This is a genomic window from Streptomyces sp. NBC_01537 (assembly GCF_045040445.1).
Taxonomy (GTDB): Bacteria; Actinomycetota; Actinomycetes; order Streptomycetales; family Streptomycetaceae; genus Actinacidiphila.
This window is the reverse complement of record NZ_CP109392.1, coordinates 2,442,572-2,497,891: the sequence shown is the minus strand read 5'-3', so window position 1 is coordinate 2,497,891 and position 55,320 is coordinate 2,442,572. Positions and strand designations below refer to the sequence as shown.

At 71.6% G+C, this 55,320-nt stretch carries 57 protein-coding genes, 2 pseudogenes and 1 riboswitch (2 of these 60 only partly in view); of the genes and pseudogenes, 39 read left to right on the top strand and 20 right to left on the bottom strand.

Annotated features, from left to right (window positions below):
* Positions 1-157: the 3' portion of an ABC transporter substrate-binding protein gene (locus OG607_RS11580; RefSeq protein ID WP_405722223.1), read on the top strand. 881 nt of this gene lie to the left of the window's left edge; 157 of the gene's 1,038 nt are visible here — the last part of the coding sequence; the start codon falls outside the window, past its left edge; it ends in the stop codon at positions 155-157.
* On the opposite strand, the gene OG607_RS11575 is transcribed toward OG607_RS11580, so the two are convergent.
* Both OG607_RS11575 and OG607_RS11570 read right to left on the bottom strand, forming a co-directional pair.
* The gene (locus OG607_RS11575; RefSeq protein WP_405722220.1) at positions 141-1,001 is read right to left on the bottom strand and encodes a sucrase ferredoxin; all 861 of its coding nucleotides are present in this window, start codon (positions 999-1,001) and stop codon (positions 141-143) included. The genes OG607_RS11580 and OG607_RS11575 overlap by 17 nt on opposite strands.
* Positions 1,002-1,025: 24 nt before the next feature.
* The gene (locus tag OG607_RS11570) at positions 1,026-3,473 is read right to left on the bottom strand and encodes a DNA topoisomerase (ATP-hydrolyzing) subunit A (RefSeq protein WP_405722217.1); all 2,448 of its coding nucleotides are present in this window, start codon (positions 3,471-3,473) and stop codon (positions 1,026-1,028) included.
* 214 nt (positions 3,474-3,687) lie between these two features.
* On the opposite strand from OG607_RS11570, the gene OG607_RS11565 reads away from it, so the two are divergent.
* From OG607_RS11565 to OG607_RS11550, 4 genes are all read left to right on the top strand, one after another.
* Positions 3,688-5,040 (top strand): M16 family metallopeptidase, encoded by a 1,353-nt coding sequence (locus tag OG607_RS11565; protein ID WP_405722215.1) that lies wholly within the window; start codon positions 3,688-3,690, stop codon positions 5,038-5,040.
* Entirely contained in the window at positions 5,037-6,425 is a 1,389-nt protein-coding gene (locus tag OG607_RS11560; RefSeq protein ID WP_405722212.1) for a M16 family metallopeptidase, read from the top strand. Before OG607_RS11565 ends, OG607_RS11560 begins: the two co-directional genes overlap by 4 nt.
* Before the next feature lie 209 nt (positions 6,426-6,634).
* Positions 6,635-6,787, top strand: a riboswitch (cyclic di-AMP (ydaO/yuaA leader).
* Positions 6,788-6,801: 14 nt separating this feature from the next.
* On the top strand, positions 6,802-7,647 hold the full coding sequence (locus OG607_RS11555) for a M23 family metallopeptidase (protein WP_405722209.1): 846 nt from the start codon (positions 6,802-6,804) through the stop codon (positions 7,645-7,647).
* A gap of 198 nt (positions 7,648-7,845) precedes the next feature.
* The gene (locus OG607_RS11550) at positions 7,846-8,532 is read left to right on the top strand and encodes a GntR family transcriptional regulator (protein WP_405722206.1); all 687 of its coding nucleotides are present in this window, start codon (positions 7,846-7,848) and stop codon (positions 8,530-8,532) included.
* 175 nt (positions 8,533-8,707) lie between these two features.
* On the opposite strand, the gene OG607_RS11545 is transcribed toward OG607_RS11550, so the two are convergent.
* Positions 8,708-8,989, bottom strand: a complete 282-nt coding sequence (locus OG607_RS11545; protein ID WP_405722204.1) for an HPr family phosphocarrier protein — start codon at positions 8,987-8,989, stop codon at positions 8,708-8,710.
* A gap of 126 nt (positions 8,990-9,115) precedes the next feature.
* Between OG607_RS11545 and OG607_RS11540 the strand changes: the two genes are divergently transcribed.
* From OG607_RS11540 to OG607_RS11515, 6 genes are all read left to right on the top strand, one after another.
* Positions 9,116-11,821, top strand: a complete 2,706-nt coding sequence (locus OG607_RS11540) for a GNAT family N-acetyltransferase (protein WP_405722201.1) — start codon at positions 9,116-9,118, stop codon at positions 11,819-11,821.
* A 58-nt stretch (positions 11,822-11,879) separates the two neighbouring features.
* Positions 11,880-12,479, top strand: a complete 600-nt coding sequence (locus OG607_RS11535; RefSeq protein WP_329311545.1) for a DUF5998 family protein — start codon at positions 11,880-11,882, stop codon at positions 12,477-12,479.
* The gene (locus OG607_RS11530) at positions 12,479-13,669 is read left to right on the top strand and encodes an alkaline phosphatase family protein (protein ID WP_405722198.1); all 1,191 of its coding nucleotides are present in this window, start codon (positions 12,479-12,481) and stop codon (positions 13,667-13,669) included. Before OG607_RS11535 ends, OG607_RS11530 begins: the two co-directional genes overlap by 1 nt.
* 38 nt (positions 13,670-13,707) lie before the next feature.
* Entirely contained in the window at positions 13,708-14,352 is a 645-nt protein-coding gene (locus OG607_RS11525) for a thymidine kinase (RefSeq protein WP_405722195.1), read from the top strand.
* An 86-nt stretch (positions 14,353-14,438) separates the two neighbouring features.
* On the top strand, positions 14,439-15,485 hold the full coding sequence (locus OG607_RS11520; RefSeq protein WP_405722192.1) for a dihydrodipicolinate reductase: 1,047 nt from the start codon (positions 14,439-14,441) through the stop codon (positions 15,483-15,485).
* A gap of 46 nt (positions 15,486-15,531) precedes the next feature.
* Positions 15,532-16,140 carry an exonuclease domain-containing protein gene (locus OG607_RS11515; RefSeq protein WP_405722190.1) on the top strand — a complete coding sequence of 203 codons (609 nt, stop codon included), beginning with the start codon at positions 15,532-15,534 and terminating at the stop codon, positions 16,138-16,140.
* Here the strand turns inward: OG607_RS11515 and OG607_RS11510 are convergent.
* The gene (locus tag OG607_RS11510) at positions 16,115-16,888 is read right to left on the bottom strand and encodes a VOC family protein (RefSeq protein ID WP_405722187.1); all 774 of its coding nucleotides are present in this window, start codon (positions 16,886-16,888) and stop codon (positions 16,115-16,117) included. The genes OG607_RS11515 and OG607_RS11510 overlap by 26 nt on opposite strands.
* A 225-nt stretch (positions 16,889-17,113) precedes the next feature.
* Between OG607_RS11510 and OG607_RS11505 the strand changes: the two genes are divergently transcribed.
* Entirely contained in the window at positions 17,114-17,950 is an 837-nt protein-coding gene (locus OG607_RS11505; RefSeq protein ID WP_405722184.1) for a sulfurtransferase, read from the top strand.
* 33 nt (positions 17,951-17,983) lie between these two features.
* Here OG607_RS11505 and sepH read toward each other — a convergent pair whose 3' ends face one another.
* From sepH to OG607_RS11490, 3 genes are all read right to left on the bottom strand, one after another.
* Positions 17,984-19,099 (bottom strand): septation protein SepH, encoded by a 1,116-nt coding sequence (gene sepH / locus OG607_RS11500; RefSeq protein WP_405722182.1) that lies wholly within the window; start codon positions 19,097-19,099, stop codon positions 17,984-17,986.
* Positions 19,100-19,455: 356 nt separating this feature from the next.
* Positions 19,456-20,787, bottom strand: a complete 1,332-nt coding sequence (locus OG607_RS11495) for a D-arabinono-1,4-lactone oxidase (protein ID WP_405722179.1) — start codon at positions 20,785-20,787, stop codon at positions 19,456-19,458.
* Positions 20,735-21,994, bottom strand: a complete 1,260-nt coding sequence (locus tag OG607_RS11490; protein ID WP_405722176.1) for an MFS transporter — start codon at positions 21,992-21,994, stop codon at positions 20,735-20,737. The genes OG607_RS11495 and OG607_RS11490 overlap by 53 nt, the downstream gene beginning before the upstream one ends.
* 127 nt (positions 21,995-22,121) lie before the next feature.
* On the opposite strand from OG607_RS11490, the gene OG607_RS11485 reads away from it, so the two are divergent.
* On the top strand, positions 22,122-23,213 hold the full coding sequence (locus OG607_RS11485; RefSeq protein ID WP_405722174.1) for a ferrochelatase: 1,092 nt from the start codon (positions 22,122-22,124) through the stop codon (positions 23,211-23,213).
* Positions 23,210-24,019 carry an inositol monophosphatase family protein gene (locus OG607_RS11480; protein WP_405722172.1) on the top strand — a complete coding sequence of 270 codons (810 nt, stop codon included), beginning with the start codon at positions 23,210-23,212 and terminating at the stop codon, positions 24,017-24,019. The genes OG607_RS11485 and OG607_RS11480 overlap by 4 nt, the downstream gene beginning before the upstream one ends.
* Before the next feature lie 176 nt (positions 24,020-24,195).
* Here the strand turns inward: OG607_RS11480 and OG607_RS11475 are convergent, their stop codons facing one another.
* The gene (locus tag OG607_RS11475; protein ID WP_405722170.1) at positions 24,196-24,369 is read right to left on the bottom strand and encodes a hypothetical protein; all 174 of its coding nucleotides are present in this window, start codon (positions 24,367-24,369) and stop codon (positions 24,196-24,198) included.
* A 300-nt stretch (positions 24,370-24,669) separates the two neighbouring features.
* Here OG607_RS11475 and OG607_RS11470 point away from each other — a divergent pair, with 300 nt between their 5' ends.
* The 4 genes from OG607_RS11470 (at position 24,670) to OG607_RS11455 (ending at position 28,082) form a co-directional block, all read left to right on the top strand.
* Positions 24,670-25,323 (top strand): response regulator transcription factor, encoded by a 654-nt coding sequence (locus OG607_RS11470; RefSeq protein ID WP_405722167.1) that lies wholly within the window; start codon positions 24,670-24,672, stop codon positions 25,321-25,323.
* A gap of 5 nt (positions 25,324-25,328) precedes the next feature.
* Positions 25,329-26,585 (top strand): sensor histidine kinase, encoded by a 1,257-nt coding sequence (locus OG607_RS11465; RefSeq protein ID WP_405722165.1) that lies wholly within the window; start codon positions 25,329-25,331, stop codon positions 26,583-26,585.
* Positions 26,586-27,006: 421 nt separating this feature from the next.
* A complete protein-coding gene (locus OG607_RS11460; RefSeq protein ID WP_329311530.1) occupies positions 27,007-27,306 on the top strand; it encodes a DUF4193 domain-containing protein in 300 nt (99 codons plus the stop codon).
* A gap of 98 nt (positions 27,307-27,404) precedes the next feature.
* Positions 27,405-28,082 (top strand): hypothetical protein, encoded by a 678-nt coding sequence (locus tag OG607_RS11455; RefSeq protein ID WP_405722162.1) that lies wholly within the window; start codon positions 27,405-27,407, stop codon positions 28,080-28,082.
* On the opposite strand, the gene OG607_RS11450 is transcribed toward OG607_RS11455, so the two are convergent.
* The gene (locus tag OG607_RS11450; RefSeq protein ID WP_405722159.1) at positions 28,069-28,515 is read right to left on the bottom strand and encodes a DUF3093 domain-containing protein; all 447 of its coding nucleotides are present in this window, start codon (positions 28,513-28,515) and stop codon (positions 28,069-28,071) included. The genes OG607_RS11455 and OG607_RS11450 overlap by 14 nt on opposite strands.
* A gap of 119 nt (positions 28,516-28,634) precedes the next feature.
* The gene (locus tag OG607_RS11445) at positions 28,635-29,522 is read right to left on the bottom strand and encodes an SDR family oxidoreductase (RefSeq protein WP_405722156.1); all 888 of its coding nucleotides are present in this window, start codon (positions 29,520-29,522) and stop codon (positions 28,635-28,637) included.
* 83 nt (positions 29,523-29,605) lie between these two features.
* Between OG607_RS11445 and OG607_RS11440 the strand changes: the two genes are divergently transcribed.
* The 3 genes from OG607_RS11440 to OG607_RS11430 are packed head-to-tail and all read left to right on the top strand — an operon-like array spanning position 29,606 to position 31,483.
* The gene (locus OG607_RS11440; protein ID WP_405722153.1) at positions 29,606-30,187 is read left to right on the top strand and encodes a PaaI family thioesterase; all 582 of its coding nucleotides are present in this window, start codon (positions 29,606-29,608) and stop codon (positions 30,185-30,187) included.
* Positions 30,184-30,714: a dUTP diphosphatase gene (dut, locus tag OG607_RS11435; protein ID WP_405722150.1), complete on the top strand. Its 531-nt coding sequence runs from the start codon at positions 30,184-30,186 to the stop codon at positions 30,712-30,714. The genes OG607_RS11440 and dut overlap by 4 nt, the downstream gene beginning before the upstream one ends.
* Complete coding sequence (locus tag OG607_RS11430; RefSeq protein ID WP_405722147.1) at positions 30,671-31,483, top strand: DUF3710 domain-containing protein; 813 nt, start codon at positions 30,671-30,673, stop codon at positions 31,481-31,483. Before dut ends, OG607_RS11430 begins: the two co-directional genes overlap by 44 nt.
* Positions 31,484-31,645: 162 nt before the next feature.
* Here the strand turns inward: OG607_RS11430 and cysC are convergent, their stop codons facing one another.
* Positions 31,646-32,239 (bottom strand): adenylyl-sulfate kinase, encoded by a 594-nt coding sequence (gene cysC, locus OG607_RS11425; protein ID WP_405722145.1) that lies wholly within the window; start codon positions 32,237-32,239, stop codon positions 31,646-31,648.
* A 201-nt stretch (positions 32,240-32,440) separates the two neighbouring features.
* Between cysC and OG607_RS11420 the strand changes: the two genes are divergently transcribed.
* The 4 genes from OG607_RS11420 (at position 32,441) to OG607_RS11405 (ending at position 36,993) form a co-directional block, all read left to right on the top strand.
* Entirely contained in the window at positions 32,441-34,978 is a 2,538-nt protein-coding gene (locus tag OG607_RS11420; RefSeq protein ID WP_405722142.1) for an ATP-binding protein, read from the top strand.
* A 142-nt stretch (positions 34,979-35,120) separates the two neighbouring features.
* Positions 35,121-35,804 carry a response regulator gene (locus OG607_RS11415; RefSeq protein ID WP_405722139.1) on the top strand — a complete coding sequence of 228 codons (684 nt, stop codon included), beginning with the start codon at positions 35,121-35,123 and terminating at the stop codon, positions 35,802-35,804.
* Between the two features lie 32 nt (positions 35,805-35,836).
* A complete protein-coding gene (locus OG607_RS11410; RefSeq protein WP_329311520.1) occupies positions 35,837-36,235 on the top strand; it encodes an OB-fold nucleic acid binding domain-containing protein in 399 nt (132 codons plus the stop codon).
* Positions 36,236-36,237: 2 nt separating this feature from the next.
* A complete protein-coding gene (locus OG607_RS11405) occupies positions 36,238-36,993 on the top strand; it encodes a DUF3159 domain-containing protein (RefSeq protein ID WP_405722136.1) in 756 nt (251 codons plus the stop codon).
* Positions 36,994-37,058: 65 nt separating this feature from the next.
* Here the strand turns inward: OG607_RS11405 and OG607_RS11400 are convergent, their stop codons facing one another.
* Together OG607_RS11400 and OG607_RS11395 are read right to left on the bottom strand one after the other, a co-directional pair.
* Entirely contained in the window at positions 37,059-37,739 is a 681-nt protein-coding gene (locus OG607_RS11400; protein ID WP_405722133.1) for a potassium channel family protein, read from the bottom strand.
* Positions 37,739-38,404, bottom strand: coding sequence for a TrkA family potassium uptake protein (locus OG607_RS11395; RefSeq protein WP_329311517.1), 666 nt, complete (start codon positions 38,402-38,404; stop codon positions 37,739-37,741). Before OG607_RS11395 ends, OG607_RS11400 begins: the two co-directional genes overlap by 1 nt.
* A 146-nt stretch (positions 38,405-38,550) precedes the next feature.
* Between OG607_RS11395 and OG607_RS11390 the strand changes: the two genes are divergently transcribed.
* From OG607_RS11390 to OG607_RS11375, 4 genes are all read left to right on the top strand, one after another.
* Positions 38,551-40,602: an APC family permease gene (locus tag OG607_RS11390; RefSeq protein WP_405722129.1), complete on the top strand. Its 2,052-nt coding sequence runs from the start codon at positions 38,551-38,553 to the stop codon at positions 40,600-40,602.
* Between the two features lie 90 nt (positions 40,603-40,692).
* The gene (locus OG607_RS11385) at positions 40,693-42,045 is read left to right on the top strand and encodes a class I SAM-dependent RNA methyltransferase (protein ID WP_405722126.1); all 1,353 of its coding nucleotides are present in this window, start codon (positions 40,693-40,695) and stop codon (positions 42,043-42,045) included.
* A 364-nt stretch (positions 42,046-42,409) separates the two neighbouring features.
* Positions 42,410-43,849 (top strand): tyrosine-type recombinase/integrase, encoded by a 1,440-nt coding sequence (locus OG607_RS11380; RefSeq protein ID WP_405722123.1) that lies wholly within the window; start codon positions 42,410-42,412, stop codon positions 43,847-43,849.
* Between the two features lie 315 nt (positions 43,850-44,164).
* Positions 44,165-45,118, top strand: a complete 954-nt coding sequence (locus OG607_RS11375; RefSeq protein ID WP_405722120.1) for a hypothetical protein — start codon at positions 44,165-44,167, stop codon at positions 45,116-45,118.
* 285 nt (positions 45,119-45,403) lie between these two features.
* On the opposite strand, the pseudogene OG607_RS11370 reads toward OG607_RS11375, so the two are convergent.
* Positions 45,404-45,558 (bottom strand): annotated as a pseudogene (locus OG607_RS11370) (hypothetical protein); the annotation flags it as partial.
* A gap of 114 nt (positions 45,559-45,672) precedes the next feature.
* On the opposite strand from OG607_RS11370, the gene OG607_RS11365 reads away from it, so the two are divergent.
* The 5 genes from OG607_RS11365 (at position 45,673) to OG607_RS11345 (ending at position 48,380) form a co-directional block, all read left to right on the top strand.
* Positions 45,673-46,422, top strand: coding sequence for an SDR family oxidoreductase (locus tag OG607_RS11365; protein WP_405722117.1), 750 nt, complete (start codon positions 45,673-45,675; stop codon positions 46,420-46,422).
* A gap of 48 nt (positions 46,423-46,470) precedes the next feature.
* Positions 46,471-47,427 (top strand): sigma-70 family RNA polymerase sigma factor, encoded by a 957-nt coding sequence (locus OG607_RS11360; RefSeq protein WP_405722114.1) that lies wholly within the window; start codon positions 46,471-46,473, stop codon positions 47,425-47,427.
* Between the two features lie 140 nt (positions 47,428-47,567).
* Positions 47,568-47,897 (top strand): SRPBCC domain-containing protein, encoded by a 330-nt coding sequence (locus tag OG607_RS11355; protein WP_405736689.1) that lies wholly within the window; start codon positions 47,568-47,570, stop codon positions 47,895-47,897.
* Positions 47,866-47,991, top strand: coding sequence for a hypothetical protein (locus OG607_RS11350; protein WP_405722111.1), 126 nt, complete (start codon positions 47,866-47,868; stop codon positions 47,989-47,991). The genes OG607_RS11355 and OG607_RS11350 overlap by 32 nt, the downstream gene beginning before the upstream one ends.
* A 59-nt stretch (positions 47,992-48,050) precedes the next feature.
* Positions 48,051-48,380 (top strand): TfoX/Sxy family protein, encoded by a 330-nt coding sequence (locus tag OG607_RS11345; protein ID WP_405722108.1) that lies wholly within the window; start codon positions 48,051-48,053, stop codon positions 48,378-48,380.
* Here the strand turns inward: OG607_RS11345 and OG607_RS11340 are convergent.
* Together OG607_RS11340 and OG607_RS11335 are read right to left on the bottom strand one after the other, a co-directional pair.
* Positions 48,337-48,837 carry an SRPBCC family protein gene (locus tag OG607_RS11340; protein ID WP_405722105.1) on the bottom strand — a complete coding sequence of 167 codons (501 nt, stop codon included), beginning with the start codon at positions 48,835-48,837 and terminating at the stop codon, positions 48,337-48,339. The genes OG607_RS11345 and OG607_RS11340 overlap by 44 nt on opposite strands.
* 17 nt (positions 48,838-48,854) lie before the next feature.
* On the bottom strand, positions 48,855-49,271 hold the full coding sequence (locus OG607_RS11335) for an SRPBCC domain-containing protein (RefSeq protein WP_405722102.1): 417 nt from the start codon (positions 49,269-49,271) through the stop codon (positions 48,855-48,857).
* A 95-nt stretch (positions 49,272-49,366) separates the two neighbouring features.
* Here OG607_RS11335 and OG607_RS11330 point away from each other — a divergent pair, with 95 nt between their 5' ends.
* The 3 genes from OG607_RS11330 (at position 49,367) to OG607_RS11320 (ending at position 50,435) form a co-directional block, all read left to right on the top strand.
* Positions 49,367-49,678: an ArsR/SmtB family transcription factor gene (locus OG607_RS11330; RefSeq protein WP_405722100.1), complete on the top strand. Its 312-nt coding sequence runs from the start codon at positions 49,367-49,369 to the stop codon at positions 49,676-49,678.
* Positions 49,675-50,166: an SRPBCC domain-containing protein gene (locus OG607_RS11325; RefSeq protein WP_405722097.1), complete on the top strand. Its 492-nt coding sequence runs from the start codon at positions 49,675-49,677 to the stop codon at positions 50,164-50,166. Before OG607_RS11330 ends, OG607_RS11325 begins: the two co-directional genes overlap by 4 nt.
* Before the next feature lie 80 nt (positions 50,167-50,246).
* Entirely contained in the window at positions 50,247-50,435 is a 189-nt protein-coding gene (locus tag OG607_RS11320) for a hypothetical protein (RefSeq protein ID WP_405722095.1), read from the top strand.
* 322 nt (positions 50,436-50,757) lie between these two features.
* On the opposite strand, the pseudogene OG607_RS11315 reads toward OG607_RS11320, so the two are convergent.
* Positions 50,758-50,925, bottom strand: a pseudogene (locus OG607_RS11315) (response regulator transcription factor); the annotation flags it as partial.
* Between the two features lie 35 nt (positions 50,926-50,960).
* Positions 50,961-52,400: a glycosyltransferase 87 family protein gene (locus OG607_RS11310; RefSeq protein WP_405722092.1), complete on the bottom strand. Its 1,440-nt coding sequence runs from the start codon at positions 52,398-52,400 to the stop codon at positions 50,961-50,963.
* A 185-nt stretch (positions 52,401-52,585) separates the two neighbouring features.
* Here OG607_RS11310 and OG607_RS11305 point away from each other — a divergent pair, with 185 nt between their 5' ends.
* Complete coding sequence (locus tag OG607_RS11305) at positions 52,586-53,677, top strand: molybdopterin-dependent oxidoreductase (protein WP_405736686.1); 1,092 nt, start codon at positions 52,586-52,588, stop codon at positions 53,675-53,677.
* Entirely contained in the window at positions 53,677-54,246 is a 570-nt protein-coding gene (locus OG607_RS11300) for a hypothetical protein (RefSeq protein ID WP_405722090.1), read from the top strand. Before OG607_RS11305 ends, OG607_RS11300 begins: the two co-directional genes overlap by 1 nt.
* A 69-nt stretch (positions 54,247-54,315) precedes the next feature.
* Here OG607_RS11300 and OG607_RS11295 read toward each other — a convergent pair whose 3' ends face one another.
* Together OG607_RS11295 and OG607_RS11290 are read right to left on the bottom strand one after the other, a co-directional pair.
* Positions 54,316-54,996, bottom strand: a complete 681-nt coding sequence (locus tag OG607_RS11295; RefSeq protein WP_405722087.1) for a methyltransferase domain-containing protein — start codon at positions 54,994-54,996, stop codon at positions 54,316-54,318.
* Positions 54,993-55,320: the 3' end of a DUF2064 domain-containing protein gene (locus OG607_RS11290; RefSeq protein ID WP_405722085.1), read on the bottom strand. The gene runs 347 nt beyond the window's last position; the window shows 328 of its 675 coding nt (coding positions 348-675); the start codon falls outside the window, past its right edge — the gene reads right to left on this strand; the stop codon is at positions 54,993-54,995. Before OG607_RS11290 ends, OG607_RS11295 begins: the two co-directional genes overlap by 4 nt.

The following is a 55,320-nucleotide window of genomic DNA, read 5'->3' as shown; positions in this document are numbered from 1 at the left end:
GAGCACCCTGCCGATGTTCACCAAGGACGGCGTCATGCCGGCCGACGGCCCGGCGACCGTCGAGCGGGTCCTGAAGTCCTTCAACCCGAACCTGAAGAACGCCACGATCGACCTCGACAAGACCTACACCACCGAGTTCGTCAAGAACGCCGGCTGACCTCGCGCACGCCGGTCACCACGATCCGCACCGGCGTCACCGGAGCCGCCCCGCAGCTTTCCGCCCGGGGCGGCTCCGCCGTCTGCTGCGCCACGTCCACCTCCCAGACCCTGCCGTCCGTGTGCGTCACGCGCGTGCGGTCCACCGTCAGCGCGTCCGCCCGGTCCTCGCCGGTCAGCTCCCGTACCGCCAGGTCCGCCGCCTGCCCCGCCCGGTCGTACGCCGAGCGGCCCCGGCAGGCCTCCAGTACCACCCGGCCCTCGCGGGCGGCCTCCAGGACCGTCTTCGCGTGGTGCGCGTCGACGCGGCCGTACGCGTATCCGTACGGCAGCACCAGCATCGTCGGCGAGAACCGGTGCCCGCCCAGATGCGTCGTCTCCCACACCTCCCCGGCCCCGCCCGCCGCCAGCTCCGCCGCGAGCGGCCTGCCGTACAGCGCACAGCACCGGTCCCGCTTGCCATTCGTGCACACCAGCGCGAGCGGCTCGCCCCCGTACGGCTCGCCGCAGGCCTCCAGCGCGGCGAGATCCCATCCGAGCAGTTCGGCGGGGTCGCCGACCTCCGCTGTACGCACCCATGAGGGCCCCGCTGCGTACACCCGCCGCCGCACCGGCTGATGGACGTCCGCGTGCCGCCCCGGCCGCCGGATCAGCCCCAGTCGCACGCCGGCCTCGGCGGCTGCTTTCTCCAGAGCCCGCCCAAGGACGGGGTCCAGATGGCTGGCGGTCAGCGCCTTCGCGCCCCAGGGACCCGGCTGCTCCAGCAGCAGCCAGGTCGCGGCGGTGGCCGCGGTCGCGGCCACCGGCTCACCCAGCCCGGCGGACAGCACGGTGCACGTACTCATGCAGGTGAGCCTAACCTCGCCGGATCACACCGGTCCGGCGACCACCGCAACCGGCTTGGTCAGGGCCACGCCCGAGCCGTCGCGGCGGGGGTCCTTGGGGGGAAGGTCCGCCGGGAGACCGGCCGCGGTGGCCGCGCGGGCGGGGGTGGGACCGGCCCAGGCGAAGGCGAGGGAGGTCTCGCCGCGCAGGAAGCGCTGGCAGCGTACGCCGCCGGTGGCGCGGCCCTTGCGGGGGTAGAGCTCGAAGGGGGTGAGCTTGGCGGTGCCCTGCTCGGCGCCGTCGAGGGTGTCGGGATCGGCGGCGGCGACGGTCACCACGACCGCGTCGGAGGCCGGGTCGACGGCGGTGAAGGAGATGACCTTGGCGCCCTCGGCGAGCTTGATGCCCGCCATGCCGCCGGCCGGGCGGCCCTGGGGGCGGACCTGGGCGGCCGGATAGCGCAGCAGCTGGGCGTCGTCGGTGATGAAGACCAGGTCCTCCTCGCCGGTGCGCAGCTCGACCGCGCCGATCACCACATCGCCGTCCTTGAGGCCGATGACCTCCAGGTCGTCCTTGTTGGCCGGGTAGTCCGGCACGACGCGCTTGACGACGCCCTGCTCGGTGCCCAGCGCGAGCCCCGGCGAGGACTCGTCGAGCGTGGTGAGGCAGAGCACCTTCTCACCGGTCTCCAGGGACAGGAACTCCGAGACCGGGGCGCCGCCCGCCAGGTTCGGGGCCCCGGCGGTGTCCGGGAGCTGCGGCAGGTCGATGACGGTGATCCGCAGCAGCCGTCCGGCGGTGGTGACTGCGCCGATGTCGGCCCGGGCGGTGGTGGGGACGGCGGAGACGATGGTGTCGTGCTTGGAGCGCTTGCCGTCGCCGGACTCGAAGGCCTCGCCGTTCATCGTGCGGGCCAGCAGCCCGGTGGAGGACAGCAGCACCCGGCACGGGTCGTCGGCGACCTCCAGCGGCACGGCGGCGACCGGGGCGCCCGCCGACTCCAGCAGGACGGTGCGGCGCTCGGTGCCGTACTTCTTGGCCACGGCCGCCAGTTCGGTGGAGACCAGCTTGCGCAGCTCGGAGTCGGAGTCGAGGATCCGGGTCAGTTCCTCGATCTCGGCGGTCAGCCGGTCGCGCTCGGACTCCAGCTCGATCCGGTCGAAGCGGGTCAGCCGGCGCAGCGGGGTGTCGAGGATGTACTGGGTCTGGACGTCCGACAGCGAGAAGCGCTCGATGAGGCCGTCCCTCGCCGCCGCCGCGTTGTCGCTCGACCTGATGATCGAGATGACCTCGTCGATGTCGACCAGGGCCACCAGCAGGCCCGCCACCAGGTGCAGCCGGTCCTGCCGCTTGCGGCGCCGGAACTCGCTGCGCCGCCGGACCACCTCGAAGCGGTGGTCGACGTAGACCTCCAGCAGCTCCTTGAGGCCCAGCGTGAGCGGCTGCCCGTCGACCAGCGCCACGTTGTTGATGCCGAAGGAGTCCTCCATCGGCGTCAGCTTGTAGAGCTGTTCGAGCACCGCCTCCGGGTTGAAGCCGTTCTTGATCTCGATGACCAGGCGCAGGCCGTGCTCGCGGTCGGTGAGGTCCTTCACATCGGCGATGCCCTGCAGCTTCTTCGCGCCGACCAGGTCCTTGATCTTGGCGATGACCTTCTCCGGGCCGACCGTGAACGGCAGCTCGGTGACGACCAGGCCCTTGCGGCGCGCGCTGACATCCTCCACCGACACCGTCGCGCGGATCTTGAAGGTGCCGCGCCCGTTCTCGTACGCGTCCCGGATCCCGCCCAGTCCGATGATCCGGCCGCCGGTGGGCAGGTCGGGGCCCGGCACGAAGCGCATCAGGGCGTCGAGGTCGGCGTTCGGGAAGCGGATCAGGTGCCGGGCGGCGGCGATGACCTCGCCGAGGTTGTGCGGCGGCATGTTGGTGGCCATGCCGACCGCGATCCCGGAGGCGCCGTTGACCAGCAGGTTCGGATACGCGGCAGGCAGGACGCCCGGCTCCTGCTCCTGGCCGTCGTAGTTGGGCGCGAAGTCGACGGTGTCCTCGTCGATCGACTCGACCATCAGCTGCGCGGCACCCGACATGCGCGACTCGGTGTAGCGCATGGCGGCCGGCATGTCGTCGAGCGAGCCGAAGTTGCCGTGGCCGTCGACCAGCGGGACGCGCATGGAGAAGGGCTGGGCCAGGCGCACCATGGCGTCGTAGATCGAGGAGTCGCCGTGGGGATGGAGCCGGCCCATGACCTCGCCGACGACGCGGGCGCACTTCACATAGCCGCGCTCGGGGCGCAGCCCCATCTCGTTCATCTGGTAGACGATGCGGCGGTGGACCGGCTTCAGCCCGTCGCGGGCGTCGGGAAGCGCACGCGAGTAGATGACCGAGTACGCGTACTCAAGGAAGGATCCCTGCATCTCGTCGACGACGTCGATGTCGAGGATGCGCTCCTCGAAGTCGTCAGGCGGCGGGGTCTTCGTGGTGCGGCGGGCCATCTCGGCGCTGCTCCTTCGGCTGGACCTGAACTGGTTGTAGCGGGTGAAGCGTCAACTGATGCGGTCCATTGTGGACCGCCCGACTGACAACGCCGACCACCCCCCGGTTGCGGTACCCGCCGGGCGGGAACTTCGCGAGGGGTCGGCACGCTGCCTAGAGTGGCAGGACTCAGTACAGAAAATCAGAGCACGCGACCGGAAGGACAGCTTGCCCATGGGTCACACGGCCACGCCGGAGGCACAATCCGGCGGCCTCACCGCGACAGAGCACCGCCTGGCCAACGGCCTGCGCGTGGTGCTCTCCGAGGACCACCTCACCCCGGTCGCCGCCGTCTGCCTCTGGTACGACGTCGGTTCCCGTCACGAGGTCAAGGGCCGTACCGGACTCGCCCACCTCTTCGAGCACTTGATGTTCCAGGGCTCCGGGAGCGTGAAGGGCAACGGGCACTTCGAGCTCGTCCAGGGCGCGGGCGGCTCGCTCAACGGCACCACCAGCTTCGAGCGCACCAACTACTTCGAGACCATGCCGGCCCACCAGTTGGAGCTCGCGCTCTGGCTCGAGGCCGACCGCATGGGCAGCCTGCTCACCGCGCTCGACCAGGAGAGCCTGGACAACCAGCGCGACGTCGTCAAGAACGAGCGCCGCCAGCGCTACGACAACGTCCCCTACGGCACCGCCTTCGAGCGGCTGACCGCCCTGGCCTACCCCGAGCCGCACCCGTACCACCACACGCCCATCGGCTCCATGGCCGACCTGGACGCGGCCTCCCTGGAGGACGCCCAGGCCTTCTTCCGTACGTACTACGCGCCCAACAACGCGGTGCTCGCGGTGGTCGGCGACATCGACCCCGAGCAGACGCTGGCCTGGGCCGAGAAGTACTTCGGCACCATCCCGGCGCACGACGGCAAGCCCGCGCCGCGCGACGGTTCACTCCCCGGGGTGATGGGCGGGCAGCTGCGCGAGGTCATCGAGGAGGACGTGCCCTCGCGCGCCCTGATGGCCGCCTACCGGCTGCCGCACGACGGCACGCGCGAGTCGGACGCCGCCGATCTGGCGCTGACCGTCCTGGGCGGCGGGGAGTCCTCGCGGCTGCACAACCGCCTCGTGCGCAGGGACCGCTCGGCCGTGGCAGCAGGCTTCGGCCTGCTGCGCCTGGCCGGGGCGCCCTCGCTGGGCTGGCTGGACGTCAAGACCTCCAGCGGTGTCGAGGTGCCCGCCATCGAGGCGGCCGTCGACGAGGAGCTGGCCCGCTTCGCGCAGGACGGCCCCACGGCCGAGGAAATGGAGCGTGCGCAGGCGCAGCTGGAGCGCGAGTGGCTGGACCGCCTCGCCACGGTCGGCGGCCGCGCCGACGAACTGTGCCGCTTCGCCGTGCTCTTCGGCGACCCCCAGCTGGCGCTGAACGCCGTACAGCGGGTCCTGGAGATCACCCCCGAGGAGGTCCGGGCGGTCGCGGCGGCCACGCTGCGCCCGGACAACCGCGCGGTGCTGGTGTACGAGCCGACGGGCGGCGCCGAAGCCGGCGCCGACTCCGACAACGAGGACGAGGAAGGCGCGGACCAGTGACCGACGTCGCACCCACCATGACGTTCCACCCGCAGCCGCAGGCCGGAGAGCCCAAGCCGTGGGACTTCCCCGCCCCCGGCCGCGGAGCCCTGCCCAACGGCCTCACCGTGCTCCGCAGCCACCGGCCCGGCCAGAAGGTCGTCGCCGTCGAGGTGCTGCTCGCCGCCCCGCTGGACGCCGAGCCCGAGGGTCTGGACGGCGTGGCCACCATCATGGCCCGCGCCCTGTCCGAGGGCACCGACAAGCTCGACGCCGAGGAGTTCGCCGCCGAGCTGGAGCGCTGCGGCGCCACGCTCGACGCGGCCGCGGACCACCCGGGGGTGCGGGTCTCCCTGGAGGTCCCCGCGTCCCGCCTCGACAAGGCCCTCGGGCTGCTCGCCGATGCCCTGCGGGCCCCCGCCTTCCCCGACAGCGAAGTCGAGCGGCTGGTCAACAACCGCCTCGACGAGATCCCCCACGAGCTGGCCAACCCGGCCCGCCGCGCCGCCATGGCCCTGTCCAAGGAGCTCTTCGCGCCCACGCTGCGCTGCTCCCGGCCCCGCCAGGGCACCGAGGAGACGGTCGCCCGGATCGACGCGGCGGCGGTGCGGGCGTTCTACGACGCCCACGTGCGGCCCTCCACCTCGACGGTCGTCGTGGTCGGGGACCTCACCGGCATCGACCTGGACGCGCTGCTGGCGGAAACCCTGGGGGAGTGGACCGGCAAGCCCGCCGAACGGCGCGCCCTGCCGTCCATCACCTCCGACGACCGTGCCCGGGTCGTCATCGTCGACCGCCCCGGCGCCGTCCAGACCCAGCTCCTCATCGGCCGCACCGGCTCCGACCGCCACGACCCCGTGTGGCCGGCGCAGGTGCTGGGCACGTACTGCCTCGGCGGCACCCTCACCTCGCGGCTCGACCGCGTCCTGCGCGAGGAGAAGGGCTACACCTACGGTGTACGCGCCTTCGGCCAGGTCCTGCTGTCCACGCCCGAGGGCACCGGCGCCTCGCTGCTGGGCATCAGCGGGTCGGTGGCCACCGATGTGACGGCCCCGGCTCTCGGCGACCTCTGGCAGGTCCTGCGCACCCTCGCCGCGGAGGGCCTCACGGACGACGAGCGTGATGTCGCCGTCCAGAACCTCGTCGGCGTCGCCCCGCTGCGCTACGAGACCGCCTCGGCGGTCGCCGGCACGCTCGCCGACCAGGTCGAGCAGTTCCTTCCGGACGACTTCCAGGCGCAGATGTACGCCCGGCTCGCCCGCACCGGCACGGTCGAGGCGACGGCGGCGGCCGTCAGCGCGTTCCCCCTGGACCGGCTGGTGGTCGTCCTCGTCGGCGACGCCTCCGCCATCGCCGAGCCGGTCGGCGCGCTCGGCCTGGGCCCGGTCGAGGTCGTCCAGGCCTGACCCGCCGGGGTCCCCCAGGTCCTCAAGCGCCGGTGGGCTGATTTTCAGCCCGTCCGGCGCTTGAGGACCCGCCCGGAGGGCGTTCGGGACGGTAAGAGCACGCGTGTGGCATACCGCACAGTTCGCCCGTTTTATTTGGTTCTCCGTGCGAAGCGCGGTTAGCGTCGGCCAGCGTTGCCCGTCAGCACCAGCCGCGTCCCGCGGCACCGGAGCAACCATCGCCGAGTCCCCGCAGGGCGTGAGCCTGGGGAGCCGGGGACCCATCTGTCCCCCTGGGGTGAATCGGGCGCGATGAGCGCCCGTAGGAGACCTTCCTGCTCCGAACCCGTCAGCTAACCCGGTAGGCGAGAAGGAAGGAAAGGATCCCGCCTACCCCATGGCGCATACCGTTCGCACGACCCTGGCCTGCGCTGCCGCGCTGGCCGTCACGCTCGCCATACCCGCCGGTGCGGAGGCCGCAGAGGCGAACCGCACCGCCTTCGCGCAGTGCGCCACCGTCACCGGCACGATCGCCGAGCACATCGCACAGCAGGCGGACGCGCAGCACAAGGCGGCCCACAAGAGCCGCGCGATCCACAAGGCGCACGTGGCCCACGCCCTGAAGGCGGCCAAGGCCAAGGCGCAGGCGAAGGCGAAGGCCAGGGCCAAGGCCAGGGCGAAGGCCGCCCACGCCGCGCACACGGCCCACGTGGCGAAGGCCCACGCCGCCCATGTCGCCCACGCGGCGAAGGTGGCCGCCGCGAAGCGGAAGGCGGCCGCGGCGCGGTCCTCGCGGTCGCAGGCCCGTACGACCCTGACGACAGGCGCGCGCAGCGCGAGCGGCTGGATGAAGCCGGTCGGCTCCTACGTGTCGACGCCGTACCACGCCACCAGCAGCCTGTGGTCCTCCGGCTACCACACGGGCGCCGACTTCGTCGCGGCGACCGGCACGCCGGTTCGCGCGATCGGACCGGCGACGGTCGTGCAGGCGGGCTGGGGCGGCAGCTACGGAAACAACGTCATCCTGCGCATGTCGGACGGGATGTACGTGCTGTACGGCCACCTCTCCTCGATCGGCGTCTCGGCCGGCCAGAGCGTGAGCGCGGGCAAGCAGCTCGGCCTGTCGGGCGCGACCGGCAATGTCACCGGGCCGCACCTGCACTTCGAGGTGCGCACCACCCAGAGCTATGGCTCGGATGTCGACCCTGTCGCGTACCTGCGCAAGCACGGCGTGACGCTCTGAGCGGCTGACGTCCGACGATCCCCCCCCCACAGCGAAGGCCCCGGTTCCCCCGCCGGGGCCTTCGTGTGTCCAAAAATACTCGCTGAATTTGGGGCTGCCGTCGAAATCCCGGTTGTGCTGGAATAGAGTCGCCGCAGAAACGCCGACGGTTGCGTTACGCGGAGATTAAACCGGACGGGGAATGAAGGGACCGGCGATGTGGGATCGGATGTGAACGGGACGGGCGGCGCTGGGCGTCGTATTTCCGCCCAGGCGGTGTGCACGGCGATCCGTGACGACATCATCAGCGGCTTCTATCCGCCGGGCGGCCGGCTGACCGAGGAGCTGCTGGCCAAGCGGTACGGGGTGTCCCGGGTGCCGGTGCGCGAGGCGCTGCGCACGCTGGAGTCCGAGGGGTTCGTACGCACTCGCAGACACGCCGGGGCGTCGGTCGCCGAGCCCACCGACCAGGAGGCCGCCGACCTGCTGGAGATCAGAGGGCTGCTGGAGCCGCTGGGTGCGGCGCGTGCCGCCCAGCGCCGGACGGAGGCGCACATCAAGGTGCTGCGCGGTCTGGTGAGACTCGGGCAGGAACGTTCTCTGCAGGGGCAGTTGTCCGATCTGCCCTCGCTGGACAGCTGGTTCCACGAGACGCTGGCCCAGGCCTCGGGCAGTCCGACGCTGGTCGCGTTGCTCACCCAGCTGCGGCACAAGATCGCATGGGTGTACGCGGTCGACTCGCCGGGCCGCGCCGTGGAGTCCTGGGAGGAGCACGGGGCGATCGTGGACGCGGTGGCGCGCGGTGACGCGGAGCGGGCCCGCAAGCTGGCGGCGGGGCACGTGGAGCGGGCGGCGGGGGCCCACCGGCTGCGCCGCACGGGCCGCGCCGGTGCCGTGAGGAACTAGAAACACGGTGTAAACATCCCGCGTTGCCTCGTTTAACAGAAGTGCCGTATACAACTGTAGAGAATAGTGGCAGCGCTATTCGCATGCGTAATTCTGATGAGCCCTGCACGAATACGGCCGCGTAAATCCGGACGGATTTACGCGGCCGTGTCTTTCCGGCGCCCGCCGGATGGTTTCAGACCGTCTCCGGGAGTTCGTCGAGCCCCTTTGTGACCAGCTCCGCGAGCTGGTCGAGCGCCGCCTCGGCGCCCTCCGCCTCGGAGGCCAGCACGATCTCCTCGCCGCCCTGCGCGCCGAGGCCGAGCACGGCCAGCATGGACGCGGCGTTGGCGGGGGTCCCGCCGGGCTTGGCGATCGTCACGGCGACGCCGAGGGCCATCACCGAGCGGACGAAGATCGAGGCGGGACGTGCGTGCAGGCCCTCCGGCCAGCCGACAGTGACGAGGCGCTCAGCCATGGTGTTGCCCTTCGGGTCGTTCCGGGGTTGTCTAGACCATTCTTCCACGATCCGGAGGTCCGGTCGCAGGCCGGTCTGTCCGTCATATCGTCGCACTGATCCCGTACGTCCCCTTACGCTGGCCCCATGACCATTCCGCCGTCCTCGCGGCCCTATCCCGTGCACTGGGAGGCGGATGTCGTCCTCCGCGACGGCGGCATCTCCCACGTCCGACCGATCACCCCGGACGACGCGGACCGGCTGGTCAGCTTCTACGAGCAGGTCTCCGACGAGTCCAAGTACTACCGCTTCTTCGCCCCGTACCCCCGCCTGTCCGCCAAGGACGTGCACCGCTTCACCCACCACGACTACGACGACCGGGTCGGCCTGGCCGCCACCGTCGGCGGCGAGTTCATCGCCACCGTGCGCTACGACCGCACGGAGGAGGGCCAGGCCGAGGTCGCCTTCCTGGTCCAGGACGCGCACCAGGGGCGGGGTGTGGCCTCCGCCCTGATGGAGCACATCGCGGCCGTGGCCCGGGAGCGGGGCATCCGCCGCTTCATCGCGGAGGTGCTGCCCGCCAACCGCAAGATGATCAAGGTCTTCACCGACGCCGGCTACACCCAGCAGCGCAGCTTCACCGACGGCGTCGTACGCCTCGAACTCGACCTGGAGCCCACCGACGCCTCCCTCGCCGTCCAGCGGGCCCGCGAGCAGCGAGCCGAGGGGCGGTCCGTGCAGCGGCTGCTCGCGCCCCAGTCCGTGGTCGTGATCGGCGCCGGACGCCGCCCCGGCGGCGTCGGCCGCACCCTGCTCCGCAACATCGCCGCCGCGGGCTTTACCGGCCGCCTGCACGCCGTCAACCACTCCTTCACCGACGACCAGGGCACCGTCGACGGCGTTCCCGCCTACCGCTCGATCACCGAGATCCCCGAGCCCGTCGACCTCGCCGTGCTCGCCGTGCCCGCCGAGCGGGTCCCCGAGGCCGTCGCCGACTGCGGCGAGCACGGCGTCCAGGGCCTGCTCGTGGTCACCTCCGGCTACGCCGAGTCCGGCGACCCGGCGGGCCGCGAACGGCAGCGCGCGCTGGTGCGGCAGGCCCGCTCGTACGGCATGCGCGTGATCGGCCCCAACGCGCTCGGCATCCTCAACACCTCGCCCGCCGTACGGCTCAACGCCTCGCTCTCCCCGGAACTGCCCGCCACCGGGCGGCTCGGCCTGTTCACCCAGTCCGGAGCGATCGGCATCGCCGTGCTGTCCGGGCTGCACCGGCGCGGCGCCGGGCTGTCGTCCTTCGTCTCCGCGGGCAACCGCGCGGACGTCTCCGGCAACGACATCCTCCAGTACTGGCACGACGACCCGGCCACCGACGCCGTCCTGATGTACCTCGAAACCCTCGGCAACCCGCGCAAGTTCAACCGCCTCGCCAAGCGCACCGCTGCCGTCAAGCCCGTCGTGGTCGTCAAGGGCGCCCGCCACTCCGGCGCCGTCCCGCCCGGCCAGCTCGTGGCCCCCGCCCGGATCCCCGACAGCACGGTCTCCGCGCTCTTCCGGCAGGCCGGTGTCATCCGCGTCAGCACGGTCACCGAACTCGCCGACGCCGGGCTGCTGCTGTCCTTCCAGCCGCTCCCGGCCGGCGACCGCGTCGCCATCCTGGGCAACTCCGAATCCCTCGGCCTGCTCGCCTACGACGCCTGCCTGACCGCCGGACTGGCCCCGGCCGCCCCCCTGGACCTCACCACGGCCGCCACCCCCGGCGACTTCCGTGACGCGCTCACCGCCGCCCTCGCCGACGACGCCTGCGACGCCGTCGTCGTCACCGCCATCCCCCGCGTCGGCTCCGAGGACGCCACCGACCCCGAGTCCGGCGACGACCCGCTGCTGGCGGAGGCGCTGTGCGCGGCGGCGCTCCAGGCCAGGGAAGCCGGCAAGCCCGTCCTCCTGGTCCACCTCGCCCTGGACCGCATGGGCGACCGGCTCGGCGCCCGCCGCATCCCCGCCTACCCCGCCGCCGAACGGGCCGTACGCGCCCTGGCCGAGGCGACCGCGTACGCCAGATGGCGGCGCGAGTCCGCCACCCCCGGCAAGGTCCCCGACTTCGAGGACACCCAGGAAGGCGCCGCCCGCCACGACGTCGCCCGCCTGCTGGCGGACGCGGGCGACGACCAGATCACCCTGGACGACGATGCCGCCGCCGCACTCCTCGCCCGCTACGGCATCCCCGTCCGCCCCTCCCTCCCCGCCCCCGACACCGACGCCGCCCTTGCCGCCGCCGGCCGTCTCGGCTACCCCGTCGCCCTCAAGACCACCGCCCCCCACCTGCGCCACCGCGCCGACCTCGGCGGCGTCCGCCTCGACCTCGCCGGCCCCGACGACCTGCGCCGCGCCTACGACGAGCTCACCGCCCGCCTGGGCAAGCCCGCCGAGCTCCGCCTCGTCGTCCAGGCCATGGCCCCCCGCGGCGTCGACACCGTCGTCCGCGCGACCGTCGACCCCGCGGCGGGCGCCGTTCTGTCCTTCGGCCTGGCCGGGGCGCCCTCCGAACTCCTCGGCGACATCGCCCACCGCCTCGTCCCCGCCACCGACCGCGACGCGGCGGAGCTGGTGCGGTCCATCAAGGCGGCCCCGCTCCTCTTCGGCTGGCGCGGCTCCGAACCGGTCGACACGGCCGCGCTGGAAGAACTGCTGCTGCGGGTCTCGCTGCTCGCGGACGACCTCCCCGAGGTCGTTTCCGTCGACCTGGAGCCGGTGGTCGTGGCCCAGCGGGGAGTCGCGGTGCTCGGCGCCACGGTCCGCCTGGCGCGGCCCCCGGCGAGGACGGACCTGGGGCCACGGGCGCTGTCGTCCTTCTGACGGTTCCCGTCGCGCGCAGGGCGCGGCCCATGCCGCGCACCGCACTAGGATGGTGCGCATGGCGAAGACCGGTACGACGACCACCAAGGGGCTGCGCGCGGCGATCGAGCGCAGCGGCTACTACCCGGCCCTCGTGGCCGAGGCCGTGGAGGCGGCGGTCGGAGGGGAGCCGGTGGCGTCGTACCTGGTGCACCAGGAGACGACGTTCGACGCGAACGAGGTGCGCAGGCATGTGACGGTCCTGGTGCTGACCTCGACCCGTTTCATCGTGAGCCACACGGACGAGCAGGCGGCGGACGACACCTCCCCGTCGCCGTACGCGACGACCTCCACCGAGTCGGTGAAGCTGGCCCGGATCTCCTCGGTCGTGCTGAGCCGGGTCGTCGCCAACCCGGAGTCGTACACGCCGGGGACGCTGCCCCGCGAGGTCGTGCTGACCATCGGCTGGGGCGCGGTCAGCCGCCTGGACCTGGAGCCGGCGGCATGCGGCGACCCCAACTGCGAGGCGGACCACGGGTACACGGGTTCCTCGACGGCCGACGACCTGAGCCTGCGCGTGAGCGAGGCGGGCGACGGCCCGGAGACCGTACGGCAGGCGCTGGCCTTCGCGCAGGCGCTGTCCGAGGCGACCGCGGCGACCCCCGGGTCCGCCGGCTGATGATCCAGCCCGCACCGGCCTACGACCCAGCGCCGCTCGACCCCCGCACTGCCCCGGCTCCCCGTTACGGCACCGCGTCGCTGAGCGATGTGCTGCCCGCCGTGACCGCGGGGCTGGGCGTCACCACCGGCCCGCCGACCGGCCTGGACCTGGCCCCCGCCGACCGGGTGTGCGTGTTCCTGGTCGACGGCATGGGCTGGGAGCTGCTCCGCGCGCACCCGGACGAGGCCCCGTTCCTCAGCTCCCTCCTCGGCAGCTCGCTGAACCGCACCGGGCAGCCGCTCACCGCGGGCTTCCCGTCCACCACCGCGACCTCGCTGGCCTCGGTCGGCACCGGCCTGCCGCCGGGCGCGCACGGGCTGGCCGGCTACACCGTGCTGGACCCGGCCAGCGGCAAGCTGATGAACCAGCTGCGCTGGCAGCCGTGGACGGACCCGCACGCGTGGCAGCCGTACCCCACCGTCTTCCAACTCGCCGACGCCGCCGGGGTGCAGACCTGCCAGGTCACCTCCCCGGCCTTCCAGCACACCCCGCTCACCAAGATCGCGCTGAGCGGCGGCGCCTTCCACGGCCGCCTCACCGGCGACGAGCGGATGGACTTCGCCGCCGACCGCCTCGCCTGCGCGGACCGCACGCTGGTCTACACGTACTACAGCGAGCTGGACTCGATGGGCCACCGCCACGGAGTCGACTCCGACGCCTGGCGCGGCCAGCTGATGATGATCGACCGCCTCGCCCAGCGCCTCGCCGAGCAGCTGCCGCCGCGCTCCGCGCTCTACATCACCGCCGACCACGGCATGATCGACATCCCCTTCGACGAGGAGTCGCGCATCGACTTCGACGAGGACTGGGAGCTGAGCGCCGGCGTCGCCGTCCTCGGCGGCGAGGCCCGAGCCCGCCACGTGTACGCGGTGCCCGGCGCCGCAGCCGACGTCTTCACGGTCTGGAGCGAGGTCCTGGGCGAGCAGATGTGGGTCGCCGGCCGCGACGAGGCCATCGCGGCCGGCTGGTTCGGCCCGCTGGTCGACGACCGCGTACGCGGCCGGATCGGCGACGTGGTGGCCGTGGCCCGCGAGGACATCGCGGTCGTCGCCACCCGCACCGAGCCGGGGGAGTCCTCGATGGTCGGCCTGCACGGTTCGATGACCCCTGTGGAGCAGCTCGTACCGCTGCTCGAAGTACGCTCCTGAACCCTCCGCCACCCGTTCCGAAAGGCCGCCGCCTCCTCATGCCCGAGCTCGTGTTCTTCTCCGGAACCATGGACTGCGGAAAGAGCACCCTGGCGCTCCAGATCGGGCACAACCGGTCAGCGCGGGGCCTGCAAGGTGTGATCTTCACCCGCGACGACCGCGCGGGGCAGGGCAAGCTCTCCTCGCGCCTCGGCCTGGTGACGGAGGCGGTCGAGGCGGCTCCGGGCATGGACCTGTACGGCTACCTGGTGCAGCAGATGTCCAAGGGCAGCAAGGTCGACTATGTGATCGTGGACGAGGCGCAGTTCCTCGCGCCCGAGCAGATCGACCAGTTGGCCCATGTCGTGGACGACCTGGGGCTGGACGTGTTCGCCTTCGGTATCACCACGGACTTCCGTACCAAGCTCTTCCCGGGCTCGCAGCGGCTGATCGAGCTGGCGGACCGGATAGAGACCCTCCAGGTCGAGGCGATGTGCTGGTGCGGGGCACGCGCCACGCACAACGCCCGCACCGTGGGCGGCGAGATGGTCATGGAAGGTGAGCAGGTCGTCGTGGGCGACGTCAACCGCGCGGCCGAGGAGGTCGGTTACGAGGTGCTGTGCCGTCGTCACCACCGCCGCCGCATGACCAGCGCCGCCGCCCACGCGGGCGCCCTCTCACCGGATGTCCTGCCGGTCACCTGATCGCACCGCACTCTCGCTTTCGGCATACCGGATGCTCTATTTTCGGTAATGGCGTTTTCGCACGCGGCGGCGACAGTGAGGTCGGCATGAATCGCATCGGGACAGGGCCCCTTCGCGTCGTCCAGTGGGCCACCGGCAACATCGGCAGCCGCTCGCTGCGGGCCGTCGTCGAGCACCCGTTGCTGACCCTCGCGGGCCTGTACGTCCACACGCCGGACAAGGCCGGCCGCGACGCCGGGGAACTCTGCGGGCTCGATGCCACGGGCGTGACCGCCACGCATGACATCGGCGACATCCTGAGTCTCGGCGCCGACTGCGTGCTCTACATGCCGCGCGCGTGCGACGTGGACGAGGTGTGCCGGATCCTCGCGTCGGGCACGAACATCGTCACCACGCGCGGCGAGTTCCACCACCCGCCGAGCATGGACCCCGACGTCCGGAAACGGGTGGCGGACGCCTGCGAGCAGGGCGGCGCCTCGATCCACAGCACGGGGAGCAGCCCCGGGTTCATCACCGAGGCGGTCCCCCTCGTCCTGGCGTCCATCCAGCGGCGGTTGGACGCCCTGACCATCCACGAGTTCGCGGATCTCTCCCCGCGCGACTCACCGGGGCTGCTGTTCGACGTGATGGGGTTCGGCCTCGCCCCCGAGGAGTTCGACGAGCAGCGCCTCGCCCACGTACGGGACAGCTTCGGCCCGTCGCTGTCCCTGGTGGCGGAGGCCCTCTCGCTGCCGGTCGACGCCATCGAGGCCAGCGGGGAGTTCGCGACCGCCCGCCGCCGGACCACCATCGCCGCCGGGACCCTGGAGCCCGGCACGGTGGCCGCGCAGCGGATGACGGTTGCGGCCCTGCGCGGCGGCCGTCCGCTCCTGCGGTTCGTCGCCACCTGGTACTGCACCACGGACATCGACCCCTCGTGGGACGTACGCGACACCGGATGGCACCTGAGCGTCGAAGGCGACGCCCCGCTCGAGATCGACATGCGCTTCCCGGTGCCCCTGGAACGCCTGGGCTCCCTGTCCCCGAACTACACCGCCAACCGCGCCGTCAACGCGGTCCCTTCGGTCTGCGCGGCCGCCCCGGGCATCGTCACGACCCTCGATCTTCCGCTCTTCACGGCGACCCTGGCGTGACAAACACGTTCGCGTCCGCTGCTCACATCTGGCTAACCTCTGGGGCATGGTGGGCGCCGGGGGACTGCTGAACATCGTCGATGTCGAGGCGACGTGCTGGGACGGGGCGCCCCCGCCCGGGGCGGTCAGCGAGATCATCGAGATCGGGCTGACCGTCGTCGATCTCGACGCCGGCCGGCGGATCGCCCGGCACCGCATCCTGGTCCGGCCCGTGCGGTCCACCGTCAGCGACTTCTGCACCGGGCTGACCGGGCTGACCCAGCACGAGGTCGACACCGGCATCGGCTTCGCCGAGGCGTGCCGGCTGCTCGCCGCCGGACACCGCACCGGAATGCTCCCCTGGGCCAGTTGGGGCGACTACGACCGGCACCAGTTCACCCGGCAGTGCCGGGCCACCGCCACCCCGTACCCCTTCGGGCACCGGCACACCAACGCCAAGGCCGCCTTCACCGCAGCTCACGGGCTGCGCAAGCGCCCCGGGATGGCACAGGCCCTGCAACTCGCCGGGCTGCCGCTCGAGGGACGGCACCACAGCGGCGCGGACGACGCCTGGAACATCGCCGCGCTGGTCCTGGGCCTGTCCGCCCAGAGCGCCTGGCCCGACGGCGGCGGCTCTCCGACCCACCGTCCTAACGGGCAGTACGGATCACCGTGAAGACCGCGCCCTCGGGATCGGCCACCGTGGCCAGGCGCCCGTAGGCCGAATCCTGTGGCCCGCGCACCACATGGCCGCCCAGCTCCACGACATGCCGCGCCGCCGCGTCGGTGTCCGCGACCGCGAAGTACGTCATCCAGTGCGAGCCGCGGTCGCGCGGCAGCGCCTGGCCCACGCCGTGGATCCCGGCCACCGGCTGCCCGGCCAGATGCAGGGTCAGATAGTCGAAGTCGGCCGACACCACGGCTTCCGCCTCGAAGCCGAACACCGCCGAATAGAACTTCCCGACCATCGAGGTCTCCCGGGTGACCAGTTCGTTCCAGGCCAGGGACCCCGGCTCGCCCATCACCTCGACCCCGTCGTAGCGAAGCGGCTGCCAGATCCCGAACACCGCGCCCAGCGGATCCGAGGCGATCGCCATCCGCCCCGCGTCGTCCGCGTCCAGCGGCCCCACTCCGACCGTGCCGCCGCAGTCCCTGATCAGCTCGGCGGTCGCGTCGGCGTCCTCGGTGCCGAAGTAGGTGGTCCAGGCGACCGCCATGTGCCGGTCCCTGGGCAGTTCACCGACCCCGGCCACGGCACGGCCGTTCAGCGTGGCCCTCACGTACGGCCCGAAAGGCTGCGGCGTGCTTTCGAAGACCCAGCCGAACAACTGGCTGTAGAAGTCCTGGGTCGCCTCCAGGCTGTGCGCCAGCAGGCTGACCCAGCAGGGTGCGCCATGGGGGCGGCGGGGCGGTACCTCGGTCATCGGTTGTCTCCTGGGAAGCAGCGCACGGGGGCTGTGTGTGGGGGTGTGGAGGAGGTGCCAGAGCCGATGTTTCCACCACCTGCCGCACGGCGCGCCCCGGCCGCGCCGCAATTTCGGTGTTCCGCAAGGAGAATGCCTGATTTGGCATTTCCGGTCCGTTTCGCGACCGTTGCCGCGCAGCGACAATCCGCCGATGGCCGCACCCCGGGGGACCACAATGAGCGTATGCATCCCATCATCACCGCGGCCGAGCTGGCGAGTGCCCTCGCCGACGATTCGTCTGACGTTGTCCTGCTGGACGTCCGCTATCAGCTCGGCGGCCCGCCCGGCCGCCCGGACTACGAGGCGGGCCACATCCCCGGGGCGGTCTACGTGGACCTCGACGCCGAGCTCGCGGGCAAGCCCGGGAGCGGCGGGCGCCACCCGCTGCCCGACCCGGAGGTCTTCACCGCCGCTATGCGCCGAGCGGGTGTCGGCGCCGGGCGCGAGGTCGTCGTCTACGACGGCGGTATCGGCTGGGCCGCCGCCCGCGCCTGGTGGCTCCTGCGCTGGGCCGGCCACGAGCGCGTACGCGTCCTCGACGGCGGCCTCCCCGCGTGGCTCGCCGCCGGCCACGGACTGTCCGACCGCGTCCCCGCCCCGGCCCCGGGCGAGTTCACCCCCGCCCCGGGCGACCTGCCCCTGCTCACGGCCGACGACGCCGCCGCGCTTGCCCGCCACGGGATCCTTCTCGACGCCCGCGCCGGCGAACGCTACCGCGGCGAGGTCGAGCCCATCGACCCCGTCGCCGGTCACATCCCCGGCGCGATCAGCGCCCCCACGGCGGAGAACGTGGACGCCGACGGCCGCTTCCTCCCGCCGGACGTGCTCGCCCGGCGCTTCGCCGACCTGGGCGCCCGCGCGGACGCCGAGGTCGGCGTCTACTGCGGCTCCGGTGTCTCTGCGGCCCAGCAGGTGCTCGCGCTCGCCATCGCCGGGGTTCCGGCCGCCCTGTACGTCGGGTCGTGGAGCGAGTGGTCCGCGGATCCGGCCCGGCCCGTGGCCACGGGCGCCACCCCCTGAGGGCAGACAACCCGCGGCGGAGCCGGCGCCGTACTACTCCTGCTTCTTGCGCCGGCTCCCGAACACGATCTCGTCCCAGCTCGGCACCGTCGCCCGGCGGCCCGGGCGGACGCCGTCGGCCTCCGCCTGGCGGTCCGTCGTGCCGACGAGGCGGTCGCGGTGGCCGGCGACGGAACGCGGCATGAGGACATCCGCGTACGCGGAGCCCGCGCTGGCTGCCGGGGCCGGGGGCGCGGCTTCCTCAAGGGCTTCCTCGTCGGCCTGCTCGGCGGCGGGCGCGGCATCCGGCGGGGGCGTCTGGGCGGGTACGACCATGTCGCCACGGAAGCTCGGCACGGCCTCCAGCAGGCTGGTCAGCGAGTCGCGCTCGTCCTCCACGGACGCGGAGGCCGAGGCGGCCGCGGTCGAGGCGGCAGCCGCGGTGCGCTCGTCCGGCCGGTCCGGGCCGCCGAGCTGACGGTCCATCGCACGGTCGAGGGGGCGGTCGCGCGGCAGGCGGGCGATCCGGGGCACGAAGGGGAAGCTCGGCTCGGCCTGGGCGTCGGCGGCCGGGGCGGTCTCACCGATCAGGGCGCGCGCCTCGTCGTCCACGGCCTGGACGAGCCGCCGGGGCGGGTCGTAGGTCCAGCTCGCGGAGTGCGGCTCACCGGCGACGCGGTAGACCAGCAGGACTTCCCACGTACCGTCGTCGCGGCGCCAGGAGTCCCACAGGACGGTGTCCTTCTCGGCGCCGCGCAGCAGCAGCCGCTCGGCGACGGCCTCGCCGAGCTGCGGCCCGGTGCTCTCGCCCTGGCGGCGTACGGGGGTCTTGCGGGCGCGCTCGGCCATGAAGGCGCGCTCGGCGAGGACGGGGCCCTCGAAGCGGCGGACCCGCTCGACGGGGATGCCGGCGAGCTGTGCGACCTCCTCGGCGGAGGCACCGGCTCGTATCCGCGCCTGGATGTCGCGGGGGCGCAGGTGGCTCTCGACCTCGATCTGGCCCAGCCGCGCACGGTCGTTGCGCACGGCGGCGCGCAGTCCCTCATCGATGGGGAGGGTGTACTCCGTGTTGTCGGCAGCCTTGAGCACCAGTCGTGTGCCGTCGTTGCTGACAGCCACGACACGCAGTTCGGGCACGGTTACCTCCCGGGTGGTGCCTGCCGACGTCACGTGCGTCGCTGCTCCCGATGGACGAGTGTGACCTGCCCGGGTGCAGCCTGCCACAACCTTGCTGAGTTTTCCGGCGTGTCGGGCATGTGCCGTGACTCGCCGTTATGGCACGGTTACCTATTTGCAACTCTGCGTGACCAAACGAGTCACCCAGCGTCACGAGCGCCGACGGGATCCCCTCCCCGGATTCGTCACAGTACTCCATTTGGGCCACCGGATGGGGTGCCGCGCCGTCGAACTTGTGCCGCCGTACGGGAGTTCAGCAGTGATCTTCACATGTCACTCGAAAGTGGTCCACGGATTTAGCGCGTGCCTTCGGCACCCGGACCGAACGCACGCGCCGCACCGGACAGGCCCTACTCGCCGAGCACCCGCCGCAGGTAGTCGTTGGCGAACAGCCGTCCCGGGTCCAGCCGGTCGCGCAGCGCCGTGAACTCGGCGAAGCGCGGGTACACCCCGGCGAAGTACTCCGCGTCGCGGGTGTGGATCTTGCCCCAGTGCGGCCGTCCCCCGTGCGCGGTCATGATCTTCTCGACCGCCGTGAAGTACTCCTGGTAGCGCGTGCCGCGGTACATGTGCACGGCGATGTACGCGCTGTCGCGCCCGGAGGCCGTCGACAGGGTGATGTCGTCGGCCGGGGCGACCCGGACCTCGACCGGGAAGCTGATCCGGAAGTCGGAGGCCTCGACCATGGCCTTGAGTTCGCGCAGCACACCCACCGCGGCCTCGCGCGGGACCGCGTACTCCATCTCCACGAAGCGGACCCGGCGCGGATGCGTGAAGACCTTGTACGGAATGTCGGTGTAGGTGCGCGCGGACAGGGCGCGGCTGCTGACCTGGGCGATGCCGGGGATCGCGGAGGGCACGGCCCGGCCGAAGGAGCAGGCGGCCTGGAAGACGCCGTTGGAGAGCAGTTCGTCGTCGATCCAGCCGCGCACCGCCGGGACCGGGGCGGCGGGGCCCTGGCTGCGGTTGTTGCGCTTGGTGTTGCAGCCGTCGGTGTGCGGGAACCAGTAGAACTCGAAGTGCTCGTTCTCGGCGGTGAGCGCGTCGAATTCGGCGGTGACGCGGTCGAAGGACATCGGCTCCTCGCGGGCGGTCAGCAGGAAGACCGGCTCCACGGCGAAGGTGATGGTGCTGACGACGCCCAGGGCGCCGATGCCGACCCGGGCGGCGGCGAAGACGTCGGGGTTCTCGTCGGAAGAGCAGGCGAGCACCGAGCCGTCGGCGAGGACCAGCTCAAGTGCGGTGATCTGGGCGGAGATCGAGCCGGACTCGCGGCCGGTGCCGTGGGTGCCGGTGCTGGTGGCGCCGGCCACCGTCTGCTCCATGATGTCGCCCATGTTGGTCAGCGACAGCCCCTCGGCGGCGAGGGCGGCATTCAGCTGCTTCAGCGGCACGCCCGCCTCGACCGTGACGGTGCCGGCCTCGCGGTCGATCGCGCGTATCGCGCTCAGCCGGTCGGGGCGGATCAGCACGCCGCCGGTGGCGGCCGCCGCGGTGAAGGAGTGCCCGGTGCCGACGGCCTTGGCGGTCAGCCCGTCCTCGGCCGCCTTGCGCAGCGCGGCGGACAGCTCGTCCACCGAGGCGGGGGCGACGATCCGCTGGGGGCGGGCGGTGACCGTGCCGGCCCAGTTATGCCACGCGGCCTTCCCGGCGGTCCTGTTCATCGTGCTCGTGGTGCCCATCAGTACGAGACCCTTCCAGCTCCGGTGCCGGCCGCAGCCGGCGTTGCCCCAGGAAGGCCACCACCGCGGCGAGCGCAGCGGCGGAGGCCGGCACCGCGTACGCCGCCCGGGCCCCGGCCGCGTCGATCACCGTCCCGGCCAGCGAGGCGCCGATCGCCACGCCCACCGCCAGCCCGGTGATCGTCCACGTGATGCCCTCGGTGAGCTTCGCGCGCGGTACCAGCTGCTCGACCAGGGCCATGGTGGTGACCATCGTCGGTGCGACGGTCAGACCCGAGACGAACAGCGCCACGGCCAGGATCCACAAGTTTCCGACCAGTAGTGGCGGGATCATACTCACCGCCATCAGGCTCACGCCCAGCAAAAACCTGTGAGATGCCGGACGTTTGGGCTTGAGCAGCCCGAAGACGATGCCGGCGAGGCACGAACCGGACGCCCACGTCGCCAGGACCAGGCTCGCCGCCCCCGCGTGGCCCTGCTCGTCGGCGAAGGCCACCGTGGCCACGTCCACGCCCCCGAAGATGCCGCCGGTCGCCATGAAGGTCAGCACCAGCACCTGGAGCCCGCGCGAGCGCAGCGCCGAACCGCCCGCCAGATGCTCGCGCGGATGCGGCGGCGGCTCTGTCGAGCGCTGGGCGATGAGCAGATACGTACCCGTGGCGAGGAAGAGCGCGGCGAGCAGCGGGCCCGCCTCGGGGAACCAGACCGTGCACAGCCCGATGGACAGGATCGGGCCGATGATGAAGCAGACCTCGTCGACCACGGACTCGAAGGAGTACGCCGTGTGCAGCAGGCCGGGCGCCGCCCCGTGGACCGTCGCCCAGCGGGCCCGCACCATTGCCCCGAGGCTCGGCATACAGCCCCCCGCCACCATCGTGCACACGAACAGCGTCCAGTCCGGCGCCCCGGCCCGTACGCACACCAGCAGCCCCGCGACCGCCGCCAGGGTCACCGCGGTCGCGGGATGCAGCACCCGCCGCTGCCCGAAGCGGTCCATCAGCCGGGACACCTGCGGGCCGACCGCCGCCTGCGCGAGCGCGAGGGTGGCGGCGAGCCCGCCGGCGAGGCTGTAGCGGCCGTTGACCTGGGAGATCATCGTCACGATGCCGATGCCGAGCATCGACATCGGCATCCGCCCGATGAACCCGGCGGCGGAGAACCCCTTGGTGCCGGGGGCGGCGAATATCGCGCGGTAGGGGCTGGACAAGGAGTCTCCACGGCGTGGTCGCCGGCGGTCGATGAGGCGCGGGAAGGCACGTAGCTGTCGTATACAGCTTACGGAGCCCGGCAAGTGCTTTTCGGCGCCGTCACCTGGGGGTGGCAGGATCTGAGGCATGTATGACGCCTTGCTTCTGCTGTCCTTCGGCGGCCCCGAAGGGCCCGACGACGTCGTCCCCTTCCTGGAGAACGTGACGCGCGGCCGGGGCATCCCGCGCGAGCGCCTGAAGGAGGTGGGCCGGCACTACTTCCTCTTCGGCGGTGTCAGCCCCATCAACGCGCAGAACCGCGAACTGCTCGACGCCCTGCGCAAGGACTTCTCCAAGCACGGCCTCGACCTCCCCGTCTACTGGGGCAACCGCAACTGGGCGCCCTACCTCCCCGACACCCTGCGCCGGATGACCGACGACGGCCACCGCCGCATCCTCGTCCTCACCACCAGCGCATACGCCTCCTACTCCGGCTGCCGCCAGTACCGCGAGAACCTCGCCGACGCGCTCGCCGTCCTGCAGGCCGAGGGCCGCCCGGTCCCGCAGGTCGACAAACTGCGGCACTACTTCAACCACCCCGGCTTCGTGCGGCCCATGACCGACGCCGTGCTCACCGCTCTGGCCCAGCTGCCCGGCGACGTACGCGACGGGGCCCACCTCGCCTTCTGCACCCACTCCATCCCGACCGCCGCCGCCGACACCTCCGGGCCCGTCGAGGACCACGGCGACGGCGGCTCCTATGTCGCCCAGCACCTGAACACCGCCCAGGTGATCGCCGACGCCGTACGCGAGGCGACGGGCGTCGACCGGCCCTGGAAGCTCGTCTACCAGTCGCGCAGCGGCGCCCCGCACATCCCCTGGCTGGAGCCCGACATCTGCGACCACCTGGAGGAGCTGTCCGCCGAGGGCGCCCCGGCCGCCGTCATGGTGCCGATCGGCTTCGTCTCCGACCACATGGAGGTCAAGTACGACCTCGACACCGAGGCCGCTGCCAAGGCCGCCGAACTCGGCCTCCCGGTCGCCCGCGCCGCGACCGTCGGTGCGGACCCGCGCTTCGCGGCGGCGGTGCGCGAACTGGTGCTGGAGCGCGTCGCGACCGAGCGTGGCGAGGCCGTCGAGCGCTGCGCCCTCGGCAAGCTGGGCGCCGGCCACGACATCTGCCCGGCCGGCTGCTGCCCGGCCCGCAGCCCGCGCCCCGCCGCTGCAGGTGCGCAGTGACCGGGAACCTGGAGGACCTGAAGGACGAACTCCTCGCCATCGCCCTGGAGGCCGCCGCCCGGGCGGGCGCGCTGCTGCGCGACGGCCGCCCGGCGGATCTCGGCGTGGCCGCCACCAAGAGCAGCCCGATCGACGTCGTCACCGAGATGGACATCGCCACCGAGAAGCTCATCACCGGTTACATCGGCGAACACCGCGCGGACGACGGCCTGTTGGGCGAGGAGGGCGCGAGCAGTGAGGGCAGCAGCGGCGTCCGCTGGGTCATCGACCCGCTCGACGGCACCGTCAACTACCTCTACGGGCTCCCCTCCTGGTCCGTCAGCATCGCCGCCGAGCTCCACGGCGAGACGGTCGTCGGCGTCGTCGCCGCCCCCATGCGCGGCGAGACCTACCGGGCCGTCCTCGGCCGGGGCGCCTTCACCAACGGCGAGCGGGTGCACTGCCGCCCAGCGCCGCCCTTCGAACAGGCCCTGGTCTCCACCGGCTTCGGCTACCGCCTCGAAGTCCGCACCCACCAGGCCGAGGTCGCCCGCCGGCTGATCCCCCGCCTCCGCGACATCCGCCGCGCCGGCTCCGCCGCCATCGACCTCTGCGACGTCGGCTCCGGCCGCCTCGACGGCTACTACGAGCGCGGCCTCAACCCCTGGGACTACTCCGCCGGCGCCCTCTTCGCCCGCGAAGCCGGCGCCCTCACCGGCGGCCGCCCCGGTGAGCCCCCCAACCCCGACCTGGCCCTCGCCGCGGTCCCGGGCATCTTCGAGCCGCTCCAGCAGCTCCTGGACGAACTGGGCGCCTGGCACGACTAGGGCAATTCAGCCCGTCCGGCGTTTGAGGACAAGCGCAGCCGGCGGGCTGCGCAACCCGGCGAATGGGCCGTACCCCGATGGTGCCGGGCCGCGCTCCCGCATCTACGGGCGTAGAAGCTCGCACGCAAACGCCCCGGCACCGCAATCGGTGTCCGGGGCGAGCGGCCGGGTTTCGGTCAGGCGATCTTCGGGAGGACCTCGACGCCGTGCTCGGCGGCAAGGCGGCGAAGATCGTCGAGCTCGGCCTGCTCGACCTCGGCGAGGAAGTCGTCCCCTGACTCCCTCGCGAGACGCAGGTCGTACTCGGTGCTGTGTATGCGCTGGAGGATTCCAGTGGTGAACGCGTCCATATGGCGCCCCCTCGTCGTCGTGGGTGACACAGGGTGTCTCCGAGGTGTTGTCCAAGCCCCTCGGATCACGCGGCAGCTCTGCCACGGGACGATGACGGGACGCCCAGTGGGCGTGATCGGGGGTTGAAGTCGTCCTCCCCAGGCCAACCGGAGGGCAAACATCGGTATGCGGAAGAATCTTGGGGCCCCGCTCCATTGGCGGTCTTCGCGCTGCTTACCGCCCGTTTACGGGGCTCCGGTGCACGATGTACGGGGGATGTCCCATGGCGATGTCCCATGCTCAGCGAAAGGAACAGCGCCTTGCGCGTACTGGTTGTCGAGGACGAGCAGCTGCTCGCCGATGCGGTAGCCACCGGACTGCGACGCGAGGCCATGGCCGTCGATGTCGTCTATGACGGCTCAGCCGCCCTGGAGCGGATCGGGGTCAACGACTACGACGTCGTGGTCCTGGACCGCGACCTCCCGGTCGTCCACGGGGACGACGTCTGCCGCAAGCTCGTGGAGCTCGGGCTGCCCACCAGGGTCCTGATGCTGACCGCCTCCGGTGATGTCAGCGACCGCGTGGAGGGCCTGGAGCTGGGGGCGGACGACTACCTGCCCAAGCCCTTCGCCTTCAGCGAGCTGACCGCCCGGGTGAGGGCACTGGGCCGCCGTACGACGGCTCCGCTGCCGCCGGTGCTGGAGCGCTCGGGCATCCGGCTGGACCCGAACCGCCGGGAGGTGTTCCGGGACGGCAAGGAGGTCCATCTGGCGCCGAAGGAGTTCGCCGTGCTGGAGGTGCTCATGCGCAGCGAGGGTTCGGTGGTCTCCGCCGAGCAGCTGCTGGAGAAGGCCTGGGACGAGAACACCGACCCGTTCACCAATGTGGTGCGTGTCACGGTCATGACGCTGCGACGCAAGCTCGGCGAGCCCGCGGTGATCGTCACCGTGCCCGGCTCCGGCTACCGGATCTGATCCCCATGACCGCTGCCACCCCGACCCCGCCACCGCCCGTCGTGCCGCCCAAGCCGACCTGGGATCCCAAGCCCACGGTGCGGCAGGTGCCGCTGCTGCGCCCCACGATCCGGATAAGGCTCACCGTGCTCTACGGGGGCATGTTTCTCATCGCGGGCGTCGTGCTGCTGTGGATCATCTACCTGCTCGCCGCGCAGGCCCTGCACGAGGGCAACGAGCTGCCCTTCCGGCTGCTCTCCGGGCAGGTGGCGCCCACCAGCCCGGACTGCACCCTGCCGACCTCGGGCACCGACCAGCAGTTCACGCAGGCGATCAGCGAGTGCATGCAGCACCAGCGCGAGCTGGCGCTGAACAATCTGCTCAAGCGCTCGCTCATGGCCCTCATCGGCCTCGCCGTCCTCGCCTTCGCCGTCGGCTACCTCCTGGCCGGCCGGGTGCTGTCCCCGCTGGGCCGGATCACCCGCACCGCGCGCGGTGTCGCCAGCTCCGACCTGAAGCGCCGGATCGAGCTGGACGGTCCGGACGACGAGTTCAAGGAGCTCGCGGACACCTTCGACGAGATGCTGGAGCGGCTGGACAACTCCTTCGACGCGCAGCGCAGATTCGTGTCGAACGCCTCGCACGAGCTGCGCACGCCGCTGGCGATCAACCGCACCCTGCTGGAGGTACAGCTCTCCGCCCCGGACGTCTCGCCGGACCTGCAGCAGCTCGGCAGGACCCTGCTGGCCACCAACCTGCGCAGCGAGCAGCTCGTGGAGGGCCTGCTGCTGCTGGCCCGCAGCGACAACGAGATCACCGACCGCAAGCCCGTGGACGTCGCCGAGGCGGCCTCCCAGGCCCTGGAGCAGACCCGCGCCGAGGCCACCGCCAAGGGCGTGGAGCTGCGCAGCACGCTGGAGCCCGCGGTGGTGCAGGGCAACGGGGTGCTGCTGGAGCGGATCGCGCTGAACCTGGTGCAGAACGCGGTGCGCTACAACGCCCCCGAGGATGGCTGGGTCGAGGTGACGACGGGTTCGACGGGCTCGGCGGCCGGACACGCGCTGCTCACCGTCTCCAACACCGGTCCGGTCGTCCCCGCGTACGAGATCGACAACCTCTTCGAGCCGTTCCGCAGGCTTCGCACCGAGCGGACCGGCAGTGACAAGGGCGTCGGCCTGGGGCTTTCCATCGCCAGGTCGGTGGCGCGGGCCCATGGCGGGACGATCACGGCGGTGCCGCGCGAGGGCGGCGGCCTGGTCATGACGGTCGCCATTCCGATGTGACGAAGATCGCCAAAGTCTTGTGACGGTCCCGTGACAGGCCCGGAGCTTGTTCGCTTTGCGCGGAATTTTGCGGTCTGGGTCCCCGCGAGGGACCCTGTGAGCGATCGCACAGACGAATCGGGCCGCATGTACACTCCGTGATCACGAAGATCGGAAAAAGTTCCGAAAAATCCATGTTTCCGCAGGTCATGATCACGGGAAGTACACACGGTGGCGTGAGCAAGGCGCGACATGAGGACTGTTTCCGGTCATGGGCGGCAGCCGATGCGATCACCTCTTCGGGGGTTCGGTTGGGTGTCGATTGAGTAACGGCACTTGATGTAAGGCAAAATCTCCGCTTCGGGTCGGGCACAAGACCGGCCTCCCACGCGTTACGTGCGCTGGAGACACCGCAGACACCCAGAGGGGGAGAGCGACCAACATGGCAACTGACTACGACACACCACGCAAGACCGACGATGACGTCAACGAGGACAGCATCGAGGAGCTGAAGGCCCGCAGGAACGAGAAGTCCACGTCCGCAGTGGACGTCGACGAGTTCGACCAGGCCGAGGGCCTCGAGCTGCCGGGCGCCGATCTCTCCAACGAGGAGCTTTCGGTCCGCGTGCTGCCCCGGCAGGCCGACGAGTTCACCTGCTTCAACTGCTTCCTCGTTCACCACCGGAGCCAGCTGGCCTCGGAGAAGAACGGCAACCCCATCTGCCGCGACTGCGCGGCCTGACTGGGATGGGAAGCGGCGACGAGCGAGGCCACGTGGCCTCGCTCGCGGGCGCACAGGACGCGAATGGCGCAGACCCTGCCCAGCGCGCCGGAGGCGCTGTGGGCGCCGCCAGGGGCTCCTCATGGGGCTCCCGCACCAGGGAGGCGCTCGGAGTCGGCCGCAAGGGGCTCACAACCCTCGCGGAACGGCTCATCGAGACGGCCCCGCGGATTCCCGTACGCGACCTCGCCACGCTCCGGGAACAGTTCCCGGGCCTGGGCCCCGAGGAGATCGCGGACAAGCTGATCAGCGGCGCCGTGAAGAGCACCGCGACCGTCGGCGCGGGCGTCGGGGCGGCCGCGATGCTGCCCACTCCGCCCGCGATGGCGGCCGAGCTGGTGACGGAGACCTTCGCGGTCGCCGTCGTCGAGTACAAGCTCATCGCCGAGCTGCACGAGGTCTACGGGCTGCGCGCCCACGGCTCCGTACGGCAGCGCGCGACCGTCTATCTCGCCGAGTGGACCCAGCGGCGTGGCATCGATGTCACCAAGCCGTCCACGCTCGACCTCGCGCTCGGCGTGAGAATGAAACGGGAGCTGCGCCAGCAGCTCCTGAAGCGCACCATGCGCAATCTGCCGACCCTGACCCCGTTCATGGTCGGGGCGGCCATCGGCGCCGTCATGAACCGGCGCGACACCCACAGACTCGCCGAGCGTGTCCGCAAGGACCTCCGCGAGCACCTGGTGCCCTGGGACGTGCTGGGCCCGCCCGACGAGCGGCCGGCTATCGAGCCCTGACCGCGTCCAGCGCGGAGGCCAGCCGCTGCGGCGAGCGGGTCGACAGGTACACATACGGCGTCGGATCCGCCGGGTCCGTGATCTCGACCTTCAGCGCCGTCGGGATGTACGCACGCAGCAGCATGAAAGCCCGGGGGTCGGCCTTGTGACGCCGCCAGGCGATCGCCTCGTCGGCGTCCAGCACCGTCGCCTCGCCCAGCGCCTCCACCGGGATCCTCGCGTCCCCCGCGACCAGCGAACCCGCCACGACGCGGATCCGCGCCGACCCGTACGAACTCACCGCGGCGGCCGCCAGCGCCCCGCCGCCGACCAGGCCCGCCAGCATCGGCAGGGTGCCCACCGGCAGCAGGATCAGCGCGAAGGCGAACCCGGAGCCGGCGGCGATGAGCCACCAGGAGCGCGGCACGGTGAGGCGTTCGTCGTAAGGCTGCATGTGCCCAGCTTCGCAGACGCTCCAGGCCGCCCTGTCAGAGCCTGTGTCTGAGCCCCGGCCGGGTCAGCGGGCGTGCGTGCCAGGCGGCGGGCGCCCGGCCGGGGCTCAGACACAGGCTCTCAGCGCCCGAGGCGGCCGCGCACCCGCTCCACGGCCCGCGCGGCCCGGGGCGGCGCCGCGCGCAGGCCCGTCGCGAGCTGCTTGGCCCAGTCCGTGGCGGCGGTCGGCAGCGCGGCGTCCAGGACGGCCGCGGAACGGGCGTTGCCGCCCACCAGGTAGCGCGGCTGAGGGCGGCGGGCGGTGAGGGCCCTGAGCACTGCCAGGGCGACCGGGCGGGGCCCGGGCAGGTCGCGGCCGAGCACGCCGCCGACGGCCTCGTACTGGTCGGCGTACGCGGAGGACCGGCTCTCCGGCAGCAGGCCGGCGGACTGCTGCCATATCCCGGTGGCGTACGAGCCCGGCTCGATCAGGACGACCTTCACCCCGAACGGCGCGGTCTCCATGCGCAGGGCGTCGGTGACCGCCTCCAGGCCCTGCTTGCTGGCGCAGTACCAGCCGAGCATCGGCATCGAGACCCGGCCGGAGATCGAGGAGATGTTGACGATCCGGCCCGCGCGCCGCTCGCGCATGGTGGGCAGCACCAGGCGCGCGATGCGCGCGGGGGCGATCAGATTGGTCTCCAGCTGCCGCCGCACCTGCTCGTCGTCCACGTCCTCGATCGCACCGGGCTGGGCGAAACCCGCGTTGTTGACCACGGCCCAGGGGCCGCCGTCGGTCATCGTGGCGATCTCGGTGAAGGCCTTGACGGTGGAGGTCGGGTCGGTGACATCGAGCAGCACCGTGCGCACCGCCGCCCCCGTCCGCTCCACCTGCTTGCGCAGGGCGTCCGCCTTGTCCTCGCTGCGCACGCTGCCGATCACGTCGAAACCGGCATGCGCGAGCTCAAGAGTGATGGCGAGGCCGATTCCGCTGCCGGCTCCGGTGACGACGACGGACTTCGGACTCATGGGCGCTCCAGTGCTGGGCAGTGCTGGAAGGACCAACGGACACACGGCTGGAAAGGATCCCGCAGGAGGGTAGGGTCTCCCGCGTGAGTCGAGCAACAAGCCTTACCCCGCCACCGGACGCGGCCGCACCGGTGCGGCACCCCGACGCGCCCGCGCCCGGTGAGGTGCTCGGGGCGCACTACGACCAGTGTTTCGGGTGCGGCGAGGCACAGCCCCACGGCCTGCACGTCCAGGCGCGGGCGGGGGACGGGGTGAGCGTCACCGCCGAGTTCACCGTCCAGCCCGCCCACCAGGGCGCCCCGGGCCTCGCGCACGGCGGCGTACTGGCCACCGCGCTGGACGAGACCCTCGGCTCGCTCACCTGGCTGCTGCACACCATCGCGGTCACCGGCCGCCTGGAGACCGACTACGTACGCCCCGTCCCGGTCGGCAGCACCCTCTTCCTGGACGCGCGCGTCACCGCCGTCGCCGGGCGCAAGATCTACGCGACCGCCACCGGCCGGATCGGCGCCCCCGACGGGCCCGTCGCGGTCCGCGCGGACGCGCTCTTCATCGAGGTCAAGCTCGAACACTTCACGAACAACGGCCGCCCGGAAGAGGTCAATGCCGCCATGGCCGACCCCGACCAGGTGCGGGTCGCCCGCGCCTTCGAGGTGAACCCGTGAGCCGTCCGTTCCTGGATGTGCAGCTCCGGCGCCTGCACGCCGGCGTCCCCGTCCCCGCGTACGGGCAGCCGGGCGACGCGGGCGCCGACCTGATCACCACCGAGGCCGCGGAACTCGCCCCCGGCGAGCGCGCGGTGCTGCCCACCGGAGTGGCGATCGCGCTCCCCGAGGGGTACGCGGCCTTCGTACACCCGCGCAGCGGACTGGCCGCCCGCTGCGGTGTGGCCATGGTGAATGCCCCGGGAACCATTGATGCCGGGTACCGTGGAGAGATCAAGGTGATCGTGGTCAACCTGGACCCGCGTGAGAGCGTGCGGTTCGAGCCGGGCGACCGGATTGCCCAGCTGGTCGTCCAGCAGGTCGAGCGGGTCCGCTTCCACGAGGTCGCGGAGCTGCCGGACTCTGCCAGGGGCACTGGGGGCTTCGGCTCCACCGGGGGACATCCCTCGATGGTGGGCGGGGTGGTAACGCCCGAGGCCGGCAATGGATACGCTTCGGTCATCGCAGCAGACCGGGAAGGAAAGTGACGTGTTCCGACGTCGTCGCAAGGAGCGCGCAGACGCCCTCGACGAGCTCGAAGCCAATGGCGCTGACGAGCTGGCCGAAGACGCCGAGGAGTCGGCTGACGACTCCGGGGAGTCCCGTCGGTACAACCTTCCGCCCGCCCCGCGGCCGGACGGCCCCTGGGATGTGAGCGAGGTCAAGGAGCCCGGCGAGGGCCGGGTCGACCTCGGCGGGCTGTTCGTGCCCGGGGTCGAGGGCATGGAACTGCGGGTCGAGGTGGCCGGCGAGTCCATCGTGGCCGCCACGGTGGTGCTGCGCGACAGCGCCATCCAGCTGCAGGCCTTCGCCGCCCCCAAGTCCGAGGGCATCTGGGGCGAGGTACGGGACGAGATCGCCTCCGGCATCACCAAACAGGGCGGCATCGTCGACCTCGTCGAGGGCCCTCTCGGCTGGGAACTGCGCGCGCAGGTCCCCGTGCAGCTGCCCGACGGCACCAACGGCGTCCAGCTGGTCCGCTTCGTCGGCGTCGACGGCCCCCGCTGGTTCCTGCGGGGCGTCATCTCCGGCCAGGGCGCCGTCCAGCCCCAGGCCGCCGGACTGCTCGAAGCCGTCTTCCGTGACACCGTCGTCCTGCGCGGTGAATCCCCGATGGCCCCGCGCGACCCGATCGTCCTCAAGCTGCCCAACGACGCCCAGATGGTGCCCGAGGGCGTCTCCCAGGACGCCGAGGGCCGCTTCTCCGACGGCATCGACCCGATGCGCCGCGGCCCGGAGATCACCGAGGTCCACTAGGCGCTCCGCGCTGTACGCATCCGGGGCCCGCACCTGCTCACAGGTGCGGGCCTCGTTTTCTGCCTCAATCGCCGGACGGGCTGGATTCAGCTCGTCATTCAGCTCGTCCGTACTCCGGGCGGGTGATCTCCGGCCGCCGGACGTCGGCCGGGTGCAGGGGGCTCACTTCACCAGCCCCCGCGCCGCCAGCATCGCGTACACCGCGCCGGCCGAATCCTCGGGCGCCGCGTCCTGGGTGTCGATGCGCAGGTCGGGCCGCTCCGGGGCCTCGTAAGGGTCGTCCACACCCGTCAGCCCGGTGAGCTGACCGGCTGCCTGCCGGGCGTACAGACCCTTCACATCGCGGGCGGAGCAGACCTCGACCGGTGTGGAGACATGCACCTCGTAGAAGCAGGCGCCGCTGCGCGCATGACGCTCGCGGACCGCAGTGCGGCTGTCGGCGTAGGGCGCGATGACCGGGACGAGGACGACGATGCCGTTGCGGGCCAGGATCTCGGCGACCAGGCCGATCCGCTGGACGTTGGTGTTGCGGTCCTCGCGGCTGAAGCCGAGGCCGGCGGACAGGAAGCGGCGGATCTCGTCACCGTCCAGCACCTCCACGCGGCGGCCGGTGCCGCGCAGCCGCCCGGCGAGGGTCTGGGCGATCGTGGTCTTGCCCGCACTCGGGAGACCGGTGAGCCAGACGGTGGCTCCCCGGGCCGACGGCTTGCTCTCGCTCCCGCAAGGGGCGTTGCTGACGTTGTCGAGGAGTCCCATGGGCTGGGAGTTTGTTACAAGCGCATGAGTGGATCCACAGACTTCCCTGAACATTTCATTAATCGGACTTGGTGGTTCCCTTTGCCGGCCCGCGCCGATTCCAGCCGATTCCATACGGATCCTTGACGCCCGCGCGGGCCCTCGGCCGGTGCCGGGGGACACGTCCATGCCTAGGCTGGCCGCCGAGCGGAGGATGGGACCATGGCAACAGGGGCAAAGGGGGTACGGGGCAAGCTGCGCGTCTACCTCGGGGCGGCACCCGGCGTGGGCAAGACCTACGCCATGCTGGCCGAGGCGCACCGGCGCGTGGAGCGGGGGACCGATGTGGCCGTCGGCTATGTCGAGCCGCACCGGCGCCCGCGCACCGAGGAACTGCTGGCCGGGCTGGAGATCCTGCCGTGCCGGGAGATCGAGTACCGCGACGCGGCGTTCACCGAGATGGACGTGGACGCGGTGCTCACCCGCCGCCCGGCCGTGGCCCTGGTGGACGAGCTGGCGCACACCAATGTGCCGGGCTCGCGCAACGCCAAGCGGTGGCAGGACGTCGAGGAGCTGCTCCAGGCCGGGATAGACGTGGTGTCCACGGTCAACATCCAGCACCTGGAGTCCCTCGGCGATGTCGTGGAGTCCATAACGGGCGTACGGCAGCGCGAGACCGTCCCCGACGAGGTGGTCCGCCGGGCCGACCAGATAGAGCTGGTCGACATGTCGCCACAGGCGCTGCGCCGCCGTATGGCGCACGGCAACATCTACGCCCCCGACCGGGTCGACGCGGCCCTGTCCAACTACTTCCGGCCCGGGAATCTCACCGCGCTGCGCGAGCTGGCCCTGCTGTGGGTCGCCGACCGGGTCGACGAGTACCTCCGGCAGTACCGCGCCGACCACAGCATCTCCACCACCTGGCAGGCCCGCGAGCGCATCGTCGTCGGCCTCACCGGCGGCCCGGAGGGGCGTACGCTCATCCGCCGCGCCGCGCGCATGGCGGCCAAGGGCGCGGGAGGCGAGATCCTCGCCGTGCACATCGTGAGCGGCGACGGGCTGATAGCGGGATCGGCAAAGGAGCTGACGGTCCAGCGGACCCTGGTGGAGGAGCTCGGCGGCTCCTTCCACCATGTCGTCGGCGACGACGTGCCCACCGCGCTGCTGGACTTCGCGCGGGGGGTCAACGCCACCCAGATCGTGCTGGGCACCAGCCGCCGCAAGACCTGGCAGTACGTCTTCGGGCCGGGCGTCGGCGCGACCGCTGCCCGCGACTCCGGCCCGGACCTCGACGTCCACATCGTCACCCACGAGGAGGCCGCCAAGGGCCGCGGCCTGCCCATCGCACGCGGCGCGCGGCTCGGCCGCTCCCGCGTCGTCGCCGGCTGGCTCGTCGGAGCGGCGGGGCCGGTGCTGCTCGCGCTGGTGCTGACCACCTGGCACCCGGGCCTGGGCCTGGCCACCGACATGCTGCTGTTCCTGGCCCTGACGGTCGCGGCGGCGCTCGTCGGCGGGCTGTTCCCGGCGCTCGTCTCGGCGCTCGGCGGATCGCTGCTGCTCAACTACTACTTCACGCCGCCCACCCACGCCTTCACCATCGCCGAGCCCGAGAACATCCTGGCCCTCGCCATCTTCGTCGTGGTCGGCGTCTCGGTCGCCTCCGTCGTGGACCTGGCCGCCCGCCGCACCCAGCAGGCGGCCCGGCTGCGCTCGGAGGCGGAAATCCTGTCCTTCCTGGCGGGAAGCGTCCTGCGCGGCGAGAGCTCCCTGGACGCGCTGCTGGAGCGGGTCCGCGAGACCTTCGCCATGGACTCCGTCGCCTTCCTGGAGCGCGAGAGCGAACACGACAACTGGAGCTGTGCGGCGAGCGTCGGCGCCGCCCCCTGCGGCCGCCCCGAGGACGCGGACGTCGAGGTGCCCGTCAACGACCGGCTCTCGCTGGCCCTCACCGGGCGCGTGCTGCCCGCCTCCGACCGGCGCGTGCTCTCCGCCTTCGCCGCGCAGGCCGCCGTGGCCCTGGACCGCCGCCGCCTGGAGGACGAGGCCGCACACGCACGCGAGCTGGCAGAGGGCAACCGGATCCGTACCGCGCTGCTCGCCGCCGTGTCGCACGACCTGCGCACGCCGCTCGCCGGCATCAAGGCCGCCGTCTCCTCGCTGCGCTCCGTGGACGTCGCCTGGTCCCCCGAGGACGAGGCCGAGCTCCTGGAGGGCATCGAGAACGGCGCGGACCGGCTCGACCACCTCGTCGGCAACCTCCTGGACATGTCCCGCCTCCAGACCGGCACCGTCACCCCGCTGATGCGCGCGACCGACCTCGACGAGGTGGTCCCGATGGCGCTGGGCGGAGTGCCCGAAGGCAGCGTCCTCCTCGACATCCCGGAGACCCTGCCCATGGTCGCCGCCGACCCCGGCCTCCTGGAGCGCGCCGCCGCGAACCTGGTCGAGAACGCGGTCAAGTACAGCCCGCCCGGCTCCAAGGTGCTCGTCGCGGCCAGCGCGCTGGGCAACCGGGTCGAACTCCGGGTCGTCGACCGCGGCCCCGGCGTCCCCGACGCCGCCAAGGACCGGATCTTCGAGCCCTTCCAGCGCTACGGCGACACCCCGCGCGGCACCGGCGTCGGCCTCGGCCTCGCGGTCGCCCGCGGCTTCACCGAGGCCATGGGCGGCACACTGGTCGCCGAGGACACCCCGGGCGGCGGGATGACCATGGTCCTGACACTCCGGGCCGCGGTAACCCAGGATCTGCGGTCGACGTAGGCGAATGAGCCAAAGTGAAGCGGCCGCTGTCGAAAAGGAGACGCGCGCAGGGAGCGAGGTACGAGCGACCGAGCACGTCGACTGTCGACAGTGGCTGAGCGCAATGGAGGCGAATTCGCCTCCAAAAAAAGAAGGAGAAAGAATGAACCGGGTGCTCGTGGTGGACGACGAGCCGCAGATCGTGCGCGCTCTCGTGATCAACCTGCGGGCCCGCAAGTACGAGGTCGACGCCGCCCACGACGGTGCGACCGCGCTGCAGCTCGCCGCCGCCCGCCACCCGGACGTCGTCGTGCTGGACCTCGGACTGCCCGACATGGACGGCGTAGACGTGATCCGCGGCCTGCGAGGCTGGACGCGGGTGCCGATCATCGTGCTGTCCGCCCGCCAGACCTCCGACGAGAAGGTCGAGGCGCTGGACGCGGGGGCGGACGACTACGTGACCAAGCCGTTCGGCATGGACGAGCTGCTGGCCCGGCTGCGCGCGGCGGTGCGGCGCGCACAGCCCGCCGGTCCCGAGGACGACGCCTCCACGGTCGAGACCGAGTCCTTCACCGTCGACCTGGCGGCCAAGAAGGTCAACCGGGACGGCGCCGACGTACGCCTCACGCCCACCGAATGGCACCTGCTGGAGGTCCTGGTCCGCAACACCGGCCGGCTGGTCAGCCAGAAACAGCTCCTCCAGGAGGTCTGGGGCCCCGCCTACGGCACGGAGGCCAACTACCTGCGGGTCTACATGGCCCAGCTCCGCCGCAAGCTGGAGTCCGACCCCTCCCACCCCCGGCACTTCGTCACCGAGCCCGGCATGGGCTACCGATTCGAGAAGTGATCCTGTCCGCCCTGCCCGGTAGGCTTTGAGCCATGAGTGGTGCCACCCGTTCGGACCGACCCGCGAGCCGTTTTCGCCGGATGCTCGACCGCCTGTCCTCGACCCAGGAGGAACTGCACTCCGAGGAGCTGCAGGAGGATGCCCTGGCGACCGGGTGCACGCGGATCTGCGACTGCCACGACCGGCAGATAGTGAGCGTGACCGGTACACTGCGCGCCGTGACGCTGCGGCCGCGTGCCGGTGTGCCGGCGCTGGAGGCGGAGCTGTTCGACGGCTCCGCGGCGCTGGACGTGGTCTGGCTGGGCCGCCGCAGCATCGTGGGCATAGAGCCGGGCCGAAGGATCATCGCGTCGGGGCGGATCTCCATGAACCGCGGCCGGCCGGTGCTGTTCAACCCCAAGTACGAGTTGCGTCCGGTCGGACAGGAGTAAGCGTGGCGTCGATCGAAAAGCGGACCGAGCCCCAGAGCGAGGCGGGGGCCGAGCCCGAGCATGACGCGGCCGCCTCCAGGGCGGCCGCCGACCATGCGCTCCTGGAGGCGTTCGGCGGGGTGTGGGGCATGGTGGACACCACCGTGCCCGGCCTGGTCTTCGTCACGATCTACACGATCAACCGGGACATCCACATCGCCGGCATCGCGGCGCTGGGGCTCAGCCTGGTCCTGGCGCTGGCGCGGCTGGCGAAGAAGCAGACCCTCAAGCACGCCTTCAGCGGGGTCTTCGGAGTCGCCTTCGGCGTCGTCTTCGCGATGATGTCCGGCAACGCCAAGAACTTCTACCTCCCCGGCATGCTCTACACGCTCGGGCTGGCCGTCGCCTACGTGGTCTCCGCCATGGCCGGCTTCCCGCTGATCGGGCTGCTGCTCGGCCCGATCCTCAAGGAGAACCTCTCCTGGCGGGATCGCAACCCCGGCCGCCGGGTCGCCTACACCAAGGCCACCTGGGCCTGGGGCATCATCCTGCTCGCCAAGTCCGCGATCCTCTTCCCTCTCTACCTGTGGGGCAACGCCACCCAGCTCGGATGGGTCAAGGTCGCCCTCGGCATCCCGCCCTTCCTGCTCTGCGTCTACCTGACCTGGGTCTTCCTGGCCAAGGCTCCGCCGCCGATCGACGTGATCGCGGAGATGGAGGCGGCCGAGGCCGCCGAGAAGGAGGCGGAGGCCGCCCGTAAGGAAGCCGCCGCGAACTGAGTCCTCACGGATACGGAGCCGGGCCCGGACCATCAGGTCCGGGCCCGGCTCCGTATCCGTACGCGTCAGCCCTCGGCGGAGCCGTTGCGCTGGAGCGACAGCAGGTCCTCCAGCTGCTCCTCCCGGTGCGGGGCCGCGACGAACAGCAGCTCGTCACCCGCCTCCAGGGCGTCGTCCTTGGACGGGGTGAGCACTCGGTGGCCCCGGATGATGGTGACCAGGGAGGTGTCCAGCGGCCACTCGACGTCGCCGACCCGGGTGCCGACGAGGGCGGCCTCGGGCGGCAGGGTCAGCTCGACGAGGTTGGCGTCGCCCTGGCTGAAGCGCATCAGGCGTACGAGGTCGCCGACGCTGACGGCCTCCTCGACCAGGGCCGACATCAGGCGCGGGGTGGAGACGGCGACGTCCACGCCCCAGGCCTCGTTGAACAGCCACTCGTTCTTGGGATTGTTGACCCGGGCGACGACCCGGGGCACCCCGTACTCGGTCTTGGCCAGCAGCGAGACGACGAGGTTGACCTTGTCGTCCCCGGTGGCGGCGATGACGACGTTGCAGCGCTGCAGCGCAGCCTCGTCCAGCGAGGTGATCTCGCAGGCGTCGGCGAGCAGCCACTCGGCCTGCGGGACCCGCTCCACGGAGATGGAGCTGGGGTTCTTGTCGACGAGAAGGACCTCGTGGCCGTTCTCCAGCAGCTCGGCCGCGATCGAGCGGCCCACCGCGCCGGCCCCGGCGATGGCGACTCTCATCAGTGACCCTCCTCAGGGCCCTTGGCGAACGTCGCCTCGACCTGTTCGACCTCGTCGGTACGCATCATGACGTGCACCAGGTCACCTTCCTGGAGCACCGTCTGGGAGCTCGGCAGCATGGCCTCGCCCAGCCGGGTGAGGAACGCCACACGCACCCCTGTCTCCTCCTGGAGCTTGCTGACCTTGTGGCCGATCCATGCGGGGGAGATGTGCACCTCGGCGAGCTGCACCCCGCCGCTGGGGTCGCGCCACAGGGGCTCGGCTCCGGACGGCAGCAGCCGGCGGAGCATCTGGTCCGCGGTCCACCGCACGGTGGCCACGGTGGGGATGCCGAGGCGCTGGTAGACCTCGGCGCGCCGGGGGTCGTAGATACGGGCCGCGACATTCTCGATGCCGAACATCTCGCGGGCCACGCGGGCCGCGATGATGTTGGAGTTGTCGCCGCTGCTGACGGCCGCGAAGGCTCCCGCCTCCTCGATCCCGGCCTCGCGCAGTGTGTCCTGGTCGAACCCGATGCCGGTCACCCGGCGGCCGCTGAACCCGGCGCCCAGGCGGCGGAAGGCCGTCGGGTCCTGGTCGATCACGGCGACCGTATGACCTTGCTGTTCGAGGGAGTGCGCGAGAGTGGAGCCCACCCTCCCGCAACCCATGATGACGACGTGCACGACCGTCCTTCCGGCTGTCAACTGCTTTGGCTGGTTTTGCTGAGCTCTTTACAGGTTCTCAGACCCGGGCCAAAGCTACACACGGAGGTACTGCGGAAGGGAGTCCCGGGTACGTGCGCATCTTGACGAACCCTTAACATCCTGGGGTGTCCAAACTGACCGACTTGCCGAAACGGATCCTGATCGGCCGGGCGCTGCGCAGCGACAAGCTCGGGGAAACGCTCCTCCCCAAGCGGCTCGCGCTGCCCGTCTTCGCCTCCGACCCGCTGTCCTCCGTCGCGTACGCACCGGGTGAGGTCCTGCTGGTCCTGTCCATCGCCGGTGTGTCGGCCTATCACTTCAGCCCGTGGATCGCGGTCGCCGTCGTCGTACTGATGTTCACTGTGGTGGCCTCGTACCGGCAGAACGTCCACGCCTATCCCTCCGGCGGCGGCGACTACGAGGTCGCCACGACCAACCTCGGCCCGCGCGCCGGGCTCACCGTCGCCAGCGCGCTGCTCGTCGACTATGTCCTGACCGTGGCGGTGTCGGTCGCCTCCGGCGTGGAGAACCTCGGCTCGGCCGTGCCGTTCTTCGTCGAGCACAAGGTGCTGGGCGCGGTCGGGATGATCGTCGTACTGATGCTGATGAACCTGCGGGGCGTACGGGAGTCGGGCACCGTCTTCGCCATCCCGACGTACGCGTTCGTCCTCGGTGTCTTCGCCATGATCGCCTGGGGCATCTTCCGGATCGCCACCGGCGACGACATGCACGCCCCGACCGCCGGCTACACGATCAAGGCCGAGCACACCGGGCTGGCCGGTTTCGCACTGGTCTTCCTGCTGCTGCGGGCCTTCTCCTCCGGCTGTGCCGCCCTGACCGGCGTCGAGGCGATCAGTAACGGCGTGCCCGCCTTCCGCAAGCCCAAGTCCAAGAACGCCGCCACCACGCTCGCCGCGATGGGCGTGCTGGCCGTCACCATGTTCTGCGGCATCATCGCGCTGGCCATCAACACCGGCGTGCGCATGGCGGAAAACCCGGCCACGGACCTCCTGCACAACGGTGTCCCGGTCGGCGCCTCCTTCACCCAGGACCCCGTCATCGCGCAGGTCGCGGCGGCGGTCTTCGGCAACGGCTCGATCCCGTTCATCTTCCTGGCCGCCGTCACGGCCCTGGTGCTCTTCCTGGCCGCCAACACCGCGTACAACGGCTTCCCGGTGCTCGGCTCGATCCTCGCCCAGGACCGCTACCTCCCGCGCCAGCTGCACACCCGCGGCGACCGGCTCGCCTTCAGCAACGGCATCGTGCTGCTGGCCGGCTTCGCCGCCGTCCTGGTCTACCTCTACGGCGCGGACTCCACCCGGCTCATCCAGCTCTACATCGTCGGCGTCTTCGTCTCCTTCACCCTCAGCCAGATCGGCATGGTCCGGCACTGGAACCGCCACCTGCGCACCGAGACCGACCCGGCCACGCGCCGCCGCATGATCCGCTCCCGCGCGATCAACACCTTCGGCGCCTTCTTCACCGGCCTCGTGCTGATCATCGTGCTGCTGACGAAGTTCACCCACGGCGCTTGGGTCGCGGTGCTCGGCATGGTCATCTTCTACGTGATCATGACCGCCATCCGCCGCCACTACGACCGCGTCGCCGGTGAGCTGGCCGCCACCGAGGACGACGGCGAGGACACCGTCCTGCCGTCCCGGGTGCACTCCATCGTGCTGGTCTCCAAGGTCCACAAGCCGACGCTGCGCGCGCTGTCCTACGCCAAGCTCTTCCGCTCGGACACGCTGGAGGCGCTCAGCATCAACGTCGACCCCGCCGACACCAAGGCGCTCCAGGCGGAGTGGCACCGGCGCGGCATCGACGTACCGCTGAAGGTGCTGGACTCGCCCTACCGCGAGATCACCCGGCCGATCATCGAGTACGTCAAGAGCCTGCGGCGGGCCAGCCCGCGCGATGTCGTCTCCGTCTACATCCCGGAGTACGTGGTCGGCCACTGGTACGAGCACCTGCTGCACAATCAGAGCGCCCTGCGGCTCAAGGGCCGGCTGCTCTTCACCCCGGGCGTCATGGTCACCTCGGTGCCATGGCAGCTGGAGTCCTCCGAGCGGGCCAAGCTGCGGCAGCGGCGGGGAGCCGAGTGGAACGCCCCGGGCTCGGTGCGGCGCGGCGAGGCCGGGCGGCCCGGTCGGCCGAAGGCCTCCAGCGACAAGCGGTGATCCGGGAGGGGCGGCGGGACGTAGACTGGTGAGCTGTCGTCGCACCACCCCTGCCCCACCCCGCCCCCCCGCTTGGAGCCTGGTTCCGTCATGCAGCACCGTACGAAGGCTCCTGAGGCCGACGCCCTGGTCGGCGAGCGCTACGAGGTCGAGGTCGGCCCGGTGGCGCACGGCGGCCACTGCATCGCCCGGACCGTCCTTCCGGGACACGACCGGGCCCAGGTGCTGTTCGTACGGCACGCGCTCCCCGGTGAGCGCGTGATCGCCCAGGTCACCGAGGGCGGCCCCGACTCGCGCTTCCTGCGCGCCGACGCCGTCGAGATCCTGGAGGCCTCCGCCGACCGCGTCGAGGCGCCCTGCCCCTTCTCCGGCCCCGGCAAGTGCGGCGGCTGCGACTGGCAGCACGCCTCGCCCGGCGCCCAGCGCCGGCTGAAGGTCCAGGTCATCACCGAGCAGCTGGCCCGCCTCGCCGGCCTCACCCCGGAAGACGTCGGCTGGAACAGCACCGTCGAGCCCGTCCCCGGCGACAAACTGCCGAAGGGCGAGGTCCCGGCCTGGCGCACGCGCGTGCAGTACGCGGTCGACGACGACGGCCGCGCAGGCCTGCGCCGCCACCGCTCCCACGAGGTCGAGCCGGTCGACCGCTGCCTCATCGCCGCCCCCGGCGTCAGTGAGCTCGGCATCGAGTCCCGCGACTGGCCCGGCATCGCCACCGTAGAGGCCATCGCCGCCACCGGCTCCAACGACCGCCAGGTCATCCTCACCCCCAAGCCCGGCGGCCGCCTCCCCCTCGTAGAGCTCGACCGCCCGGTCTCCGTCATGCGCGTCGACGAACAGGACGGCGTCCACCGCGTCCACGGCCGCGGCTTCGTCCGTGAGCGCGCCGAGGACCGCACCTGGCGGGTCGGCTCCGGCGGCTTCTGGCAGGTCCACACGAAGGCGCCCGACCTCCTCGTCGAGGCCGTCATGCAGGGCCTCACCCCGCGCAAGGGCGAGACCGCCCTCGACCTCTACTGCGGCGTCGGCCTCTTCGCCGGTGCCATCGCCGAGCGCGTCGGCGACACCGGCGCCGTCCTCGGCATCGAATCCGGCAAGCGAGCCGTCGAGGACGCCCGCCACAACCTCGCCGACCTCGACCGTGTCCGTATCGAACACGGCAAGGTCGAATCCGTCCTCCCCCGCACCGGCATCACCCAGGCCGACCTCATCGTCCTCGACCCCCCGCGCGCCGGCGCCGGCAAGTCCACCGTCGCCCACCTCGCCTCCCTCGGCGCCCGCCGCATCGCCTACGTAGCCTGCGACCCGGCGGCCCTCGCCCGCGACATCGCCTACTTCGCGACCGGGGGATACCGGGTGCGGTTCCTGCGGGCGTTCGACCTGTTCCCGATGACGCACCACGTGGAGTGCGTGGCGGTCCTTGAGCCTGCGGCAAAGGGTGCCTGACCTGCGGTCTTGTGCGTGCGCATTATGTGCGGTGTGGGCGCTACGGGCGATATCTTGACGCTGAAATGACGCTCGTGACGCTCATTTGACGCTCGTTCTGATAGCCCGTCAGGCGAATCGAGGGGCAAGTCAGGAACTTTCGATGGTCCTGCGCAGTGGATCGTCTGCGGTTAAGATCGCGGCGAGTTATCCGTTGTTGCGTTCTGTGAAACCGGGCTCACCTTCGTTGTGGATCTTAGTGCGTGACGAACGCCCTACGGATCGCCATCCGTCAATCCGGCGTGGTCCGGGTTCGCCCGGGTTGGGGGATGTCTGGGTCGGATGTGCGGGCAGTCATGCCTCTGCCGATCAAGAGGAGGCGGGCATGGATCCATACGAGCGTCGGGATGATCGTGCCGAAGGCGGCTTCGAATCCCCACTGGACCGAAGCCGGGCACTTCCGCACAGCGACGCGAGCGCGAGGCTCCAAGGACGCGACAACGCGGTCGCGGAGATGGCTGGTGAGTTCGGCGCGGAGTTGGTGCGGGCCATCCGCGCGGGCCTGGCCCAAGGGAACGGCTCTGCGCACGGATCCCGGGGCCCGTCCCAGCTGAGTTGGTATGCCTTCGCGACCGAGTACGCGCGGGCACACTGGCCCGGCCGGGCGGCGAAGACCCGAGACGAGGTCAGCGAGGCGCTGACCGCCATCACGATGGCGATGTTCTGGGACGTGCCCGGGCGGCCGAACGAGCAGGTGCTACGCCGTGCCCTGCGGCACTGGGCTTTTGTCGTGTCCGGGCCGGGGCAGGGGGAGCTGCCGGCGGAGGACCGGCTGGTGCTGCAGTGGGTGGCGAAGGCGTCCCGGCCCCTGGTCGACCTGCACGATCCGGTTCTGGCGCGCGAGGTGCTGGAGTCGCTGCGGCGCAAGCTCGACGGCGGCGAGGCGGCGGTGGAGACGATGCGCCGCAAGCGCAAGGTGCTGGTGCACGCCCTCCACTACGCCGTCGAGCGGGGTGAACTGGGCAGTCATCCGCTGCACCGGGTCCGCTGGCGCGTGCCCAAGCCGGCGGTCGCGGTGGACCCGCGGGTGGTGGCCAACCCGCACCAGGCACGGGATCTGCTGACGGCCATCTCCTACGTCGGCGGATACCGCCGGGCCCGCGGCCGTCGGCTGGTCGGGCTGTTCGCGGGCATGTACTACGCGGGCCTGCGCCCGGAAGAGGCCATCGCCGTCGCGCTGCCGGACTGCCGCCTGCCCGCAAACGGCTGGGGGCGGCTGATCGCGCACCGCACCTTGCCCCAGGCGGGCAAGCGATGGACGGACACCGGCCGCCTCCACGACGAGCGCGGTCTGAAGAACCGTCCTCCGGGGGAGACGAGGGTCGTGCCCCTGCCGCCGCACCTGGTGGCGTTGTGGCGGGACAGCGTGGCCACTTTCGGCACTGCCGACGACGGCCGGCTGTTCTTCACCGAAAGCGGCGGCATCATCGGCTACACCACCTACCACCGGGTCTGGCACGAATCCCGCGCTCTCGCCCTGTCACCTGCCCTCGCCGGCACACCGCTCGCGAGACGCCCGTACGACCTGCGGCACTCGGCTTTGTCCACCTGGCTGTGCGCGGGCGCAGACCCCGCCGAAGTCGCGCAGCGGGCGGGGAACAGTGTGGAGGTTCTCCTGTCCCGGTACGCGAAGTGCCTCTACGACCGGCAGTCCATCAACAACCAGCGCATCGAAAGCCTGCTGAGCGCCTACGACCAGCCGCCCGAGCCCACCGAGGCGCATGAGGAGCCTGGCGTCTCGGACACGGAGCGTCCTGAGCAGTAGGCGTGGTACAGGAGGGGCACTGTCCAGCCGCTGCGGTGTTGGCCCGAGTGGGCTTCGCCCCGGCTCGGCGTCAGTCCGGGGATGGGCATCGGCGCCCTCGTGGATCGTGCCCACGGCGACAAGCCGCACCTTGGGCGTGAAGGCGTGCACCGGTTATTCGACGCTCGACGGATCGCGCGCCTGGCTTGGGGTGTACATCGAAGTAGGTGCCGCGAGGAGTGGAGCCCCGGCCCAGCACCCCTAAGTGGAATCGGGGCCGCGAGTCTGGCCGGGAATTCCCACAGTGATAAGGATTTCTCAACTTTACATGGCTCCTTGTCAGCGCGGCGCGAAGACTGGTTTTGCCTCAATTCCACGGCGAAAGGAAGAACTATGTCGAACGATTCCCTCCGGTCCGTTGCGACCGTCGACCAGGACCTGGCACAACGGCCTGTCGCATCGTCGGCGCCGGAAATGACTCCGCTGCGTACGCACGACGTCTGGGTGCTGCCGGTGGAGGTGCTGCTGGAGGTCTTCAAGGCAGAGCACCGTGTGCTCGAATTGCCCAAAGCGGCCGAGGCGGCACTCGTCGCAGACGAAGGGGAGTTGTGGATCCTCACGGCCCCGGGGCTGGAGGACGAGGTGCGGACTTACGGTATTCGCCAACTCCTCACGCAGTACATCGCACGCCCCCGGGACTGCATGACGCTGACGCCGAGGTCCGACGCGAACGCCCCGGGCGGGATCCGGGCTGTCGCCGGTCAGGCCAGCGCAGACCCGCCGGCCGGGATTCCCGCCCCTGTGGTGGACCTCGGCACCTTCTGCCCGGACAGTCAGTGGGCGCCCCTGCATGGCTGGCGCAGTGACGAAGAAGTCATCACCGCGCTGCGTGCGCTGATCACCGATGCCCTCGGTGGCATGGCCGAGGACATCCCCGATGAGGCATACCCGCTGCCTGAGGGTGTCGGCGCTGCCATCACGTTCGGGTACGACAAAGAGGGCGAAGGCCACGCGCTGGTCTGGGTGCGCAAAGACCTCCCCAGCGGACTCCGCGCTGACCTGTGGGGATTCTGCGTCGCGCTGGCCGGCTTCCCGGACAGGATCGACTCGGCGGCCGACGAAGACGGCATCTGCTACATCGGCATCGAGGGCACCTGGGTGCCCGGCCCCGGCACCGCCCTGCTCGCGGCTCTCACCGTACAACGCATGGGACGGCGCCCCGGTAACTGCGCCTTCCCCTTCCTCCGCCCGTCGGCCATGCCCGAGGAGGTGATCCCGCTGGCGGCCTGAAGCGGATACCCGACAGGGCGTCGCATCGGGTCGGCTCCCCGCGGCCGCAACTTCATGGCATTGGCCGAACGGACTGCCATGAGGGCCCATCGGCCATGGATGCTGCCCGAGGTTGATTGCCTGGGATTGCGTCGCTTCCGTTCGGCTCTCGTGTGGACAGAAGCGACGCATCCATTACGCCGGCCTGGAGCAGCGGGCGGTGTCGGCGGCCTGGTGACGGACGCCTGGCGCACTCCGGGCCGGGAGAGTGCGGGGTCTGTGCTCTCCTGGCCCAGCATGCTGGTGTCAGGACGAGGGCAGCTCTGCGCGGACTGTGTCGGCGGCGGCGATGAGGTTCTCCAGGGGGCGCGGGTTTCGGGCCAGGGGCGGGTCTTCAGGCCGCAGTCGGGGTTGACCCAGAGCCGGTCGGCGGGGATGGCCTTGAGGTCGGTGCGCAGCTGAACCGACTGAGCGCCTGGGCGTACCGCTCTGCCGATGGTGACCGCGGCGACGGATTTTCCTCCAGCAGCTGGTCTTGATACGGACCGAACCCGACCACCACTTCGGAGTATCCGATGTCTGAGTCCTATCTCTTCCAGACCGCTGTCGTCACTGGTGCCAGCCGCGGCTTCGGGCGCGCGATCACCGCCGCCCTGGTCGCCGCGGGCACCCAGGTCGTCGGCATCGCCCGCCACGAGCGGGACCTGAACGCCGTACGCGACGAGCTCGGCGAGGGCTTCACCCCCGTCGCCGCCGACGCCACCGGCGAAGCGCTCGCGCAGGACGTGATCCGCACGCACCGCCCCGGCCTGCTCGTCCTCAATGCCGGGGCTGCGCCGCACATGACGCCCGTGCACGAGCACACCTGGGAGACCTTCAGCCGCAACTGGGACATGGACACGCGGCACGTGTTCACCTGGACCCGGGCGGCGCTGCGGCAGCCGCTGGCGCCGGGCAGCGTGGTCGTCACGCTGTCCAGCGGGGCCGTCCTGGGCGGATCCCCGCTCAGCGGCGGATATGCCAGCGCCAAGGCGGCCATCCGGTACATCCGGGGGTACGCGGCCGACGAGTCGCAGCGGGCCGGCCTGGGCATCCGGTTCGTCACGCTGCTGCCCGACCTGACCCCGGCCGGCGGCGTCGGCTCCGTGGCGGTGGCGGGCTACGCCGCGCGCCAGGGCGTGGACCGCGACACCTTCGTCAAGGGCAGGGGACCCGTCCTCACCGCGGACCAGGTCGCCAAGGCCGTCGTGGAGCTGGCCGGGAACACGGACAGCGCCCCGGAGTACCGGGTCGTCGGCGGCGACGGGCTGAGCCCGCTCGGCTGAGCGACGGCCCTACACTGCCCCTCGCCGCACCCCTGAGGAGAAACCGCGATGCCCTCGGACGCCGAATTCGCCGCCGTGACCGAGCAGTTCCGGCCGGAACTGCTTGCGCACTGCTACCGGATGCTCGGCTCGATCCACGACGCCGAGGACCTGGTGCAGGAGACCTATCTGCGCGCGTGGCGGGCGTTCGACCGGTTCGAGGGCCGCTCCTCGGTGCGGCGATGGCTGTACACGATCGCCACCAGGACGTGCCTGACGGCAATGGAAACGCGCTCCCGACGACCGCTTCCGTCGGGCCTCGGCGCGCCTACGGACGATCACCGGGCGGCCGTGGCGCCCCGCGAGCCGTCGGTGGCGTGGCTCCAGCCCGCACCCGACGCGCTGTTCGGCGGTGACGACCCGGCTGCGGTGGTGGCCGGGCGGACTGGAGTGCGGCTCGCCTTCATCGCCGCGCTCCAGTCCGCCCGGCAGCGAGCCGTTCTGACACTGCGTGACGTGCTGGCGTTCCGGACCGCCGAGGTCGCCGAGATCCTGGACACCACGACCGCAGCCGTCGACAGCGCGCTGCGCCGCGCCCGGTCCCGCCTGGCCGAGGCCGGACCGGTCGAGGACGACCTGGCCGAACCGGCGGAGCAGACCCGCCGCGTCCTTCTCGACGGCTACGTCGACGCGTTCACCCGCGCCGACGCCGACGCGCTGGTAAACCTGCTGCGGGTTGACGTCGAGCTGGAGATGCCGCCGACCCCGACCTGGTTCACCGGCCGCCGGGCCGTCGTCGGGTTCCTCTCCGACCTCGTACTCCGTCCTGGCCTGTGGCGAATGGTGCCCACGCTCGCCAACGGGCAGCCCGCCCTCGTGGTCTACAAACGCGCGGCCGGCGACCGCTACGAGGCGTACGGAGTCCAGGTCCTGACCCTGATCGGTACCCGGATCAGCCGCATCACGGCGTTCAACGACCCGGCTCTGGTATCCGTGTTCGGCCTCGCACCCGCACTCACCACCTGAATCGGACGGGTCCCTTGGGGCTTCCGCCCGTGAGTTCGCGTGGGGTCAGGCTGCGCCTGCGGTCTCTACCTCGGTGATCCCAGCGCCTGGACCTGACCCCACGCGAACCTATGGGCAGAAGCACTTAGCTCGGGCGGAGAATCGGCCACGCAGGTCCGGCTCACCCGTACCTGGCCCGTCCACCGGCCAAGGTCTGGCGCGCGCTCACCGAAGCGGACCGACTGGCGCGGTGGCTAATGCCCAACGACTTCCAACCAGTGGTGGGCCACCGGTTCACTTTTCGCACCGAGCCACGCCCCCAGCAGGGCTTCGACGGCATCGTGCACTGCGAGGTACTCGAGCTGGCACCCCAGCGACGGCTGCGCATCGCCTGGCGCGGCGGGCGCCTGGACACCACCGTCACCTGGACACTGGAGCCCGAGGGCCGCGGCACCCGGCTTGTTCCTGGAGCACGCCGGAATCGACCCTGACGATCCCGTCCAGCAGCGCACCCGCACCATCCTGGACGGAGGCTGGCGCTCCCGCGTCCTTCCGGCGTTGAGCCGCCTGCTCGCCGCCCCCTGATCGTTCTCCGTGGCGGCTTTCGGTGCGCGGGTGACGGCCCGGGGCGGGAGAGTGGGTTCATGACCTACGACGAAGGGCTGGCCCAACGGATCCGGGAGCAGCTCGGTGAGCGGCCCGCCCTCACTGAGAAGCGGATGTTCGGAGGGCTGGCCTTCCTGCTGGGCGGAAACATGACCGTGGGGGTGGTCGGCGACGAGCTCATCGCCCGGGTCGGCCCGGATCGGAGCGCACGGGCCCTCGCCCGGCCCGAGGCCCGTCCCATGGACTTCACCGGCCGCCCGATGCGCGGCTGGGTGACGGTGGGCGGCCCGGCGCTGGCCGAGGACTCCGTGCTGCGTCACTGGATCACGGAGGCGACGGACTTCGTCGGCACGCTCCCGCCCAAGTGACCCCCGTCTCCGTCCTCACGGTTCCAGCAGCTCCTTCAGCTGCGCCAGGTCCTTGCGCTGCGCGGCGCATGGCTGCCGCCAGCACGGACGCGCCGAGTGAGGCGAACCCGCTCGGCTCGCCCCGGTTGCGGAGCGTCATGCGGGTGTGTTCCGCGTGCGGGCCGTGGGGCTCCCAGGTGTAGGTGGTCTCCATGGGGAAGGGGCCCTGGTTCGTACGCATCACCAGCAGACGGCCGGGCTCGTACGCGGTGACCTCGTACGTGTAGGCCAGCCGGCGGCCGAGGAAGCGGGCGACGAAGGCGACCCGGGTGCCGATCGCCGCCGGCGGCGGGGTACGCCAGGTGACGGAGGTGATGTTGGCGTACCACTCGGGTGCGTGCGCTGGTTCGGCCGCGTAGGCAGCGACGCGGTCGCACGGTGCGGCGATAACGGCCGCGGTCAGCACATCGACCTTCATCTCGGAAGCTCAGGCTCTCAGACGGTGAAGAACGGGTTCGGCTCGCCGGTCTCCGCGTACTCCTTCAGCCGGGTCATCAGCAGGCCCCAGGTCTCGCTGGCCATCGGGATCTCGCTGTCGTCCTCCGCGAAGCCGGAGTGGGAGAACGCCACCCGGGTCCCCGCGGCCGTCTCGGTCAGGTCCCACGTGATGGCGGTGCCGGCCCAGTGGGGCGGGAAGGCGCCGACGCTCACCCACGCGACGCGGTCCTGGTCGGCCTGGTCGCGGCGGAGCTGGAAGGGCTCGGGAACACCGGGGAAGTTGAAGAACAGGATCTCGTCCTTGCGGTTGACGTCGTCGGTCCACCACCCGGTCAGACCGTCGTGCGTGTTGAGCGCGTCCAGGACGCGGGCCCGGTCGGCGGCGATGTCGGTCTCGTAGGTGATCTCGGTCATGACCTGCTCCTGGAGGTGCGGTGGAGTTAATTTAGCCAAGACTAAAATAAGGTCGCCGAGATTGGCAAACTGCAGCGTGGACTAAAATTAGGAGCATGGACGCGGTGCAGGTCATAGCCGAGCCCAGGCGGCGCGAGATCTTGCGGCTGGTCTGGGACGACGAGCTGTCCGCGGGAGAGATCGCGGCCCGCTTCGAGGTCACCTTCGGGGCCGTCTCCCAGCATCTGAAGGTGCTGCGGGACACCGGCCTGGTTACGCTGCGCAAAGACGGGACGAAGCGGTTCTACCGGGCGGACCGGGAGGCGCTCGGCCCGCTGGCCGACTACCTCCAGAGCATGTGGAGCTCCAGGCTCGACACCCTGGCCCGGCTCGCCGAAGAGGCCGAACGGAGCGAGAACCCCTCATGACGACACCCGCGACACCCACCCCCGGGACCCCCGGGAACCCCACGGACACCGTCACGCTGGAGCGCCGCATCGCGGCCCGCCCGGAGACTGTCTTCGGCTTCTTCACCGACCGCGAGAAGTGGCTGTCCTGGATGGGCGCCGACGGCGTGTTCTCCTTCGAACCCGGCGGCTCGTACCGAACCCGGGTCACCGGCGAGAACGTCGCCTCCGGCCGCTTCATCACCGTCGACCCACCCAAACGGCTCGTGTTCACCTGGGGCTGGGAGGAGCGCGGCATGCCCGTGGCGGCCGGATCCACCACCGTCGAGATCACCCTCGAACCGACCGCCGAAGGCACCCTGCTCCGCCTGGTCCACAGCGGACTGCCCTCCCCCGAGGCCTGCGCCGCGCACGCGGAGGGCTGGCAGCACTACATCGGACGCCTCGCCGCACGCGCCGAAGGCGGCGACCCCGGCCCCGACGCCTGGATGCAGGAGCCCACCGCCTGAGGCCGTTACCCCACGGCGGACCAGCACGCACGAGGCATCAGGCGGAGGATGAAGCGTCTACCTACGCCGCCCGGGACGGCGTGGACCTCGAGACCTTCCTGGCCCGACGCGGCCCGGTACCCACCCCCGACCAAGTCGGTGCCTCCGTCCCCCGGTTGACCACCACCGACCACGACCACGCCGCCTACCTTCTGGGGCCCACCGCCTCACCCCGGTCGAATGACGCCCCACCGCAACTGCCCCGCCCCAAGGGTCAGAGCCGCGAGTAGGGCAGTCGGCTGAGAAGGGCGACGGCGAAGAGCATGGGGATGAGGGCGGACAGCAACCCGCTGACCCAATGTCGGCAGGGGTTGCCCTCCTTTGCTCCGGGGGACAGGCCCTCGCCCATGGACGGCTGCGCCCCGTTCTCCTCCCAGGACCATGATCAGGACCGGCCGCAGCCACCGGTGCGGCACTATGTACGGTTCGGTCGTCTCCCGGGGCCGGTCACGGGCATGACCGGGCGTCAGTGGGGTACTGACGCTCACCCGCGCCATACGGGTGAGCGCCTCGTCTCCCCTGGTGGCTGCGGTCGGCACGATGGCGGCCCAGGCCGCCGGGGGCGACGAGGCCGGATTCGTAGGCGATCACGGCGGCCTGGGCGCGGCTGCCCAGGCCGAGTTTGTTCATGGTGCGGTTCAGGTGGGTCTTGACCGTGGCCTCGCTGATGAAGAGACGGCCGGCGATCTCGGTGTTGGACAGTCCCCCCGCGGTGAGCCGCGCCGGAGTGCTGGGGTTCGGCCCCGAAGGGACGGTCAGGCGCTCTGTCCAGGATTCCGCTCCTCGCCGACGAGCGCGCCTCGAAGAGCCGGCACACCGCCCCCTCCGGACGCCGCCCGGCCCGGTGCGGTGCGGGCTCGTACGGCCGCACCGGTGAGCACGGCGAGTGCGGCGGCCCCGTAGGAGAGCGACTGGAGGTCGACGTGCCTGCCCCACAGCGCGCCGCCGACGTAGAGGGTGGCTCCGGCGGCGGGGACGGTGAGCCATTCCCAGCGGCCGTCCAGGGCGACGAGGGCGACGACGAGGAGGGCGTACCAGGAGTAGGCGGGTGAGGTGAGGAGCAGGGCGGTGCCGGTGACGAGGAGGGCGCCGTGCCAGGGGCGGGCGGGGTCGCCGCGGCGGAGCACGTACAGCGTGGTGGCCAGGAGCAGGACGATGGCGACCGGGGCGGCTGCGGGGTCGGGCAGGAGGAGGCGGAGCAGGGCGAAGCGGTGGACGGTGCCGGAGTCGTAGCCCTCCTCCTGGAGGTAGCCGGGCAGGTAGCCGAGGACGCCGGCGCCGGAGGCGAGGACGTACGGGAGGTAGGCGAGGGCGATGACGGCGATGGCGGGGAGTACGACGCGCGCGGCCTGGCGCGGGCGGAGCGAGGACAGCGCGCCGGGCAGGGCCAGGACCGGGTACAGCTTGACGGCGATGGCGGCGCCGAGCAGGGCCCCGCGCCGGGTGCCGGCGGTGGCGGTGCCGAGGGCGAGGACGGTGAGCAGGACGCCGAGGGTGTCGATGTGGGCGTTGTTCACGGCCTCGACGGGGACGGCCGGGCACCATGCCCACAGCGCGGCGGCGCGCGGGTCGCGGCCCCGCCGCCGCATCACGACGAGCAGCACGGCGGTGGTGCCCAGGGCCAGTACCGCGCCGCCGGTCTGCATGGCCTTGTGGCCGCTGCCCTCGGGGGACAGCTCGTGCACCGCTGCGAACCACCCTTCCGCGACCGGCGGGTAGATGGTGTGGACGGTGGGGCGGTTGATGCGGGTGCATGCGCCGTCCGCGGCGTGCAGTTCCAACTTGCGTACCAGGGTTTGGTTCCGGCAGGCGGCCTGCGGCGGGAAGAGCCAGCTCTCACGCAGCCCGGCCAGCTCCGGAGCCGACGGCAGGTAGGCGTACGGGGAGGTCCCGGAGGCCTGCACCTTGCCGTCCCAGGCGTAGCGGTACATGTCGCTGCTGGTGCTGGGCGCCGCGGTGAGCGCCGCGACGGCGACGGCCGCGCCGCCGGCGACGACCAGCACGGTCGCGGCGCGGACCGGCACCTTGCGGACGGCCCGGGCGGCAGCGGCGAACAGCGCCCAGGCGATGCCGTACCAGAGGAGGATGCGGCCGGGGTCGGCACGGACCCCGCCGCTGTGGACCGAGAGGACAACGGCAGCGGTGAGCGCGGCGAGCAGAGTGGCGGTGAGCGCGGTGCGCGTACGGATTCCCACTCCGCCACCGTGACAGTCCGGGACGCCCAAGGGATCATGCCGGGCCGGACCGTCCGCATTCCGTAAGGTGTTCAAAGTCCTGCTCAGCGGGTGCGGCGCGGTGTGATGGAGGCATGGACTTCAGCCGCCCTCCGCGCCTTCCGCGTCTGCCGCAGCTCTCGCAGCTGCCGCGTCCGCCGCTTCCGGTGTTCAAGGGACGTCTGCACGACCCCCGTACCGCCACGGTGATCGGCCGGCTCCTCGGCGCGGCGATCCTGACGGCCTTCGTGACCGGCCTGATCAGCCACTACCTGCAACAGCCCCCGGGCTGGGCGGCGAACCTGCTGCCGAGCCGCCCATCCTGGGGCTACCGGCTCACGCAGGGTCTGCACGTGGCCAGCGGCATCGCGGCGATCCCGTTGCTGTTCGCCAAGCTGTGGACGGTCTACCCCCGGCTGTTCGAGTGGCCGCCGGTCCGGTCGGTGGTGCACGCACTGGAGCGGCTGTCCATCGGGGTGCTGGTCGGCAGTGTGCTGCTGCAACTGCTCACCGGACTGCTCAACACCCTGCAGTGGTACCCGTGGCCCTGGAACTTCAGGCCCACCCACTGGGCGCTCGCCTGGGTCACGGTGGGCGCGCTGCTCCTGCATATCGCCGTCAAGGCCCCGCAGATCGCCGCCCACTGGCAGCGCCCCCGGCTGGACGCCGACGGACCGGACCGGCGCGCGTTCGTGGCGGCGGTGAGCGCGGCCGTCGGCGCGGTGACGCTGACGACCATCGGGCAGTCCGTCACCCCGCTCAAGGACTTCGACCTGTTCGCGCCCCGCCACCCCGACCACGGCCCCCAGGGACTGCCCGTCAACCGCACAGCGGCCGCCGCCGGGGTCACCCCCGAGCGGTTGGCCGGCTGGCGGCTGCGGGTGGACGGCCCACGGCCGTACGAGCTGACGCTGGACGAACTGCGGGCCATGCGCCAGCACTCCGTGGTGCTGCCCATCGCATGCGTCGAGGGCTGGAGCAAGAGCGCCCACTGGACGGGCGTACGGATCACCGACCTCCTGGACCGCGCCGGGGCCCCGCCGAGGGCACATGTACGGGTGACGTCGCTGCAGCGGCACGGCGCATACGCCGTGATGGAGATGGGCACCTCTTACGCCCGCGATCCGCTGACGCTGCTGGCGCTGTCCCTGAACGGCCAGACCCTCGCCCTCGATCATGGCTTTCCGGCCCGCGTCATCGCCCCGAATCGGCCGGGCGTGCTGCAGACCAAATGGGTCGAACGCCTGGAGGTGCTGTGATGAAGGCCCTGCGCATCACGATCGGCACGGCGGGCGTCGCGGCGATGGCGCTGGGCGCCGTCCTCCTGACGGACCCGCAGGTGAAGAAGCCTCTGGACGTGCTGGTGTGGCTGCTCGGCGCGGTGCTTCTGCATGACGGCGTGCTGGTCCCGGCCATCCTCGCCGCCGGCGCAGTGCTGTCGCCCCGGCTGCGGCGCGCGACCCGGGGTGCCCTGATCATCGCGGCCTGCCTGACGGCGGTGGCCCTCCCCACGCTGCTGCGCCCGGGGCGCCCGACCAACGCCTCGGTACTTCCGCTGGACTACGGACGCAACCTGGTCATCGCCCTGGGCACGGTGGCCGTACTCGCGGTGACCTGGCACGTCGTACGACGGTTCCTGCGGCACAGGCCGACCGCTGATGGTGCCGACGAGCCCGAGCCCGAGCCCGGCACCGGACCGGCGGCCGGTGCACCGGCGAACCCGCCCACGCGAATCGGCCCATCCGCGCCTGGGACCCCGTCCCCCGGCCCGGACGCAGCGCATGGGCCGCCCGCCCCCGAGGACCCTCCCCGCACCGACCGGCAGTAGCCCAAGGAGGTGCCGTGCTGCCGCCGGCGGGTGGACCGGCCGGGAACGGGGACGGGGACGGGCCCGACGTCATCCCCACAGCTCGACGAAGGTGCGGCCGTCGGTGGTCCATTGCCCGGCCGGGGTCCAGCCGGTGAGGGTGGCGGTGCGCAGGAGGGCGGTCGGGCCGAGTCGGGCCCAGGGGAAGTCGCGGCCGTGGCGGCCGTGGGCGTCCTGGACGCGGACGGTGAGGCGTTCGTCGACGTCGTGCGTGGCGGCCTCGGCGAGTACCCGGCCGCCGGGGGCGACGAGTTCGCGGACCCGGGTGAGCAGGGCGTGCGGGTCGCCGCCGATGCCGATGTTGCCGTCGACGAGCAGGGCGGTGCCCCAGCGTCCCTCGGCCGGAAGGCGGTCGAAGACCGAACGCCGCAGTACCGAGCCGCCCGCGCCGCGGGTGCGGGCGACGGCGGCCGGGCTGACGTCCACGCCGAGCGCCGTCAGTCCGTGCGCGGCGAGGGCGGCGACCAGCCGTCCGGGACCGCAGCCGATGTCCAGCACCGGACCCCGGCAGTGGCTGAACAGCGTGAGATCAGCGGTGTCCGGCGCGGCGCACCAGCGCTCGACCTCCAGCGGCAGCAGCCAGCCGTCGGAACGCCGCAGGAACAGCGGCCCGCGTCCGGTGCGCAGCGCATGTCCGTACGGATCGTCGATCCACGGCCCGGCCGGATCGGCCGGCAGCTCGGCGAGTTCGGTGAGTTCGGTGCCGCTCACCGAGTGGCGTCCGTCAGTACCCGGCTCGCGGCGCTGTCCGCGAACCGGCCCAGTGCCGCCGCGAAGCGCGAGTGCGGTAGGGCCGCCGCAACCTCGGCGGCGTCGGCGGCGGTGTCGACGTCCCGCAGTGGCGGCAGGTCGCGTACCCGCAGGCCCGCGTCCGTCAGACGGCGCCGTTGGATCTCCCCGGTGCCGGCCGTGGACATCGGCACGCCCCGGATGAGCCCGGGGGCCAGTCCCGGTTCCCGCAGGCCCAGCGTCCAGAAGCCGCCGTCGGCCGCCGGGCCGAACCAGGCGTCACAGTCCTCCCAGCCGCCGGGTGCC

What these genes read in the sequence shown, in the direction of transcription:
- OG607_RS11575 (WP_405722220.1), bottom strand. Translation starts at nt 1,001, where the DNA reads ATGAGTACGTGCACCGTGCTGTCCGCCGGGCTGGGTGAGCCGGTGGCC.
- OG607_RS11570 (WP_405722217.1), bottom strand. Translation starts at nt 3,473, where the DNA reads ATGGCCCGCCGCACCACGAAGACCCCGCCGCCTGACGACTTCGAGGAG.
- OG607_RS11565 (WP_405722215.1), top strand. Translation starts at nt 3,688, where the DNA reads ATGGGTCACACGGCCACGCCGGAGGCACAATCCGGCGGCCTCACCGCG.
- OG607_RS11555 (WP_405722209.1), top strand. Translation starts at nt 6,802, where the DNA reads ATGGCGCATACCGTTCGCACGACCCTGGCCTGCGCTGCCGCGCTGGCC.
- OG607_RS11545 (WP_405722204.1), bottom strand. Translation starts at nt 8,989, where the DNA reads ATGGCTGAGCGCCTCGTCACTGTCGGCTGGCCGGAGGGCCTGCACGCA.
- OG607_RS11540 (WP_405722201.1), top strand. Translation starts at nt 9,116, where the DNA reads ATGACCATTCCGCCGTCCTCGCGGCCCTATCCCGTGCACTGGGAGGCG.
- OG607_RS11535 (WP_329311545.1), top strand. Translation starts at nt 11,880, where the DNA reads ATGGCGAAGACCGGTACGACGACCACCAAGGGGCTGCGCGCGGCGATC.
- OG607_RS11530 (WP_405722198.1), top strand. Translation starts at nt 12,479, where the DNA reads ATGATCCAGCCCGCACCGGCCTACGACCCAGCGCCGCTCGACCCCCGC.
- OG607_RS11525 (WP_405722195.1), top strand. Translation starts at nt 13,708, where the DNA reads ATGCCCGAGCTCGTGTTCTTCTCCGGAACCATGGACTGCGGAAAGAGC.
- OG607_RS11520 (WP_405722192.1), top strand. Translation starts at nt 14,439, where the DNA reads ATGAATCGCATCGGGACAGGGCCCCTTCGCGTCGTCCAGTGGGCCACC.
- OG607_RS11515 (WP_405722190.1), top strand. Translation starts at nt 15,532, where the DNA reads ATGGTGGGCGCCGGGGGACTGCTGAACATCGTCGATGTCGAGGCGACG.
- OG607_RS11510 (WP_405722187.1), bottom strand. Translation starts at nt 16,888, where the DNA reads ATGACCGAGGTACCGCCCCGCCGCCCCCATGGCGCACCCTGCTGGGTC.
- OG607_RS11505 (WP_405722184.1), top strand. Translation starts at nt 17,114, where the DNA reads ATGCATCCCATCATCACCGCGGCCGAGCTGGCGAGTGCCCTCGCCGAC.
- OG607_RS11495 (WP_405722179.1), bottom strand. Translation starts at nt 20,787, where the DNA reads ATGGGCACCACGAGCACGATGAACAGGACCGCCGGGAAGGCCGCGTGG.
- OG607_RS11485 (WP_405722174.1), top strand. Translation starts at nt 22,122, where the DNA reads ATGTATGACGCCTTGCTTCTGCTGTCCTTCGGCGGCCCCGAAGGGCCC.
- OG607_RS11475 (WP_405722170.1), bottom strand. Translation starts at nt 24,369, where the DNA reads ATGGACGCGTTCACCACTGGAATCCTCCAGCGCATACACAGCACCGAG.
- OG607_RS11465 (WP_405722165.1), top strand. Translation starts at nt 25,329, where the DNA reads ATGACCGCTGCCACCCCGACCCCGCCACCGCCCGTCGTGCCGCCCAAG.
- OG607_RS11460 (WP_329311530.1), top strand. Translation starts at nt 27,007, where the DNA reads ATGGCAACTGACTACGACACACCACGCAAGACCGACGATGACGTCAAC.
- OG607_RS11450 (WP_405722159.1), bottom strand. Translation starts at nt 28,515, where the DNA reads ATGCAGCCTTACGACGAACGCCTCACCGTGCCGCGCTCCTGGTGGCTC.
- OG607_RS11445 (WP_405722156.1), bottom strand. Translation starts at nt 29,522, where the DNA reads ATGAGTCCGAAGTCCGTCGTCGTCACCGGAGCCGGCAGCGGAATCGGC.
- OG607_RS11430 (WP_405722147.1), top strand. Translation starts at nt 30,671, where the DNA reads ATGGATACGCTTCGGTCATCGCAGCAGACCGGGAAGGAAAGTGACGTG.
- cysC (WP_405722145.1), bottom strand. Translation starts at nt 32,239, where the DNA reads ATGGGACTCCTCGACAACGTCAGCAACGCCCCTTGCGGGAGCGAGAGC.
- OG607_RS11420 (WP_405722142.1), top strand. Translation starts at nt 32,441, where the DNA reads ATGGCAACAGGGGCAAAGGGGGTACGGGGCAAGCTGCGCGTCTACCTC.
- OG607_RS11415 (WP_405722139.1), top strand. Translation starts at nt 35,121, where the DNA reads ATGAACCGGGTGCTCGTGGTGGACGACGAGCCGCAGATCGTGCGCGCT.
- OG607_RS11410 (WP_329311520.1), top strand. Translation starts at nt 35,837, where the DNA reads ATGAGTGGTGCCACCCGTTCGGACCGACCCGCGAGCCGTTTTCGCCGG.
- OG607_RS11400 (WP_405722133.1), bottom strand. Translation starts at nt 37,739, where the DNA reads ATGAGAGTCGCCATCGCCGGGGCCGGCGCGGTGGGCCGCTCGATCGCG.
- OG607_RS11385 (WP_405722126.1), top strand. Translation starts at nt 40,693, where the DNA reads ATGCAGCACCGTACGAAGGCTCCTGAGGCCGACGCCCTGGTCGGCGAG.
- OG607_RS11380 (WP_405722123.1), top strand. Translation starts at nt 42,410, where the DNA reads ATGGATCCATACGAGCGTCGGGATGATCGTGCCGAAGGCGGCTTCGAA.
- OG607_RS11365 (WP_405722117.1), top strand. Translation starts at nt 45,673, where the DNA reads ATGTCTGAGTCCTATCTCTTCCAGACCGCTGTCGTCACTGGTGCCAGC.
- OG607_RS11360 (WP_405722114.1), top strand. Translation starts at nt 46,471, where the DNA reads ATGCCCTCGGACGCCGAATTCGCCGCCGTGACCGAGCAGTTCCGGCCG.
- OG607_RS11345 (WP_405722108.1), top strand. Translation starts at nt 48,051, where the DNA reads ATGACCTACGACGAAGGGCTGGCCCAACGGATCCGGGAGCAGCTCGGT.
- OG607_RS11340 (WP_405722105.1), bottom strand. Translation starts at nt 48,837, where the DNA reads ATGAAGGTCGATGTGCTGACCGCGGCCGTTATCGCCGCACCGTGCGAC.
- OG607_RS11335 (WP_405722102.1), bottom strand. Translation starts at nt 49,271, where the DNA reads ATGACCGAGATCACCTACGAGACCGACATCGCCGCCGACCGGGCCCGC.
- OG607_RS11330 (WP_405722100.1), top strand. Translation starts at nt 49,367, where the DNA reads ATGGACGCGGTGCAGGTCATAGCCGAGCCCAGGCGGCGCGAGATCTTG.
- OG607_RS11325 (WP_405722097.1), top strand. Translation starts at nt 49,675, where the DNA reads ATGACGACACCCGCGACACCCACCCCCGGGACCCCCGGGAACCCCACG.
- OG607_RS11300 (WP_405722090.1), top strand. Translation starts at nt 53,677, where the DNA reads ATGAAGGCCCTGCGCATCACGATCGGCACGGCGGGCGTCGCGGCGATG.